This window comes from Okeania sp. (assembly GCF_035285525.1).
Classification (GTDB): Bacteria; Cyanobacteriota; Cyanobacteriia; order Cyanobacteriales; family Microcoleaceae; genus Trichodesmium.
In genome coordinates, this window is record NZ_JAYKGW010000104.1 from 1 (window position 1) to 57671 (window position 57671).

A 57671-nucleotide genomic window follows, 5' to 3' on the forward strand; every position below is an offset into this window, starting at 1 on the left:
AGGGGGGAGAAAGACTGAAAGGGAAGGGGGAGAAGGACTCCCCTCTCTCTGCAAGAGAAGGGGGAGAAAGACTGAAAGAGAAGGGGGAGAAGGACTCCCCTCTCTCTGCAAGAGAAGGGGGAGAAAGACTCCCCTCTCTCTGCAAGGGAAGGGAGAGAAAGACTCCCCTCTCCTCGCAGGAGAGGGGTTGGGGGAGAGGTCTTAAGCATCGCCCGAAAATATTAAGAACGGGCAAGATAGATGCCCATTCCACAGTTTGATATAAAAACTTCTTAATTGGCGATAATTTCCAGAATACCTCGGTCTCCATCAAGATTAGCTTCCACTCCCACAGGTAAAGCAGCATTAGGACCATCATGGCCAAAGGGAAGTTCAGAGACAATAGGAATATTCAAATCAGACAAGCGATCGCGCAATACTTCCTCCACAGTAAACTCAGTCAAATTCATTCGTCCAGGGGAACAGTCACTAAACCTCCCTAGAGCAATACCTTTAATCTGCTGTAAAACACCAGCCATCCGCCACTGGGTCAACATTCGGTCAATACAATAAGGAGGTTCATTCACATCTTCTAAAGCTAAAATTGTCCCACTCAAATCTGGTTGATATTTAGTACCTAATAAATGACTTGCTACAGTCAAGTTGGCTGGCATTAAACTGCCCTTTGCTTGGCCACCACCCCAACCATTTCCTTTGAGAGGTTCTAAGGGACGACCCTCCACTAAATCAAATAGTCTTTGAATGGACCATTCTGGTTCAGCAGATAATGTGGCCAATAATGGACCATGAACGCAGAAAAAGTCCATCTGGCTAAAAGTCCAGAGTAGAGCGGTAATATCAGAAAAACCAATCAACCATTTAGGAGGGAACGATGAGTCATGATTTGGGTATTGCCAGTTTTCTAACAAGCGAGTAGCACCATAACCACCCCGAGAGCAAAGAAGACCACGACAATTTTCATTATTAATAGCTGTTGCTAATTGACTATAGCGACTTTCATCTGTACCTGCTAAATAACCCCATTGTTTGTCATAGTTGGGAATAAGTTCCACTTTATAGCCATGCGATCGCCAAATTTCTATTCCTTTTTGTAGACCATCTAATTCTCGTAAACAACCACTAGGAGAAACAACTTGTAGTAAGTCACCTGGTTTTAAGTAGTTTTGATTTAGCACAATTATTTATATTATTTTGTAGTCTTATTCACAACTAGGATATTACGATTTCCTGGATTTAATTTCTCATAGATAAATTTATCAACACTTTCATAAATCAAGAATATTCCTAATCTCCCGATCGAGCGTTCTTCTAAGGTTTTTTGTGTAGTTAAAGTTTCTTCTTCTAAAATATCTGGATCGGTAGGATCGTAATGTTTACCTGTATCTTCAATATTAATAGTTAGACTTTCCTCATCTATTTCCGCTTGTATGCGAATATCTCCTGATAAACCAGCTTCATTATATCCATGAGTAATAATATTTGTTACTATTTCATCTACTGCTAAACATAATTTATATGATGCTTTCTTTTCTAAACCAGCTTCTGCTGCTGCTGATTTAATATATTTACGAACTTTTCCTAAATTATCTAGTGTTCCTGGTAATATTAATAGTTCCATAAATACTCCTTTCTTTAGTTTTGTTTTTAATAAAAAGTAAAATCAATTATTGCACAAAAATCACTAATTATTTATCAAATAATTCAATTTTAAAGCCTCCTCTTTCAAGGGAAAAAATATTTTTTTCCTTGGAGGTAATTATCAATTATCCATCAATAAACCTACTCCCTATTTTCTAATAATTTTAGCTAATTTCTGCGAACTGCTAACATTGTAATATCATCAAATTGTGGTGCATCCTCCATATAATCAAACAATTTATTTTTAATGCGCTTCATCAATTCTAATGCAGAATCAGGAGGTTTTTCCACCAATTCTTTTAGCCTTTTGTCTGTAAATAACTTTCCTTCAGGACATTTGGCTTCCGTTACGCCATCAGTATAACCTATAAGTATTTCTCCAGGTTCTAACTGAACTTCCTTAATTTGAAACTTCATATTTGGCATCATCCCCACCGCAGGTCCAGTTGGGTTTAGGGTTTGTTTTATACCATCTTGATTAAGAATAAATAATGGTTCATGGCCTCCATTCACATAACTAAGTAAACCTGTTTTTGGGTCTAGCACCCCAAAAAATAATGTAGCAAACATACTCATTTGCCAGTGGTTTTCGGCAACGTAGTCATTAGTCAGGCGAACAGCTTGAAGAGCTTTATTGTGAGCCAAATTAATTGAACTTCCAGTTTCTTGTAGTTGATTTTCCTGAGAAGAAAAGATGCGAATTAAGCTACGGAATAAAGCCATAAACAACGCTGCACCTACTCCCTTATCACAAACATCTGCTATTACTAAACCTATTTGATCATTGCCAAGGGAAAAAGCATCATAAAAATCTCCTGCTACTTGTTTAGCTGGATGAAAACAAGCAACTATTTCCCACTCATCCAACTTAGGAATATCGTAGGGAAGAAAATCTATTTGAATTTGTCTACCCTTTTCTAATTCATGGTCAAGAGCTTTAGAATAAGTATCTAGTTTTCCATAAAGTCTGGCATTTTCTAGAACTAACCCTATGTGTTCTGCAGTTGCTTCCATTGACTCTGCCATTCTCTCAGTAAAATGATTAGGTTCAGAGTGCAATAAAGTAATAATACCAAGGACATCTTGATTATTAATAATAGGCACACCTAATGCGGAACGAACTATATAAGGTTGATTAGGTAAAGTTAACCAGCGATCATCCTGTTCAGTATCCGTAATTAATCCTATTTGACGGTTACGACATACCCAACCTGCTAACCCTTGGTCTAAAACACTACCAATTAGTTGAGCGCGTTGTTCGGGGGTTACTTCCGTGCGAGTGAGAATAGCATCTACAATTTTCCCAGATACAGGGTCTAGTAAAAATAGACTTCCCTTTTCGGTAGCAGTGACATCAGCACAAACATCTAAAGTTTTTTGTAATGCTCCTCTAATTACTCCTCCTGGCCTAGCAGTGCATTTTGTTGTTACTTCAGTTAATACTTTTTGAGCTACTACGAAGGCTGCTAGTTCTTTTGTGACTTTGGCCATTTCCTGCTTTAGCAAGTTTAGTTCTTCCCGGAGTTTTTCTTCTGTAGTTGCCATTTCTAATAATACTCTTAGTCTGTTAATAATAGGACTTACGCACGCGCAACCTATTTCTGTCATTGCGAGGAAGGAGCGAAGCAATCTCAAATGACCAAAACTCAGCGATTATGCGTAAGTCCTGAATAATATAGAAACCATCTCAGGAGATAGACGGAAAGATTATTGTATGTCAATAATCTTTCCTCTTTTAATTATGACTTATATAGAATCCGGCTACAAGTGTATATGTTCATAATTTTATCTACACTTTCCACTCCCCATCTTCCCATCTCCCCATCTCCCCATCTCCCAAAACTATATAACGAGTATTCAACCGGATTTTATATTACGCATAACCATAATACCTAGTATGGGACAAATGGCATTTGCCCCATACATACATACAATTGTTGTATAGCTTCACATTTTGCCTAATTCGTGTTAATCTCATAATTTGTAAAGTTCCTACACGCTTGATCTTAACAGGACTTACCCATGAGTAACACAATTTCGACGTTTGAGACTACTATCCTTACGGACTGCGACCCATTCATGTCGCGGAGCGAAACCCTGACGCTCGTATCGGACAGAAACACGTTGTTCTGCGTAAGTCCTAATTAATTCTGACAGTTCAATACCTCTATAGCTAGGTAATTTTAGAGCATCTCAACCGTTGGTCAACCTTTATCAATTTTATTACATAGCAGCTTTTGGTAATAAGAGGCTAAAAAGCCTTGATATTTCTCTAAAAGGTCATCAGACAAAAATTTCCCTCCCTTAATGGAACCTCTACAGAGATGGCTTTGACAATTACAATTAGGAACAGCGACTGAAATCCATTCAGACATACAATAATCAAAAGTTATTTCTTCTCCTTTCGCAATTGGTTTCATTGCCACCAAATTATATCCATTAAACCTATTTGACTTAATCCCACAATTTGGCTCACAGGAATGATTAACCAACTCAAAAGGTTCATCTAGCCTCACATGAGCATCTATGTCAATTTGCAGAGTTTGCCAAGTTCTCTCTGGCATTTTGCCTATGGGCTTCCCTACTATGACAATATCGTTAGCATCAAAATCTCTATTAGCAAAGACCCCCTCCCTTTATCAGAAGTTTTTAATACAACTACATAAGATGATTTTTTATGGTTAATTTCTTCGTTTAACATCATTAAGTGCTTCTGCCATTATTAGAAACTGGACTTACGCAGTACCGCTATAGCGAGTATGGGGGAATGCCATTCACCCCTACAGATAGTCTATAATTTCGTTTTTTCGTAAGTCTTGAGAAACCTACAATTTTCTATAAAAATAGATAATTTTCTATAAAATTACAGGACTTACACGGGAGGCACTATATATATATATAGAGTCCTGGTGCGTTGTGCGTTGTACGGTTTACATATCGCGTAGCGTTTCAGCGCTTGAGCCGACATATAAAGCGGAGCTTTGCGGAACGCAAAACACACCCTACCAGTAGCGTTCATGGCTTTAGTCCTAAATTATTTGAAATTTAGCCGTTGCTGATTATGGGTATGATTTTGCCCCCCGATTTCCCCAAAGTTGAGGGGCAAAACTATGAAATTCTAGTAAAATTGGGGATGCGGGGGGGGCTTGATCAAAACCAAACAATCGCCCATTCATACTTCAATTCACCAACGACGAAATTTATATACTCCAAAGCTCAGGGTTTGCAGACCAAACTCTTACAGTTCAATATTGTAATAATTACGCTTCTATTTGAGCTGCATCATACTCATCCAGCAAATAAATACTCTGGTCGAAACCAGTTTTAGTAATAGTTTCCTTTACTGTTTCTTGAACGCCTACCATATAAATGTCAACCCCTGTTCCCATTTTTTGTTTAGCAAAAATCAATACCCGTAGACCTGCACTTGCCATAAATTCTAGTTCTTGCATCATCAAAACCAGTCTTTTTGGACTTGTAGCTGCTGCTTCCTCTACTTTGGTTTTAAAATCAGGAGCTGTAGCTCCATCTAATTCTCCAGATAATGTTATTTTCGCAATATTATCTTTGATTGTTTCTAGGGTTGCTGTAAAAGCCATAATTTTTCCTTTGTTGTTGATCTTTTTATGATTTTGTAGAAATTTCACTGGGGAGTGAAATTTTTGTCCTCTTTATAATATAATATCAGTTTTTAGGTTAAAAAAATTAGCATCAGAAAGCTCACACAAGAGTAGAAAAATTAAGAGACTATTCTTCCAACTAATTCCTCTATCAGGACTTACACGGGAGGAACCCGGTTTCTACAGTAAATCATTGTTTTTGACAATAAATATCCACCCTCGTACCCGGTTTCTGGGTTCGCGTGGCTTTAGTCCTGTCTATAACTCCCATTCATCCTGACTCTGTAGGGACGTTGCATAAGGGCATCCCTACGAATCTGTACGGACGTTGCATGAAACGTCCCTACTCCCTATTTACTTACCAGAATAACTACAGAGCGATCGCCCAGGAATAACCCATGTTGATTTTCCAAAACAGGTTCGCTTCCTGGTTCCCAAGCATCTTCTGGGGAAGCACAAGCAGTATTAGCAAAAACGTGCCACTTTTTCCCATCTGATAAACCAGGAATATCAAACCAGAGAGTATCCCAGTGCATATTCATTGCCACATAAATATCATTATCTACCTCTGTTGCTTCTCTTGCGTGTTTACCACAAAGCATAAAAGCCAAAGTCCGAGAATGAGAAGACCAGTCAGCATTCCAAACCTGAGTACCATGCCAAGTAATGTCTAAATTTCCACTACCCGCATAATCTTGATTGCGGAAATGGTAACGATTTCTCAATACTGGGTGTGCTTTCCGAAATGCAATACAATTCTTCACAAACTTGAATAAGTTGGCATTTGTTTCCAGAAATTCCCAATTTAGCCAATTTAATTCGGAGTCGTGGCAATAAGTATTATTATTACCATTTTTACTCCGCCCTATTTCATCACCCATCAATAACATCGGAACACCTTGACTCACCATCATAATTGCGATCGCATTTCGCATCTGACGACTACGCAAAGCATTTATTCCTGGGTCATCAGTCCAACCTTCTGCCCCACAGTTCCAACTTTCGTTATCATTAGCACCATCATTATTATTTTCACCATTAGCTTCATTATGCTTACCATTGTAAGACACCATATCTGCTAAAGTGAAACCGTCATGGGCGGTAATAAAATTAATAGATGTTGCTGGAGCGCGACCTTGCCCAGCATAGAGGTCTGGAGAACCTTGTATCCGTTGTGCCATTTCCCCTACAGCACAATCACCCTTAATAAACCTGCGAATAGAATCCCGATATTTACCATTCCATTCTGCCCAACGTCCAAAAGCGGGAAAAGAACCCACCTGATATAAACCACCAGCATCCCAAGCTTCTGCAATCAACTTACAGTTAGCTAAAATTGGGTCAAAAGCCAAAGTTTCTAATAGTGGAGGATTTGCTAATGGTGCGCCCCAAGGATCCCGTCCCAGAATTGAAGCCAAATCAAACCGGAAACCATCAATATGATATTCACTCGCCCAATAACGCAAACAATCTAATACCACATTTCTGACAATTGGGTTATTACAATTAAGAGTATTACCACAACCACTAAAATTAAAATAATAACCTTCGGGTGTTAACATATAATATGTCTTATTGTCAATACCCCTAAAAGAAATTGTCGGACCGTTTTCATTTCCTTCCGCCGTGTGGTTAAACACAACATCTAAAATGACTTCAATGCCATTCTTATGCAGTTCCTTAACTAGAGCTTTTAACTCATCTATCTGCATCCCCAACTTACCTGTAGCAGCATATCCAGCTTTAGGAGCAAAAAAACCGACCGTACTATAACCCCAATAATTGTAGAGCATCTCCCCTGTAATCGGGCTAGGACGAGAATTTTCAAACTCATCAAATTCATAAACAGGCATTAACTCAATAGCATTAATACCCAATTCTTTGAGGTAAGGAATTTTTTCCCGAATGCCAGCAAATGTTCCTGGATGTTTGACACCAGAAGAAGGATGAGCAGTAAAACTGCGAACGTGCATTTCATAAATAATCTGATCTTGTGGGGGAATCTCTAGAGGGCGGTCATTTTCCCAGTCAAAATCATCAAAAGCAATTCTCGCCCGATGTTGATAAATATCATCCCAGTTTGGTGTTTTTCCCCAAACATCGCGACCCCCAATAATCTTAGCATAAGGATCCATGAGAATTTTACTTTGGTCGAACCATTGACCGTCATGGAAATTATTTGGTCCATCCATGCGATAACCATATTCAATATTTTCAACATCGAGGTTGAATACAATCATAGAATAGACATTTCCTATCCGAAATTCTTCAGGAAAAGGAATTTCTGCCATTGGTTGGGGAGCGCCTTTTTCAAATAAGACTAACGTACAGGATGTAGCGTGGGAAGAAAATATGGAAAAATTTACTCCCCCTGACATCATCGTTGCACCAAATGGAAAAGGGTTTCCCCTACGGAATTTAAAGTCACCGTGACTATGGGTAGGATGAATATCAATACGGTCTTGTAACATTTATTTTTGTTAGTATACGGTTGAGTACGGGCACGACTTTAATGAACAGGACTAACGCAGACAAACCTATCAACCCGGTTTTTTGTAGATGTTTATGTGTGGAAAAACAATGATTTACTGTAGAAACCGGGTTCCTCCCGTGTAAGTCCTGCATTATTAATTATCCATTATTTATTCCTTGAGTTTTTCGATTCCTTCATCAACTTTTTCCACAGTTATGAAAAAGTCTAGAAACCCAGTCACAGACATAGTATCTTGAAGCTCTTCAGAAAGTCCTACCAATACAACTTTTCCTTCTTGAGTTTCTGTTTGTCGATATAATGATAGTAACATTCGTAACCCAGCACTAGACATATATGGCACATTGGTCATATCCATCAGGATTTTGCTACCGGGTTCCGCTAGAGGTACAACTTGTTTTTGAACATTAGGTGCTGTATTAGCATCAATGTCTCCAATTAGTTCTACTACTTTAATTTCTTCTTCTGTTCTAATATTAATTTCGATTGCCATTTGATTTAGTGTAATAATACTTGGATGTTTTAGATGTAGGTTAGGTTGAGGCACGAAACCCAACACAGTATATGTTAATTCAATAAGGTACCTGAATGATTACATTTTTTCAACGTAGGTTGGGTTGAGGTACGAAACCCAACACAGTATATGTTAATTCAATAGGGTGTCTTAATGAAATGTAACACACCACCTACCCATATATTATCGGTGCATTCCGCACTCTACTTAACTAATGTACTTAAAACCTCTCCCCTAACCCCTCTCCTGCAAGGAGAGGGGAAAAATTCCTCCCCCTTCTCTTGCCGACAAGGGGGTTGGGGGGTTAGGTTTCACCTTCTGGTTAAGGAGAGGGGAAAAATTCCTCCCCCTTCTCTTGCAGGGAAGGGGGTTGGGGGGTTAGGTTTCACCCATACTGTTTCTGGTTTTAGTTAGGTACAATATTGACCTTAACTGTCACCCGCTCCTTAGTCTCAGGCAACTTCACAAAAAGTTTATCCGCATCAAAATCACTGTAGGGTTTACCATCAATTTCTACAGAACCAATTTTTATGCTACCAGGAGGCAAAATATCCGGCGACACTCGCAAAATATTATCAGGGAAACCACCAGGAATAGGTTTAAAGTAGAAATCCATTGGTTGCTTAGTCACCAACAAATTAGTATAAACCGCAGCCAAATAACATAACTCTGTCGAGTGATAACCACTCATAGAGTGGGAACCTTTACCCCGTTCATTACCACTTGCCAAGAAAGGAATACCATTAGCAAGAACATTGAAATAAACCCCACCATCTTCTGTATCTAAGAACCAAGCGTTATAAAAAGCAGCAGCTTCTCGTGCTAACCGATGATATTCTTCTTCTTTGAGTGTTCCTGCTAGAATATAATAAGCTAGAATAGACTGTTCTTGCTGCCACCAAGCTTTGCGATCATGCCAAACAAAACGGTGAGTCTTTTCACCTTCTCCTAATGCTCTTTCCACCACATCATACCAACCACCTCGTTGTTGGTCACTACCCACTGCTGGCATCACTTCAGCAATTTTCTTCGCTAAATCAACATAAGTATCCTTAGATTTGAGACTATTCATCCGCATCAAGTTCCAAGCAATTTTCATGTTGTGACCAACTACTGCTCGGTTTTGCTGCCATCCCCAGGTCTGGTCTGGACTCCAGTCTTCAAAGAATTTTTCGTTAACAAATGGGCAGTTTTCATAATCAGGGAAACGCTTTTCAATAGTATCAAAAGTGTATTCGAGCATATCTGCATATTCTGGTTTTTCGGTTGCTAACCAAAGATTAATTAGATATGCTGGTGCATGGTCTCCCACTGAGTTCCAGTTTTTAGTTCCTTTATTCCGACCTAATGACTCACTTAAAGGATCCAGAGTAATAGGATCGAGGTGGGAATAATAACCACCCCGTTCAGTTTTATCTAAGAAAAAGTCATTAAACAACTTAATTGTTTTCTCGGTATCATCTATGATCCGAGGATCCCCATTGAGGCGATAAGTTTGCAAAGGACCTGCGAGAGCATAAATTTGTTCGTAAGCGGGAATAGCATCATAGTCATCGCCAAATTCTGAAGTAAAAATTTTCTGTTCCCGTTCCCCTTGCACATCAATACCGTGATACCAATAAACGATACCTTCGTCTAAGTCTACAAACCTCATGTGGTCTCGTAGATAGTCAGTACCTTTTTCTGCTGCTTCTAAGAAAACTTCTTCCCCAGTCATCATGTATGCTGTTGCCATTCCATAAACCATCCGGGAGATAGTGTCAGTTTCTTGACGGAAGTTTACCTGTGATTTTGCTCCAGAAAGACTTAAGGTGGTGCGGTAGTTACGGTAGTCGATTTCTTCGTTGCCAAATTGAGCTTTGACATAAAAATTAGCTAGAGACCGAACTTGATCTACCCACCAGTTTTGTTTTTCAAATTTGTAACTATCTGCTTTAGCACCGACAAATACTATTTGTTTGGCTTCAAATATGGGACTATCTGGGTAAAATACCCCATAAGTGAATAGATAACGACCAGGTTGCAACATGGAGCGCATAGAACCTGTAGCATCTGGATATGCTTCGTCTAAGTTTTGGATAATTTTAGCATAACTGGTAGGAGTTAACTTAGCTTGAAATTCTCTACCATCGGTTGTTTTGATGCCAAAAATATCTGTGGTTGAGTCGAATTTAGTAACGTACCCTGCGATTAGATCGGAGAAGGTAAACTCTACTGGGATAGTCATGTTTTGATTATGTTTAAACTATGTTGACAAGTGAGGTACTTTTATATCCTTGCCCCCCTTTGTCAGGGGGACTTTGAAGACTCCCCCTTACAAAGGGGGATTTAGGGGGATCATAGTACTTTATAAATATGGCGATTGCTATAACAGAACTTACGCAAAGACACTATATATGATATCGTGTATGGGTGCGTTGCGCTACCGCTAACGCACTAGACCGACACTTACCCATGAACCCTATTATTAGGGTGCGTTACACTGACGTTAACGCACCGATAAGCTATATATAGTCCCTTTGCGTAAGTCCTATTATAAACATTTACGATCAACCGGGTTTCTGGGTTTGGTGTGCGTAAGTCCTGCTTTGGTTAAAACTATAATGGATAATGAAAACTATCTCTAATTATCCATTATCCATTAGACTCGATAGCTTCGACAAATTTTTCCATAAATTCATCTGTGACACCAGGGTGCTTTGCAGTGATTAAGTTACCATCAATAACTAAATCTGCTGTTTGGTCTCCATCAAAGATGACATCTGCTCCAGCATTTTCTACATCACAAATGATATTATGAGCGCAAGTTACTTTTTTATCTTTAATCATTTCATTGTCTGCACAAAATAGCCATAAACTATGACAAATTGCACCTAATTTTACGTTCTCTGTATTAACAGCATTGCGCAAAAATACTACTGCTGGTGCTTGATTTTTTTCACCTTTCTTGGGGTTTACCTGATAACGCAATCTATCGGTTGCATAAGCACCAATACAGATGATACCTTTATAGTCTTCAGGTTTAACGTCATTTACTTCTGTAGTGACTGTAACTTGTTCTTCAACAACGTTATTTTCTGGGTTAGAACCAAAGTGTAATTCTGGTTGTCCCCACAAGTGAGTGATGTATTCTACTTCGTAGCCTTTTGTCGGAAAAAATTCATTAAATTTACGATATTCTGTCGAATCGAAATGATCTTCAATTAAAACGCCAATTTTACCTTTTGTTGCCATTGTTTTTTTTGAATCCTGATTTTCTTGAGTATAACTTAAAAAATGAATCTAAATAATAAATACCTCTCCCCCAACCCCTCTCCTACAAGGAGAGGGGAGATATGCTCCCTCTGACAAATCTGCCTTTCAAAGCTATGCTTTACCCACATCTTTCTTAACATTTCTCAAAGAGCAGGGATTAGGTATCAGGAGAACTGGGAAATGGCGGTATCAGGTAGGCAGCATAGATGCTCATAAAAGTCAAGCCATCTGCTGTTTTTTAAATCTCGAAACCATTAACCAATAAGGCTTTCAAAATTGTAAATAATTATGTGGGTAATGGATAGCTTTCAAAAAAGGGCAGGGGAGGGGAATAGAAAGGAGGTTAATAAATACCTCTCCCCTAACCCCTCTCCTACAAGGAGAGGGGAAATATACTTCCCCAACGCTAGCAGGGAAGGGGGTTGGGGGGTTAGGTTTTTTCAAGCTAGACAAACTACTACATTAGCTGAAACAGTTGGCTTTCCTTAAATTTGAGTATCTAACTATTTAGCTTTATGTAGTAATCAATTTCAATAATGATTCATTAGCAAATACATCCCGGTAGAACGTTAATTGTTCAGTTTTCAAGTAGCAACCACCTCGGTGACCGCGACGTACCCAAGTCACATTACCTTTAGCAATGGTTTCGTTAGTTTCTAAGTCTACACTCTTCCATTCAAAATATGTATGCTCTCCATAGAACATCACGATTGGCCAGCACATAATAACACCTGGTTGAGAAATCAACGCCCACCAATGCTGTTCCCGTTCTTTTTGTTGTTCTAAACCCCGGTAAGGTCCATCTTGGCAAAAATAAACTAAATCTTCGCGATATTCATCAGTTAAAATATCACCACGTCCTTGTCTCAAAGCTTCGCAATGACTTGGCCACCACTCTTTATTTTCTTTTTCTATTTGTTCTAATGTGTAGTCAGGACCAATTTCTGGTAATGTTGCTTCTTTCATAGCACAGATTTTTTCTGCTAGAGCAATCATCTCTTTTGCAACATCAGCACTTGCTGGAACAGCTCTAGAGTAATCTGCTGTTAAATCTTTGTAGTAACTTGTACGCGCCATAATACTCCTATTAGTTAGTTGTTTTGTTACCTATTTGAAATTAAAAGTTACAGAACTTACACAAAAACCGGGTTTGTCAAAAATTTTGTAGTTTAAATAAGAAAAATTAAGGTGATAAACCTGGTTTCTTGTTGGGGGTGCATTAGTCCCAAATCAATCAGTCAACTGATTAGTCAACATTAGTTCTGCTACATCATTTTGCAATTGATTAGCAGCTCCAATATCCATAATCAACTGTGCTACTGTTGAGCTTCGTTGACCTGCCAATGTCATTTTACCATCATAGACAAATGTGTAAGCAGTTCTTTCTGGAAATGGTCTTATTTCTTTGACGTACTTACTGTGTTCGCTTATCAACTCTTGATATTCTTGAGATATAAAAAGTTGTTCTAGGTCTAAGCGATTCCAGAAAGCTATTTCCATAGCAGCTTGATAGTTGAGTTCTGGTGCTTCAGAGTGGGATACTCCACCTGCATCCGGCCTAGTGTTATCTACTTCTTCAAATAGATGTAATCGTAGTTTCAATACTTGAGGCATTTTGGCTAGAGCTGGTGCAAACCTTTCTTTATAGTATACCCGAAACTCTTCCACACTTACTCCATCCGCTTTCCTAATCATGCAGTGGTACTTTTCTAATCCTTGAGAACCATTAGGAGAACCATTGGCAATTCCATCTTTGAAAGTGATAGAGTTACCAGGTGTGGTATTATAACCTATGGCTTTGCTAAAGATGTTATGCTCATCATCCATCAAAATAGTTGCCGCTTTGAACCATGTTTCCCGGTCTTCTACTGTTTTGAAGGTTAATTCAGCAATACCATCAAAGTTTTCTTCTGGAGTAGAAGCATCTACTAAATCTCCAATACTAGGCCATACTCCCCCATCATTATGGGCAACATGAAATTGCCAATATTGGTACTGACCTGGTAGACGGGCACAAACTGGTCCGTGAACATCTCTCCAATAGTCATCAAATAGTTCCAGGGTTATTCCTTTTCTTTTCCACAGGAGAACATAAAAAGCCACTTGTGCTTCCTGGTCGCGACTTGAATAGTCGGCAATTTCTCCTTTTTTGATTGGAGTTGATACCATAGTTTACTGCCTTTGTTGTTTTTCAGATATTTAAGGAGTCGATCTCTGGTTCTGCTGAAGTGACCAAAGTAAAGATTTTTGAAGCTTTAGAATCTAACTTCAGTGCTTCAACCAGAACCATGCTAGCACAGTTTAATAATTCTCCCTCATGGAAATTGTCAAAAATGCTGGTAATTACTTTGGTGGGAATAATTCGTTTAATTCCTCTTTTAATTCTCCGAGAGCGCCGAAGCAACCTGCTGCTTTATTAAATCCGGCATAAACACAGGTGAATACTAGCAGTTCCTCTATTTCTTCCAAAGTAGCTCCTTGAGACATTGCCATTTTCACATGAGCGCCAAATGGGTTTCCTGGACCAACATGATCTTGATTAACCACATCTATTGCTACTGTGATTAGAGCTTTGGTTTTTTGGTCTATTATGGGTAAACCCCATGCTTCTCCTGCTACACGAGTACAAAAGTCCCCAAATTTAGGATTTATGCTATTTAAGCCTTCTTGAAGTGCTTGGTCGTCCAATACCGCGTTTTTGTATGCCATAGTTTTAGTTGCTTGCTCTAGTTATCTTTAATTTTTGTCTTGTGTTTAAGGGCTGCGATCAAATTAGCCTTGTCCTCCATCATCACCTTCTGATATTGAGTGAGTAGATAATCGTTACTATATTTAATTTAAGATAATGTGGACAAACTAATTTATTGTCCTTATGACTTACACAGAAACCCCATCGAACCAGGAAATTTCCCTATCTGAACAGCAAAACAATAATTAGGGCAATAAACTCCCTTTATTGCTTGGGCGTGCGTAAGTCCTAGTCCATATTAATCTACTTTTCGCCGCTCGATCTACTAACTTTTATTAGCTTTGCCCTAGAAAATTGTTTCCTATCTAAATCTAAACTATCATTAGTTATTTATCTTTTTTTATTTCCAAAGAGAAGTTTAATATTTTTTTTATAAATGTTATATAGCTTATTGTAGCTTTTTGAGTTAGCATATATTAGTTATTCGTAAATCAAGACTTACCCAAAAAAACTGGTTTTAAAATAAATTAATCATTGTTTTTGACAACAAACGTCTATACTATAAGTAATCCTAAATGAGTTGAAAAAACTGTATGGATTTGGTTTCCACATCCCATTATGAAGCTTGGTTTGGAGACCAAACGTTAGATAAAATATTACAATTTAAAATAGGCATAACTTACGCAAGTGAACCCAGAAACCGGGTTGTTTTTCCTCAATATTTATTGTTAAAAACAACGATTTATTCTAAAAACCAGGTTGCTTTGCCTAAGTCCTGATAGGATTACTAACGGATTGGAACGGCGCTCGGAATATAATGATTCGAGCTTTGCAACTTATCTACTATCACTTTAATCGGCGATCCATACAGATTCAAAGTTGACTACTTTTGGTGAACTTTGAGTAGGTTAAATGTTCCACTTAATTGTATGAATTTTACGGAATAGAAATTATTAATTATGGCTGACGTTGCACTAAGAGACGCAAAAATTATTGGTCAAGAAAACTTTGAATTATGGAGTCAAGGTTTTGATCCAAATGGTTATCTAGACGTATTGCCTCACCCAGATATAGTAGTTCCTTTTAAGAACCCTATTGAACAGTGGCAAAACAATCCAGAAGGAAGCGGTGGAGATTACTTTTCGAGCTGGGGTCCAGATGAGATATTAGATGTACAACTCTCAATGGAAGAGATAGATGAATTAGAGATATCAGGTTTAGGGATTCTGAAGTCAGGAGATGGATTAGTTGATTGGTTGCCTCGTCTTAACCCTGATGACGGACTACCTGTTTTCGATGAAAATGGAGAACTTCTACCTAGCTTCACCCCTTATGAACTACTTAGAGGCTATCAGGGTACTTTTCCTGATGGTACAATTTCTGAGCCAATGATTCCAGGGCCAACTTTAGTGGGTGAACCAGGGGACAAGTTACAACTTACTCTGACAAATAATTTAACAAAGGTAGAGGAAGCAGGAAATACTACAGCAAATGTATCATCTAACCTACATACCCACGGTTATCATACATCTCCTCTCGGTCATGGTGATAATGTTCTACATTTACTAGATTCTGGAGAAACCTTTGAATATGATATTCAGATTCCTATAGACCAAACTGCTGGTCTCAGTTGGTATCACCCTCATTTTCATGGATACACCAATACTCAACTAGCAGCAGGGTTAGTAGGTATGCTGCAAGTTAACCCTAGATTTGATGAACCAGACCTAGATAAATGGAATCCAGCTTCGGAAAATTTCTATTTGATGAGCCTTAATACTTTTGGTCTTCAGCAAGTAGATAGACCAGGTTCACCAGACGACCCCCTCAACCAAAATCCTGATATTTCTTTGCCTGCGGGTACACCTATACAAATTGAAGGATTGACAGATAATGGTTTGCCGATTTATGAACTATCGGATGCTGTATTTATAGGTTATAATGCTAAACCACTTCTCTATGACCCCGAACAACCTTTGGGTAGAAATGAAGATGGTACAAATAATCCAAATTTATTTGAATATGGCGGTGGTGTTTTGCAGGCACCAGCAGAAAACGTTATTCATACTATTAATGGTCAATATAACCCGACACTTGAGTTAAAAACAGGTGAGTTACAAACATTTTCACTTTTGAATGCAGATGTTAATTCTCACCATATTCTTCAGTTATATAAAGAAGAAATCGGTCCTGATGGGGAAATAATTCTCGAACTCCAAGATATGACTTATGTCGGTCTTGATGGTGACTCTTTCCCTGGTCGCGCGACAGAAGAAATTCGTAGAACTTTGGAAGACTCACCAATTTTCCAACCAGGACAACGGATCACTATAGATCATTCTTTTACAGAACCTGGTACATATTATTTGTTATCTAATGGTACGCCAGAAATTGTTGGTGAAGATAGTCCAGAGTTAATTCAGACAATGACCAATAAATTGGCAGAAGGTCAGGAAGCTCAGGGATTTGATGACGGTCACTATACTTGGGGACCCCAGGTTTTGATGACTTTTGATGTGACGGGTGCAGAAACTGCTGCGGCTCCGATTCCAGAAGCTTATGATAGCCTCACAGAAACAGTTAATGCAGTGATAGATAGAATAAATGCAGCAGAGAATGGTGTTGGTGTTGACCGAGAACGTACATATATTTGGAGTGCAAATATTGGTGGAGCGATCGCTGAAGGTAATAATCCTGATGACTTAGAAGTAAAGACATTCGAGGGAACTTACAAAATTAATGGTGGGTATTTTGCTGGAGAGAATGAGACTCCACTAGCGATGCCAATGTTAGGTACAGCAGAAATATGGAATGTATTTAACATCTCTGGTTTCAACGAAAACAACTTTCCTGAAGGGGTTCCAGATATTCCCCTTTTAGAATGGCATCCATTCCACATTCACCAAAATCCTTTTACAGTTTTAGATATCAACGGTCAGCGACTGGCAGATTTAGATAATACCTATCTACCATATATAGAGGGTGATACTATTGCTCTACCTCCGAGTCATCAGGAGGGTACAGTCACAGAAACTAACCCTTATGGTGTAGCAGAAGTTGCTGGTAACGCTTCCCTAGTCAGAATGTATATGGAGTTCAATGACTATGACGGTAGTTTTGTTAACCATTGTCATATTCTGTTCCACGAAGATGCTGGTATGATGGCAGTTGTGCGGGTGATTCTGAATACAGATGATACTTGGTTAGGGTTAAGCAATGAAGAGGGAGATGCTAATGGTACAAGTATAGAACTACTCCGGGGTAGCGGTGTCACAAGACCTAGTTTGAATTTGAGACCTTTTGGTTCCGATTTTACAGGTGGGGTAGATATTGATATTAATGATGTCAACTTTTTGCTACCGTTTGCAGGCAATAATGTTAGCGATAATACCACAGATGTTGTGGCGATGGAAATTGAAGGGGAGCATACAGTTAGAGTATTTGATGGTAGGTCATTATTTAATCTGCAAGCACAGGGGATAACAGATGTTGATGGTAATGATACTAGCTTACAAATTGTTGAATTTAATCCTTTCCAAGGAGTAAATGGTATTGCAGGGGAAAAAGCTTCTGTTGCTACTGGGGATATTACTGGCAATGGTTTTGCTGACATCGTTACGGGTATAGTTACAGAAAATGGGGTATTGATTGAGATTTATGATGGTGAAAATTTTGGGCTGCTTACCAGTATAGTTGTTGATGGATTAATCTCTGATATAGATGGTTTAGAGAATAATCTCAATGTAACTGTGGGAGATGCTGCTGGAGATAACTTTGAGGATATCTATATTGCTAATCATGGTAAGTTAACGATTTTGAGCGGTATTGATATTGAGAACAAGATTGCAGCAGGTGAAGACATTCAGGCAAGTCATGTAGCAGCGTTAGATGAGCCTATTAGTCCCTATGGAGAAAATTACACCGGGGAGATTGAGATTACCTCTGGTTATGTACTCCAGCGACCTGAACCAGAAGATGATAATCCTCCTACTGAAGATTTTTATCTCCGTGAAGAGGCTTTTGGTACTACTGTTCAAGGTAATAATGCTAATATTACTACATTGGCTGTTGATACGGAACAGTTGGCAGAAGGTGATGAGCAAGTCAAGATTTGGACTTACCTTGGAGGAGGACACCACGGACATGGAGGAGAGGATGCCGCTAGCGATAGCACACATACTAATCATAACCTAGAAGCCAGTCAAGTAGAGAGTAATGATGAAGGGACACAAGCAGAGTCTAATCTGCCAGTTCGTCTAGATGCTGCATTTACCCCTGAAAGTGCAATTACCAATATATCTGGTACTTTTGCTGACGTTCCTGGAAATCAACGAGGGGAACCTGTTTTATTTGTTCAAAATGCAGAAGGAACTCGTGAGATATTTCAAATCCGGGGTGGAAATCTCTTGGGTGAAAATACAATCGGTACCACAGGAGATGATAGTATTGATGGAGGTAATAATGGGGACAATATCTACGGACTGGAAGGAGATGATGTCCTTAATGGTAATTTGGGGAACGATTTATTACACGGTTTTCAAGGTGATGATTCTCTCAATGGTGGTGCAGGAAACGATTCTTTCCGTGGTGGAAAAGGTGACGATATTCTGACTGGAGGAGAAGGAGCAGATATTCTCAATGGGGAACAAGGAGATGATACCCTGACAGGTGGAGCGGGTACGGATTTATTTGTTTTCGATACCGATCTGGTATTCGATACAAGTACATTAGGTGTTGATTCTATAACTGACTTTAATGAAGCAGAAGATTTAATCGAACTCGATGCTGTGACTTTCACCGCTTTTGATACAACAGAGAATATGCAAGCTAGTTTTGCTGTTGTCTCCAGTGAAAGTGATGCTGCTACATCAGAAGCATTTATTGTTTACGATGGTACAAGTGGTAATTTGTACTATAACGTTGATGGTACTGTTCCTGGTTTCGGTAGTGGCGGTCAGTTTGCAACATTAGAAGGTGCGCCAGCGTTAGCCGCTGAGAATTTGATTTTGGGTTAGACAGGACTTACGCAGATGAACCCAGAAACCCGGTACGAGGGTAGATTATTACTGCTCAAAACAACGATTTATCCTAGAAACCGGGTTTCGCGTGGGTAAGTCCTATTATAATTAGTCAAGGGTGGGAAATGGAGTGATGTTTCCCACTCTATTCAAATACAACTAATAATTTTCTCAACTTTGAAATACATTATTTTTTCAGTTGCTTTATTAATGTTTTTATTTGCTGTTGCGCCTCCCGCAGCAGCATCTTTTTGTCGTAACTACAACGGTAATAAAATTTGTATTTTTAGCATTAAACGTAGTGCTAAAAACTATTGGGAATATCGAGCGGAAGTAAGTATTAATGGTGTGAAAAAGCCATTAGAAATTTATAATTGTCGTACTCGACAAAAAATTCAAAAAAATGGCAATATTATTAAATTTACACCTAATGGCGCAGGTCAATTAATTTGTAATGTTCTGAATAAATAGGGTTTGTTGAAAAATTCTTTTTTAAGGAGTAGGAGAGCGGAGAAGTAAAAGAGCCGGAAAGTATTTTTTTTCTCAACTCCTAAAATGGTAACTTTTTTATTTTTCGGGAACCGTGCATTAATAACTGAAAACTAGGTAATTTGTCCAGACCGAAAAAGGCACTTACCTTTATCTATAAAGACTTTACTGAGAAGCAAGAGAGAATTATATAACAGATAGTTGAAATATTCCACTTCTGTTTTGAAATTTTCAAGTTCCATATTTCAAAGTTAAATTTAACCTATAAACCTAAAATTCTTGACAATTTGCCTGTACAATTTTTCTAACTTCTCCAGGTTCTAATTTCATTAATTTCTGAGTTGCCTGAATTTGAGTGGGTTGATTTTCTAATTGTTGACGCTCAATTAATTCCCATTCTTCTGCTGTTTTTGTGTAGCGCCTAGATGTAGCTCTATCCATATTTAAAGATGTAGCAACTTCATTCAGAGATTCCCACCCTGGTTGGTTCCGCATTCTATGTAAATAGCGAGTCATTATATCAATATCAATTTTCATAGTTTATTTTTCTAGTTATTTTCTACAATTAAAATTATACTAAATTCAGCCATAGAAGTTACACCAAATTTGAAACTAAAATTGGTGAACTATACAAAACTTAATCTTATTGTTATAGTAGTATTAATTTCCAGGTCATCTTGGAAAAATAATGACTGCTGGAAAACTTTAACCCACTAATTTTTATGAGTAATTTATCTTCATCAGCGGAAAACTCTGAACCAAAACAGACAGAAACCAATATTTCTAAAACCGAACCAAAACCCAGTTATGTCAAACTAGCCATGAGAAATATGGTGAGAAAAGGTGGTACATCTATCAAACATTTTGCCTTAACAGCTATTACACTAATAAGTATCTTAGTTGCTCTTGCCTACCTAACCCGTTAACAAAGTCAGAAATCAAAAGTTGTTTTTGTAATGGGGATTTAAGCCTCGCTCCAAAAACGTTCCCCCTAAAAAAGCAGAGTTTTAGACTCAATTATTTTAATAATTAAAACTCTATTTTACAACGGAAAGGAGAATTTACGGTTGTATTTGATAGTAAACATTCAGGATTGTTTTTGGTCGTCCTCTCTATTAGAAGTAGAAAAATTAAAACTTCCAGATCATAGGGACAGAAATTGTCCCATATCTTTGCAGACTTGGGAATATTGGTTCCAGAAATGGCTAGAAATTATACAACCAGAGATTCCGCTGTGTCAAAACTACGAAATTAGTCTACGTCTGACAGATGACTCAGAAATCAAAACCCTGAACAATCAATATCGTTACCAAAATCAGCCAACAGATGTTTTGGCCTTTCCTACTCTAGAAATAGATTGTCCTCAACCAGAAATAGATTCTGATTTACAACTATACCTAGGTGATATAGTAATTTCTATTGAGACAGCATCTCAGCAAGCCATCAAACAGGGGCATCCATTAACCACAGAATTAGCTTGGCTAGCTGTTCATGGCTTTTTACATCTTTTGGGATGGGATCACCCTGATGAAGAAAGTTGGCAAGAGATGGTCAAACAACAGTTATTTTTACTTCATGCTGTGGGAATTACTATAGAAGAAGAAGTCATTATAGACAATTGATTAAGTTCATAAATCATGAATAATTATTCATATATCAATTATCCATTATTTATGAGTCTTGCATAAAAAATTAAACTGAGGCGGATAGTTTATGAAACTCAATGAGTCATCAATCTCCTACGATCAAGTTCCTTTCTTACATCAACCAAAAAATTCTGCTACTTTGAAACCAAATAATTCTCAACAGACATTAAAATTGAATAGGGAATTATCTTGGAAAGTAGCAAATAATATTTTTAATAGTTTCAAATATGCCTGGGCAGGATTGTCTTATACTTTCCAAACTCAACGTAATTTTCGGATTCATACTTTTATAGGTACTCTTGCTATTAGTTTAAGTATTTTATTGAAGTTACAACCAATAGAAACTGTTGTGATTCTGTTAACAATTGGATTAGTATTGGCTATGGAATTATTGAATACTGCCATTGAGTCCCTGGTAGATTTAACTGTTAAACAGCATTACCATGAATTAGCAAAAATTGCTAAAGATTGTGCGGCTGGAGCGGTTTTGGTTTCAGCAATAGTGGCATTACTTGTTGCTAGTTATTTGATTTTACCTCCTTTATTATATCTAGTTATTTCTGCTCTTGGCAGTTAACAATTAAATTCTTTGTTATCCTTGACTAGAAAATATTTGATTTTCATAACAAATATTACTTTTACTATAGCAATTCCCAATAGGTTGTCACAATTCAAAAACTAGAAAGAAGCTCCGAAACACCCACCTTTTCCTATTCCCTAAAAGTAACTAAATTTTTGACACGAATCAAATAGGATTGCTATAGAATTGTAAATATAAAACACTAAAAGATGGTATGATTTCAATTATCCATTATTAGTACCTTCGGTTAAGGCTAGAGACGTAAGCATTTCCTGCGGAATGCTGGGCAAATAGCCGTTAGCTATTAGTTATTAACTCATCTTTTGAGGAGGAATGAGTTTTCAAGAAGTCAAGTATAAATAATCAAGATAATCAGCTAATCTTCGTTGAAAAGCTGATAGCTGAATGCTTACCTGGAGACTGAAGATATTATTTGTGGTTAATTAGGGAATAAAGGAGTAAGATAAGTTGATTATAGTTATTGATAATTACGATAGTTTTACCTACAACCTAGTACAATATTTAGGTGAGTTGGGTGCAGAATTAAAAGTTGCAGCTAATGTTAAAGTTTACCGGAATGATAAAATTTCTATAGCAGAAATTAGGGAGTTAAAACCTGATGGAGTTGTGATTTCTCCAGGTCCTGGTCGTCCAGAAAATGCCGGAATTTCTCAAGCATTAATTCAAGAATTAGGTGATAATTTACCTATCTTAGGAGTGTGTCTTGGTCATCAAAGTATTGGTCAAGTATTTGGTGGAAAAATTGTGGCTGCTTCAGAATTAATGCACGGTAAAACTTCAGAGATTTATCATAATCAAGTAGGAATTTTTCAAGGATTAGATAATCCAATCATTGCAACTAGATACCATAGTTTAGTGATTGAGAAGGAAAGTTTTCCTCAAGTATTAGAAATTACTGGATGGGTTGAGGATGGAACTATTATGGGTATTAGACATAGAAATTATCCTCATATTCAGGGGGTACAATTTCATCCCGAAAGTATTTTAACTAATTCTGGAAAGTTATTGTTGAGAAATTTTTTGGTAGAGCTTTGAAGTTAAATTATTACTTTATTTTTTTGATACAGGGGGTTCCATTTTTATTGAAGTATAACCAATCGCAGGCAAGATGCCCTATGAGATTTTTACCAAAGAATTAATAATTAAATAATTAAATAACTCAGGTTTAAAGCCGACCCTTTCAAAAGTAAAAAAATAAATTTTTTCCTGTTATTCAATCCTATCTGTTTTTAGGGAGAGGTAATTATCAATTATCCATTATTGCATATTTACCTTGTATTTCATTTGCCAGAAATATTTTGTAAAACGATAAACTAAAGATTTCATTGATAACTGATAACTGATTAAAACGCTCCCCAGTAAATTTGATTATTACTATTTTTAGTATCTGTAGAATCTGAAGATAAATTAACATCAACAATCTCCTGATTTGGAAAAGATGTAATTCTTAATTCATCACTTATTGTTATAATATTTTATTGTCAGGAATTTGGAAACCAAACCAAAACTCAAGATGGGATTTGGAAACCAAATTCCTACATTTTTTTTGACAAATTATTCTATATTGTTATAGCGTCAAACTTATAGTCAAATAAATTAAGATGAAACGACGAAAATTTATACATTATCTACAGACAAGTTTATTAGCTGTAACTGGAATAGGTTTAATCTCTAAAATTCACCCTTCTTATGCACAAACAGAAGAATCTTTAACTATTAAATGGTTAGGACATACTTGCTTTTTATTTGAAGGTGGAGGTACTAAAGTATTAGTAAATCCTTTTCGTCAAATAGGTTGTACTACCGGATATCGAGAACCAAAAGTAGATACAGATTTAATATTGATTAGTAGTAGATTATTTGATGAAGGAGCGGTAGAAGGTTTTACAGGTAATCCCGGACCAATATTATTATATGAATCTGGAGTTTATCAGGTTAATGGTAGCCAAATTCAAGGTATCCGCACCATAAAAGATAGAGAAGGTGGACGTAGATTTGGTACTAATGTTGCTTGGTTATGGCAACAGGCCGATATTAAGATTTTACACTTAGGAGCATTAGCTAGTTCTATTGGTATAGAAGAGAAAATTTTAATGGTCCGTCCAGATGTCCTATTAATTCCTGTAGGTGGTGGCCCAAAAGCTTACACTCCTTTAGAAGCAAAACAGGTTTTGGAAGTGCTAAAACCGAGAATTATAATTCCGACTCACTACAAAACTGAAGCTGCTGATGAAAGTTGTGATATTGTTCCTTTAGAAGATTTTCTTTCTGTGATGGAGGGAACTCCAGTCAAAGTTGTAAATCAGGATACAATTTTTATTACCAAAGGTGATTTACCCCCAGAAGGCACATTAATAGAAGTTTTAAGTTATAAATTCGATCCGTTACAGTAGATTTTAAGCATGAGAAGTACATATAAAAATAATTAAATCTATAGGACTTACACGGGAGGAACCCGGTTTTTAGGAGAAATGGTTGTTTTGAGCAATAGATGTCTATGAGAAACCGGGTTTCTGGGTTCATCTGCTTAAGTCCCGATTTATTATTAGCGATCGCTATCAAAAGATAAAAATATTTTGAAAATACCTCATTCAGAAGTAGAATAAGAATGGGGTTTTTTAGTAAAAAAAAATAATCACATTTAAAGTTCAAAATCAGATTTTTTGTCTATACTTATTTATATATCAGGACTTACGCAACTGCAACGTATTTTCGTCCGATACGACCGAAGGGAAATAATCTCAAACCCCTGTTTTTCCTACCTCATCGGTAAGTCCTATATATATCAGGACTGACCCATGCGAAACCCGGTTTCTAGGGTAAATCATTGTTTCTGACAGCAAACATCTATGAGAAACCGGGTTTCTGGGTTCACCTGCGTAAATCCTGTATATTTAAAAATCGGGTTGATGAGAGTAAGGCAAAAGGTATAGCAATCCTATAACTACTCCCTATTCCCTACTCCCCCACTCCCTCACTCCCTCACTCCCCCACTCCCTCACTCCCCCACTCCCTCACTCCCTACTCCTTAATATGAATTTAACTTTTTGCATTATTGTTAAAAATGAGGAAAAAAATTTGCCAAAATGTTTGGCAAGTGTGAAAAATGTGGTAGATGAAATAGTTGTTTTAGATACAGGTTCCACAGATAGAACTCCAGAAATAGCTAAAGAGTTTGATGCCAAAGTACATTATTTTGAATGGTGTAATGATTTTGCAGCAGCACGGAATGAAGCTTTGAAATATGTTACAGGTGATTGGGTTTTAGTATTAGATGCTGATGAATATTTATCACCAAAAATAGCTCCATATATTAGAGAAGCTATTCAAAGCAATCACCACATTTTAATTAATTTAATTAGAGAAGAAATAGGGGCAAAACAGTCTCCTTATTCTTTAGTTTCTCGTCTCTTTAGAAATCATCCAGAGATAAAATTTTCCCGACCTTATCATGCCATAGTTGATGATAGTATTTCTGATATTTTAGCAAAACAACCTGATTGGCAAATAGGTTCATTGCCAGAAATAGCAGTTTTACATGAAGGTTATCAAAAAGGAGAAATTACTTCTAAAAATAAACTGGAAAGAGCCAAGGCAGCAATGGAAAGTTTTATCAAAAATAATCCTAATGATGCTTATGTTTGTAGTAAGTTAGGAGCTTTATATTTAGAAGTTGGTGAAAGAGAAAAAGGAATGGAATTATTGTTTCGAGGTTTGCAAGATTTAGAAGTAGATAAAACTGTTTTGTATGAGCTAAATTACCATTTAGGAATTGCTTATCGACAAAAGCAAGCAACAGAAATGGCAAAGCATCATTATCAAATAGCAACTGAGTTAAATATTTTGCCTAAATTGAAGTTAGGAGCATACAATAATTTAGGTAGTTTACTGAAAGAAGAAGGAAATTTAGAGGCAGCCAAAATTAACTTTGAAATTGCTTTACAGATAGATCCTAATTTTAAAATTGGTTATTATAATCGAGGTATGGTATTAAAAGAAATGGGTTGGTTTACAGAAGCGATCGCCTCCTATCAAAAAGCAATTCAAATTGATGCTAACTATGCAGAAGCTTATCAAAATTTGGGAGTTGTATTGTTCAAAGTTGGTCAAGTATCAGAAAGTTTAGAAGCGTTTGGAAAAGCTATTAGTTTGCATGAAAAATATAATCCTATTGAAGCAAAGCGACTAAGAGAAGTATTAAAGTCAATGGGTTTTGTGTTATAAATGCGCGACATGAAAAGCGGAGCATTCCCTATACGAAAACGCCCCTACAGATGCTATAAACAAGACTTACGCAAAGAAACCCGGTTTCTGCGATCAACCGGGTTTCTGGGTTCGTCTCCGTAAGTCCGGATAACTATATTGTGATATCATGTCCGGATAATCAGTGATAAAAAAACCTTTTCCCTTCTGGCTTCTGGCTTCTGGCTTCTGCCTTCCATTAACGTCCTAACTTATTTGGAATACCTTCACAACCACCTGGAATAGTTTTTCTACTTTTTTCTCCAGACCAAGCACAACAATAATAACGTTGTTCCTCAGATAACCGCTTAACTCCAGTAAAGTTAACATTTTCCACCACAGCACCAGTGTAAGTACCAGTCTGATAGTTAGGTACATGAGTGCGACCGCGAGGAGTAGCACTTTCAGCAGTACCATAGAAAAATCTTGCTCCCCTCAAATCAGCACCTATCAAACTTGCTTCATATAAAATAGTACGCGAAAAATTAGCCTTTACCAGATCGCAACCCTCAAGGTTAGCTCTCACCAGATTAGCATCACTTAATTCTGTCCAGCGCAAATCTGTTTTACTTAACTCAGCACCAGCTAACATTACTCCTAAATCAATAACACGAGTACCATGTTCCCGATCTTCAGCATAACCACCTTGACCATCAAATATGGGACGACCTAATAAGCGATCGCGCTTAATAGGTGTCAGCAGTCTAGATTGAGATAAAAACCTAAGTATTTTGGCTTTCCCCTCACCATCCACACTTTTAATAATAGCTGCTGTACGACCTTCAGCGATCGCCCGTTCCTGTGGCCAATCTTCCAAAAAACCTTTTTCATCCATTGCTAACTCAGAAACCCCTTGAAAGTAAGCATCAATAGTTTGTTGTTGAGTAATGCGGTTTTGTTGAATAGTTAAATCTTTAGAAATAACATATTGTCGCCAAGCTACATATACAGCAATAATAGCAATTAAAATTTGACCCAACGCACCAATCAGTTCCCCTACTGCTCCAATAGCATCCCAGTTAATCTGGATATTCCGACTACCAACTTCCCCGTTTGCCCCACTTAACATCAGCAAACCGACTATTGCTGCCAAGATACCAAAACAGGCAATAACTAGATCCCGCCAAGCTGGGGGAATCATAGTCTTCCAGACTTTACCCCAACTAGGCCAAATCATTCGGATTGAAGCTACCATCGTGACAATAGCACTGGTATAACCAAGTAGTACATTATCTATAGCTAATCCTAGAATCATAATTGCGATCGCTGCTAGGGCAATAATAGATGCTAATTTATTTCCTAGTCTTCTATCCTTTTGATTTTCCGCTAAACTATTGTGTTTGCTAGAAGCGGGCAGCATTTGTTCTATTTCGTTATCAATGAAATTTAACTGGTCTATCGCTGTTGTTTTTACAGGAGTAATTGCTTCCTGGGTATCATTTAGACTTTCTAATGTAGGACTAGAATTAGGATTATTAGTTGGAGAATAGTTATGATTATTATTCATAGCATTTTTTCATCCCCTGGAAAGGGAAGGCTGGAGACCTTATTTTTTGGTCAAATACTTTATTATAAGTTAAGAAAGGAAATAGATAACATAAAACAGGGAGTCAACAGGATATATAATTAATTTTGCTGATGAACGAATACTATTTCTCTGTAACGATGCACTTAATAATTATTACTCAAGAATGGTCAAGATTTAGGCAAAAAATTAAGAAACTGGGTTTATTACCCTGATTATTTTTGTTCAAACCCGGAAATTTCTTTGAGCAACCAGGTTTCTAGATAAATTCTAATTAACAATTTGTCTCAGTGTTTATGCACAGAAACTAGATTTTTTCTATTAGAATAAAAGTAAGAGGTAAAAAAATACCTATAAAAAATCAAGATGTAGCGATTTTAGTAAATTAAAATTTTATGAATTCTCAAGTTCAAGTTACAGTTAATAAAGAAAAACTAAAGAATCCGCCCTTAGAAATACATTATTTGGGCGATCGCTCTTTACGTCAGTCAGCCAAGCGAGTTGCTAAAGTAGATGATGATATTAGGCAATTGATACGAGAAATGCTCCAAACTATGTATAGTGCTGATGGTATTGGTCTAGCTGCACCCCAAGTGGCTGTCCAAAAACAAGTTATTGTGATTGATTGTGAGCCAGATAATTCTGCTACCCCCCCTCTAGTTTTGATTAATCCTACAATTAAAAAATACAGCAATGATATTTGTGTGTTCCAAGAAGGATGTTTGAGTATTCCAGGGGTTTATTTAGATGTTAAACGTCCCTCAGTTATTCAAGTTGCTTATAAAGATGAAAATGGCCGTCCTCAAACTCTTCAGGCTAAAGAATTATTATCTAGGGCAATCCAGCATGAAATGGATCATCTTCAAGGAGTCCTTTTTGTAGACAGAGTAGAAAATAAATTGGCACTTAATGAAGAGTTAGCTAAACATAAGTTTTCTGCCAAAGCAGTTAAATCTATTACTTAAATCTAAATACTTCAGTATAGTAATCCCCGTGCCAAAGAAACCAGGTTTATGGGTCTTGGACTATTCCCTAGAGAAAACTTAAATAGTAATCCCCGGCCTAAAGAAACCCGGTTTCTTTAAGAAACCGGGTTTATGGGTCCTGTTTTTTCTACAGATGTGATTTCTTATGGCTATAAATAAATTTGTAAATTTGGACAAAAAATATGGTAGGAACTCCTAAATCAACTTTATTTCTGGGTGGGTCTTGTGTAGCAGCGATCGCTGCAGTTGGCTCTATTTTTGAGTTATCCTCTGGAGAACCAGAGCTAGGTAGTTTAGTAACAGGGGTAATTCTCAGTTTAAGCATACCTCTAGCAGCTTTACTTTTTTATTTAGCCATTCAAGACGCTAAAGCAAATCAGTAAAAAATTCCACGATAATGAATAATTTTCCATTGACAATTGCTCATTTTTTCCAACTTCTAAATAGTAGGGCAAAACTATTTATATATAATTTCGTCTCTAAGTTTGACAGATTTAGAAGTTAATGCACAATTAATTAATTTTGCTTAAGCACTTAGTTTCAGGAATCGGTACTGTTCCCTGTTCCCAGTTAAGTGTTCCCGGAAAAAACTATTGCCTATTGCCTAAAAAAAACTGTTCCCTGTTAAGTGTTCCCTGAAAAAAAAACCACTAACTATCTGAAAAAATGGCATTTTTGCGACAACTGTCTACAAACAAGTTATCTAACAAAGAACTCATAAAGAAGTATCTATCTGAGACAGAAGAGATGATACTAGGACGAGACCCCACTTGTCAAATACTGTTAGATACAGAAACCTATAAAATGGTTTCTCGACGCCATGCAATAATTCGTCTCAATACTGAGCAAAGTACAACCAATGGGATCAAATGGGAAATTTGCGATCTCAATAGTGCCAACGGTACTTATATTAATGGACAAAAAGTACAAGGCTCCCAAATTTTAAGGGTAGGCGATCTGATTCGCTTGGGCAATAATGGACCAGAATTTATCTTTGATAATCAATCGACCGAACAATCAACCATATCAGTATTACCATCAGCAAACCTTAATTCACCCCCTATCAATCCTGTCGCCAGTGCTGAAGTTGAAGAGACTGATGTGATAACTTTAACGCAATTATTTCCGATTGCTTCTACAGGAAAACAATTGGTAAAAAAAGCTTATCTTTATCCAGGTATTATCACTGTAATTTTTGTGGTTTTAATGTTTTTAACAGTGGGTAAAACAGGGGCTTTTAATTTACTTTTAGCAACTTACATTGCTAGTGGAGCTTATTATTTTATTTATCAACTTTGTGGTAAACAAAAACCTTGGTGGATATTATTTGGAGCGGCTTTAACAACTGTTTTAATTTTATTAAGTCCAATTCTCACAGTTTTTCTAGAAGTATTTCGGACAATACTTCCTGGGAATGTATCAGTAAATCCTCAGCAAGTAGGGTTTATAGATTTTCTAATTAGAATGTTCTTCGGAGCCGGATTAATGGAAGAATTACTGAAAGCATTACCTGTGTTTTTAGCATTATTAATAGGTCGTAGTTTACATTCTCCCTGGCGACAAAAAATAGGAGTTTGGGAACCTCTAGATGGAATTTTATTAGGAACAGCTTCCGCAATAGGATTTACTTTATTAGAAACTCTAGGGCAGTATGTTCCGAGTATTGTGGATAGTGCCAGTTTACAATTAGGAGTAGGTGCTGGTGAATTGGTAGGATTACAATTATTAATTCCCAGAATTTTAGGGTCAGTTGCTGGACATATAGCTTATAGTGGTTATTTTGGTTATTTTATAGGATTAAGTGTTTTAAGACGACGCAATAGTTGGTTAATTTTAGGAGTTGGGTATTTTACTGCTTCTATTCTTCATGCTTTATGGAATGCTTCTGGAGTTTTAAATATATTTCTTTTAGCATTTGTAGGAGTAGTTTCTTATGCTTTTTTAGGAGCAGCAATTTTAAAAGCAAGAGTTTTGTCTCCAACAAGGAATGAAAATTTTGCGACTCAAGCTATAATTAATAAGTGAGGAGGTAGGGAGTAATAATGAAATAAGTTTAGAACATTACTCAATTTTGTTTTTTGGGAAACAAAATTTTCTTTGCCATCAATATTGTACTTTGGAAAGAAGTTAATATTGGAGAGACAAAAAAAAGATCGCCCTATTTGAAGAAGTTAGAGCGATAATATTTTTAACTGGCGATTAACTCTTTACCTGTTAAATGCTAAACACTCTTAGGTCGGAACTGGTCACGCCAATACGACGTATTGTTACCGATCAGAACATTTACTTATTGCTAAGTAGGCTGGACTAACCATTTAAGCGACTTGAGCGCTTTGATTAGATTTGTGGTTAGTCTTAGCTTTTAGTAGTTATTTTAATCTTGAGGTTATCAAAACTCATATTTCTGAACTCACCCTTCGCTGGGGTATCTATTAAAAAGCCAATCTTAGCTCCTAAGTTAGGATCGTTGTCAGCAAAAGTATAGTTAAAAGACCATTCCTTTGTTTCTCCCCATGTAACACGAGGCTTTAAACTAGATGTTTCAATAGCAGTAGTAAGTAATGTACCAGTATTATCCTTATCTCCTCCCACAGTCAAGCCAATATAATCAGCATGAGCAAGCTCCGCTGATACTCCGTTTTGATCTTTAGGTCCATCGAAGTTACAGACATCAATAGTTATAGTATAGTCACCAGCAAGTAAAGGAAAATCGAAATTAACAAAAGCTTTTCCTCCATATTCAGGGAAACTATTAGCCATTCCTAGTGTTTTTGAACCAGCAGTCGCTTTACAACCCTCAGCTCCATCAGGGAAGAAGTGTTGCTCTGAGTTTACAGTCCATTCACCATCATCTTCTATGTCATTTTCAATTACTATAACCTGTTCTTGAGCAGCAGCTATAGTTGGATTAATACCAAAACAAGTCAATGCTAATAGCACTGAAATTGCCCATACTAATATTGATTTCATCTCAGGAGTCTCCTGTTTTTGTGGTTTCAATGTTAACGTGATTTTTTAACTATAGATAGGTTAAATAACCCAGTCCTTAACCCCCATAGGGTTAGATTTAGGTACTTTTTAAACCTTTTTGATACATGATGATAGAAATTTAATATTTTCTTTATAAATAGAAATTGCACTAAAAATATTAATCATATCATGGTTTATACAGCTAAACAAAAAACTAAGTTTATTGTATTTATTATTGTTTTTTAGTCTTAGTTTTATGGGAAATTTCTTTGAGTAACCTAGTTGTTTCTGTGTAAGTTCTAATTACCAAAAATTTTTCAACTCAACCAGTTAGCGATCGCTTCTATTTGGTCTGTTGATAATAAAGGTGGGTTATGACCACAAGGAAAATGCTTTATAGTTATTTGAGGATGAATAGATTGCATTTTCTCGATAGTTTCTGGCAATAATAGATAAGATTCTTCACCATGTAACAATAATACAGGACAATTTACTGATGACCAAGTTTCCCAAAAATCAACTGGTTTAAGTTCACCTGTACTAACTCTAAAAATATCTATAATAGACAAATCATAGTGTAATTTATATTTACCTTCAGAAGTATTTTTAACAGTATATTTAGCTATATGTTCCCATTCTGAATCAGTTAAAGCACCATAATCGGAATAAAATTCTCTCACATATTCTGTTACTTGATTCAAATTCTCAAAATCAAAGTTTCCTTGAGTTAAATATTTTTTTGCCCAACGTTTTAAACTTTCAGAAACAATCTCAGCTCCAATATCATTCATAACTAATCTGTTAATTAGAGAATTTTTTTGGGAGGCAATAAACATTCCAATTAAACCACCCATTGATGTTCCTATCCAATCAATGTTACTGAGATTTAATTGATTAATTAAAGTCAGCATATCTGAGATATAAAGAGGTAAACCATAATCAGAAGAATTAGATAAGCGATCGCTTTTCCCTCTCCCTACTATATCCGGGCAAATAATCCGATATTTTTCTGACAAAGTAGCAGCTAAATAGTCAAAATCTCTCCCTGTACGACTAAAACCATGAACACAAATTAACACCTGATTATTCTCAGGATTACCCCATTGAGTATAAGCCATTCGATGATTACCATTGGGGTTTTTACATTCTATATATTCATACTTTACCATTATAAAAATCCTATTTTATTTGTGTCTAAAAATCTTACTCCTTTTAGGGAAAACTTAACTGATAATAGTCTTAGTTTTTTTTATCTACTTTTTGATTTTTCGCAACCTATTTAGGGCTGGATGATTAAATATCAAAGTAGTATTTAATAAAAATTTTATCCTTTTTAGGTCGAAAAAAATACCTGCTTTTGAGCTGCTCAATTCCCCGAAATCTGCTGTCAAACTTATTCCTTCTTCTTTCTTCATTCTTAAAACTACACCAACTCCTGATAAAAACTTAATAATTGCCTAGCTAAAGCCTTATTTGTATACTGATTCATTGCCTTTTCATAACCTTTTTCCCCTAAACTTTCAGCTAATTCTTTTTGTTCCATCAACTGCATTAAACGATCTCTTAATTCCTCAACATTACCCTCTGAAAAAACCAAACCAGCATCTCCAATTACATGAGGAATTTCCCCAGAATCAGAACCTATTACCGGAACTTTACAAGCCATTGCCTCAATTAAAACATGACCAAATTGTTCTTTCCAGCCAACAGAAGTTAAAGTTTTAAACCTATAAGTAGTTTCTGATGGTAAAACCAAAGTATTCATCAGATTAATATATTTTTGTACATGGTCGTGAGGTACACTTTCTACAAAAATTAAGCGGTCTTTAATGCCTAATTTTGTTGCAGTTTCTAACAAAGTTTCTTTTAATTCACCTCTACCCAATAATAACCATTTCCAATTTTTTTCCTGTAAAGCTGCTAAAGATTTAGTCAGAGTTAATAAACCTTTTTCCTCAACAAAACGACCCACAAAACCGACCACAAAATCATCAGGTTTAATTCCTAAATTATCCTTTAATTCTACTTGAGGTTCTGGTTTAAATAGAGTTTCATCTACACCTAACTGAGGCATCACTTTAATCGGACCTTTGTAACCTCTATCTCTTAAAATATCTTCTCCATCTTTATTTCCAGCCACAATTCCATCAGTATTTTTGAGGTTATAATTTTCCAGCAAAGAAATAGGAAATTTGAGAGTATAAGGTAAATTCCACCAAGTAAAAAATAAACTTTTTGCCTTCAGTCCTAAAAGTTTCTTAAAAGTAATAAACTGAGCATAAGTTAAAGCCTTAGAACCCTGTTCTACTTGAATAATATCTGGCTTAAATTCCCGGAGCAAACTAACTAGATCGAGACCAAAAGTTAGTAAAGCTTGATTATTTTCACTGAAATTAGAAATAGGTACTACTTTAAAAGAACCCTCATCAAGAAATTGGGTTTCAACTATTTGGCTTTGTACTCCTTTTGGATTCCAGCGACGGGGTACAACAACCGTAACTTCAATACCCGGTTCAAGTTGAGCTAAAGCCCGTAACTTTTCCCGATTAAGGTCAACAATATAAGTGTGGCTAGCTATTAATATTTTCATAGTTATTTTTGTCTAATTCCTGAAAAAAACTAATGTGATAATACTGAAGAAAAAACCGGGTTTGGAGACCAAATCCAGTTAGATAAAATTTTACAACTTACTTAGGATTGCTATACAAAAAAAACGGTATAGATAGTTTAATCATCTAAAGATGACTTTAGTTAAAAACCCACAGATTTTAATCCTTGGCAAACTTGGTTTGGGTTTGGAGACCAAACCCCGTTAGATAAAATTTTATAACTTCATTTCTTAGGGATAGTTAATCTTTGGAAAAAATCCAATTATTAATTATTAATTGTTTTTAGTTTGGTCTAACCAAGCTAATAAATCGGATATATTTTTGAAGTTTAACATTGCCTTACTTAATTCTTCTAGTTCTAGACTTGATAATTGATGAAAAAGTTCTTTTATATTAATATCAATCTCGCCCAATAAACGCTCTAATAAACTTATAATTAATTCCCTTTTACCTTCTTCACGACCTTCCCTTTTACCTTCTTCACGACCTTCTCTTTTACCTTCTTCACGACCTTCTCTTTTACCTTGATTACGACTAAAAGCAATCGCTCCTTTTCGGTCAAGAATAAATCGCTCTTGACCTTCTAATCGTTCTAATTCTACTGGACTTAAATTAGACTCATTAGCAATACTAAAAGCATGATTAATTTCCGGAACTATTCCCATTGATTCTGGTACTATTTCCAAATTATTAGTGTGTTTCAAAAAGTAAAGCCATTTATCCGTAAGACTTTCTAAATCTGCTAACTTTTTTTTAAACTTAGGTAACTCCACAAAAAACATTTCTAAGTAGCTATCTGGGTAAAGAAAAGAATCATCCCATTCTTTGAAGACAAAGCGGTTAATAATTTTTTCAGTATCTTCAAACATGGTAAAATCAGTAATAGTTAGAGAAATTACAGGTTGTAAATCATCATAAATTTGCCCTCTTTTAAGTTGATTAACATAAACTTTAGCTGCATAGTAAGGAATTCTTTTATTGAAACCTTCTACATTTAATACCTGCATTTCAATAATGACTATCGAACCATTATCAAGAGTAACCTTCACATCTAAAAATGAATCTTTGAAAAGAGCGATCGCTCCAGGTTCATAAGTATGACTAAATTCTAAGTCATGGATAGTATTTTCACCTTTATAGAGCATTGCATTCAGAAAACTAATCAGAATATTTTTACTTTCCTTAGAGCTAAAGATTTTTTTGAAAGCATAATCTGTTTTTGGATTAATAAATCTCATAATAAATAGCGTGTTAGTTCTTGATACTTTGACTTCGATACAGACATTGTAGATCAAGTTTTTACCTACTGCTAATTTTTGACTTTATCTAGGGCTGGCTGATTAAATATAAAAGTCTTTATAGATAAAAGTTTTAGCAACTTGTTTGTTGGAAAAAAGTAACAGCTTTTAGGTCAAAAAGGTGAAAAAAGTTAGGACAAAAAGCTCACCCTTAAGAGAAAAATTAAAAGACAATTTTTCTATACGGACATTGCATGCAACATCCCTACTCCTCTATAACTCCTATTTCTCCTAAGTTCTCCTTCAGGGAAGGGTTAGGGGTAGATTTACTCCTTTATTATTCGAAAGTTATCAATTATTCACCCCTGTTATCTATTCCCTATTCCCTATTTCCTATTTCCTACTCCCTGTTCCCTTGTATAAATTTGCCCGTCATCCCAAAGAGATTGAATTCTTGTTTGCATAGCACTAAGAAAACCAAGAGTATAGAAACTTCCACGAGTAATTATTTTAATAGGAGAACCACTTTTATAACAAGGAGGATTCCCCAAAACATGACAATCAAATAACTTACCAAAGAAACGCAGACATTGATTAAAAGTCAGATTTTTTAATCCCATAAAAAAGTGATTGTGATAGAAAGTAACTTGATATTTGAGCGACCTTGTAGAAATATCATGGCAACCTCCACTTTCTTCACCCAAGTGAACTAAAGAAGCTTCTGGATCGAACCAAATATGATAATCAGTTTGTCGTAACCTCAAACAAAAATCTGACTCTTCCCGTACTGCACTACCCCGAAACCGCTCATCAAAACTCAGACCATACTTAGTAAAAATTTCTCGACGATAAGACATATTACAACCTCTTGCGGAAATGACTCTTTGAGGTTTAACTGTATGCACCAAATCTATATGATACCAAGCAATACCAGGGTCAAAAGCTTCTGGAGGTAAATTCTCTATTTCCAACTCTCCACCCGAATCTCCTAATTTCATTCGGTCAAATACTCGTCCTGCTACTGCTCCTATTTCTGGGCGAACATAGTTACGAGCATGAGCAGCTAAAAATCCCTTTTCCAAGCGTACATCATCATCAATAAAAATTATTATTTCCCCACTACAATGTCTGACCGCATAATTTCTCGCTCCTGGTAAACTTGCCCAAGTCAGACCAAATAATTTAATTTTGCCAGCATTAGCTTGTTCATCCAAATAAGCTTGAGTTTCTGGTTTATGAGTCGCCGTTTGGTCAACTACCAAAACTTCAAAATTAGGGTAATCTTGTTTAATAACATCAGCGATCGTATCAACTAGAGGTTCCTCCCGATTATAGGTAGGAATAACAACAGAAATTGATGGTAAATTCATAGTCTACTATCCTTTGAAGTTGAGTTTAATTTGATTTATATTTGCTAATTTTTTTTCTCCAAAACCTGCTTCCAGAAAAAGTTTTCCAAGAATATGAAGGTAAATAAATAAAATGTTAGTAAAACCATTGTTATTATCATCACAATAACTACTTTTAAATATGGTTCAACATCAAAAGTTTTTGTTAGGGGACCGAATAAAACAAAGTATAGAGGTTGATGTATAAGATATATTTGGTATGAGTAGATACCTAGTAATGATAGTAATTCTAAGATATAGCGTATTTTTTTTTGTTGTTTACTCAATAATTCAAAAATCAAATAACAAGCTATAAAAAAGAAGGGAGTAAACAGAATATCAAATCCTTCCATATAGATAATATCTATTTTTTGCCATGTCATTGATAAATAAACAACTAATCCTGTAGTAAAAACTCCTGTAACTACAGTATAATCTATCTTTCTAAAAGTAGATTTTTTCCAGAAGATAATACCCCAATATAATCCTAAGCACAACTGAAAAAAATAACTACCTAAGAAATCATTTTGTAATAGATACCAATAAACTTGAGATTTATTATCTATTAAAATGCAAGCTATTTTAGTTATAACTCCGCCAATGATTCCTAACCACAGAATTTTGGCTGGCTGACTATTGCAAATAATAAATATTAGGGGAATAACCAGATAAGCTTCTAAAATAACTGTAAAAAACCAAAACCCCGGATTAATTGCCTGAAATTTATAACCTGCTAGACCAATAATACTTAATAGTAGATTAAAATTTAGCTGTATATTTCTGTTTCCGAAAAAATAATATAGCAATAAACTTAAAACAACAGCTAATATATAGCCTGGATAAATTCGATTAATTCTTTTGAGTACCCAATCTTTCCAATTTACTTCTAGTTGCTCAGAGTTATTTTTTTGATTTTTTAACAAGAGAATGTAGCTAGTAGTAAATCCCGCCATTACAAAGAATATATCTACAGCTGCATATCCCACTTTAGCACCAGCTCTATCTAATATACTAATCAGATTAATTTCCTTGGGGTAGTTTTGAAAAAAATGAAATAAAATAACACCTAAAATTGCTAAACCTTTAGTATAATCGACCCAATACAATCGATTTTTATTGCTAGGATTGTTACTAGACATTTTAGTTATATAAAATAATTAATACAAGTGTAAGCATTCAGATTTTTCTGCGGAATTAATTTGTCACCAATAGCTTTTGAAATAACCAAACAATTAAGGTTAGCTAGTGACCTTTTTATTTCCTGCGAAATGGTAGGCAAACATAAGTTTAAATTCTCCTTGTAGATTAATTGCTCTTTCAGTGTGATAATCATTTAATAACTGATATAGCAATCTTAAATAGGTTGCAACAAATCAAAAAATAGATAAAAAAACTGATTTCTCAGGAACCGTAACTCTTACCAGTTAAGTGTTCCCTATTCCCTAAAAGCAATAAAATTTTATACACGAATCAAATAGTGATAGCTAAATGCTATAGATAATTCAGAAAGATATTAAAATGACGCCAGCCTAAAAATCTTCTTTCTTCCTTTTTGACAGAAGAAGATATTTCTGCTATTTCTATTAATCTACTAGGTGTTGTATTTCTATCTACTTTGATCCGAGGTAATTTATAATTATTTTTCCCCCACCCTAATTTTAAAATTTGATGATTGTATAAGTAGCCGGAAACATAGTATTTAGATGTATAATTTTCTACCTGGGAATTAGAGTCATTATAGGGATATGCTAGATGAGTAGCAATTGTTTGGTTATTATCCAGTTCTTTTGTACATTCTCTTAAAACTTGTTGAGCAGCTTCTAATTCTATTTTTAACTCTGGGGAATTTAGTTCTGTGAGTCTTTTATGACTAAAACCATGAGATTGAACATCATAATATCCTTTATTGATTCCTATTTTTAATTCTTCACAACTTATATATTTCTTGATTTTTTTAGGATTTTTCATCGTTTCCGGGTTAACAAACAAAACTACTTTAACTTTTTGATTATATTTTTGATCTAGATATTCTAAAATTGGTAGTACATTAGTATTAATATTTTTATATCCATCATCAAAAGTTAGCAGAATCGCCTTTTGACCTATCTTTTCAGTGGGGATAGGCTGAGAGTTAGTTAAAAAATAATTATAAAGTTGATCAGTATCTAGAAACCAGTAATTTTCACGAACCAAGTATTCTAGAAATTCGGCTAAATCTTGTTTTTTATAATCAAGACCATAGCTACTTTTTTGATTTTGAGTGTTAATAATATTATGGAAACCAAATATAGGAATTTTATCTGCTTCAAAGTTAACAATTAACCATGTTTCCAAATCAAAAAATATGGAAATTGTTGTACATAAACCTACTAAGAATAAAAATAAAATCCGAATTATTTTTAGTTTAAATATAGAATTTATTCCCATATCATCTTTCTAATTCTCCTCTAAAAAATGGCAAATTGCAGTTATTTATTTCTAATTTTACCAAAAAATGAGGGTATGTGTCTCCCCTTTTAACCCGCGTTCCGCACGTCAAGTTATAACACTAGAATATTTCAAGCCTCCGACTTTAGTCGAAGTTCACTCTCTACTGATAACTGATAACTGAAATAACCTATCTGCGGAAGTAAATTTAATGCCTCTAGGAAGTTGCACGCTTAATGCTTACAAATAAACTCAATTTTCCTCAGCTTCTTGAAGTTTTTTCTGTTCCTGTTTATCAATTTCTGGAATCCTAAAAATCACTCCGGCAAAATACCAATAATAAACCGCAACTGGGTCTACATCAAGAGGGTAATAATAGGTGTTATAACTAATAATTAGAACAAAAACCCAATAGCTTGCACCCAAACTGCGCAGGTTTTTATCTTTAACTGAGCGATAAGCTTTAAAACCACTAACAGTAATACTTGTTAATAGGACTAACATTGCAATTGTACCTATAGGCCCTACTTCATAGATTAATTTAGGATAATAAGTTTCAATTAACCTAGTTTTACCAAAAGCTCGAGCTGAGTTAGTAGCTCTCCCCAAACCAGCACCAAAAATTCCGTCTTGTGCATGATTAGACTCCTCAAATTGTTGGGTAATAAAAGCAGTGGGTGGTGAAGCTTCCCAGCGACCAACAAAACTATCTATCCGTTCTTGAACAACTGCAGGATTAGATACTACTATCCCTCCCAGTAGAACACCTAGTCCAATACCAATAGGAAGAAACCGTTTGAGGTTTGTTACCTGACCTGTTAAAACTAAGAGTATTATTGTTACGGCGGGAACCAGAGCTAGAGCAATTCTTTGACCGCTAATAGCTGCATTAACAAAAACTACTGCCATTCCAAATAAACCAGCTATTCGCCAGAGGCCAGAGGGATCGCTAAAAGCAACTGCAAAAGTAAAGGCAGCATTAGAAATCAAGAACCATGCCCATTGCCAAGGTGCAACAAAAGTACCAGGTAAACGAATCACACCCTCACTAGGGCTAAATAGTAGGGCACCTCCTACCAAGCATTTAGCTTCTAAGGTTGCTTTAAATAGGTCGTCTCCACTTTTACCCCTAGTACCGTTACACTTTCCAGAGGAAAGGAATTGATACTGCACCACACCAAGCAAACAACACACAATAGCTAGAATTACTGTCAAACGGGCAGCAAATAATAACTCTTTTTTACTTTTGAGTTTATAATAAGCCCCTGTAATTAGAGGTAAGTAGCCAATCATTGCTTTGAGTCCTAATATTCCCATAGGAATTGCTTTATCTCCTGGTATGGGAGGGTTAAGTTGTTGAGAACCATTAACTAAAAGTAGAGTGACTAGACAAAACCCCAGTAAAATATACAGGGGATTTTTCATTGCCTTGGGAATAATGAATGGATTTTTTGTATTTTTACACCACAAACCAATAGCAATAATTGCCGGAACATAAAACCCATCTTTGGCTAACTGAAATATTGGGCTTCCACCACCGATCCAATAAGTAACAGTGCCTGCAAAGGGCATATAAATCATAAATCCCCACAGCCCTAACATCGGATATTTATAGGAAAGAGCTAAAACTGCTATACCACCACCACCAGCAAGAGCTATTTTAGGTTCTGCGACGAAAAATAATACAATGCCTATCACAACTCCTATACCACCATAAGTAACCAAAGAACCAATCAATTCCTGAATTTGTTTGGCTCGTTGGCGCTTTCTGGCAGCTAGCTCTTTTTTGCTAATTTGGGGAGCCGCAGGTTTGCCTTTCTTTTTTGATTTCTTTTTAGACTTTTTTTTGGTCGGCATTTTTGAGTCAGTTTTAACTAGCTATTAGCATTCAGCTCTCAGCCCTCAGTTTCAGGACTTACGCAAAGAAACCGGGTTTTTAGGATAAATCCTTCGTTGTTTTTCACAATTTTTAGCTATTAGCGTTTAGCTCTGAGCTATCAACTTCAGGATTTACCGATTAGGATCAAAATTCCCTCCAACCACAAGTGCAATATTGTTTAGGAGGGGTTAAAATCTCCTTCTAAACTTCAAAAAAATAATTTTGTTGAGCGCTTTTTTAAGCTAGATGTTGCTGGACTGCTAAAACTAAGTTCTCTGTCCAAGAGTCTGCTAGTTCAGCATTTATTGCCTCTACCATAACTCGAATTACTGGCTCTGTGCCAGAGGCTCGGACTAAAACCCGCCCAAAATCTGCTAAAGCTGTTTCTGCTTCTTCTATGGCTTTGACTAATGGTTCGCACTTTTGCCAGTTGACTCGGCGATCGCGGTCTTCAACTCGGACATTTTGGAGTAGTTGGGGATAGGTTTGAAAGCTTTGGTCTACTAATTCTGCTAAAGAAACTCCAGAATTTTTGACTAGGGTGGCTAAATGCAGGGCTGTCATTAGGCCATCTCCTGTCATTCCATAATGGGGACAGAGAATATGTCCTGACTGTTCTCCGCCTAACATGGACCCTGTGCGCTGCATTTCTCTATAAACGTATTGGTCTCCTACTTTTGTCCGTAATATTTTTCCACCCTGTTTTTCCCAAGCACGTTCAAAACCTAAATTAGCCATAACTGTGGTTACTATTATGTTTTCTGGTAATAGTCCAGCTTTACTTAAACTTTGGCCCCAGAGATAGAGTATATAATCTCCATTAATGGAACGACCTTGGGAATCTACTGCTAATACTCGGTCTGCATCTCCATCAAAGGCAAATCCTATATCAGCTTTGTTTTCTATTACTGCTTCTTGGAGAGTATGAAGATGGGTAGAACCACAGTTGACATTGATGCGCTCGCCGTCTGGTTCGTCATGCAAAGTAATAATTTCTGCCCCCATTGTCTGAAAAACTTCTGGGGCAGTATGAACTGCTGCTCCCCAAGCTAAGTCGAGAACTATTTTCATTCCCTGGAAATGCCCAGGAGTTAAAGGGGAATATAGGGATGCTTGATACTTTTTGACTAATTCGGGTCTATGGTAATATTGTCCCCAGTTACTGTGGATGGTGGGAAAATCTGCTGTGCCTCTAATTCCAGATTCTATCTGTTTCTGTAATTCTGAAGAGAGTTTTGTTCCATCAGAGCCAAAAAATTTGATTCCATTATCTTCTGGTGGGTTATGACTAGCAGAAATCATTACTCCCCCTATTGTTTCGGAAATGCCAGTCAGATAAGCAACGCAGGGGGTAGGGCATAAACCTAAATTCCAAACTTCTAAACCTGCTGCGGTTAAACCTGCTGATAGAGCCATTCCTAGCATATTGCCAGAGTTTCTGGAATCTTGACCCATAACTACTGGGCCAGGATTTTGAGAATATTGGCGCAATACTTGTCCAGCCCAAAAACCTATTTTTAGGGCTAGAGGGGCGTTGAGTAGTTCTCCTGCTTTGCCCCGGATGCCATCTGTACCGAATAGGGGTGTTGTGGGTAAGGATTTACTATTCCAAATTGATGTTATTTCTGTCGCTGTGGATGATAAATTCAAAGTATTTTGTTCGTAAGTTCCCTTGAATGATGGTATGCTTACCATAATTTTCACTCCTGGTCAATATTAAGTTATTCTCACTCTCAAACAAGAGAATAACACCTTCAGACTCAATAAAAAGGCAAGGAAAGAAGATGAGTTTATAGACATTTAAGGATTTCTTGGTGGCAGTTCTATAATCTCAAGAGCTACTCTAAACTCATCCCTGGATAGGAAGTCAGGATATCCAGAAATAGAATAGGGTTTGCTGATTAAATCCCCTCGCATTTATAAATAAATAAGAGAAAAAAGTAGAACAATAGCCCCATTATGCACCATCTCTTGATTACTACATCTCCCTACCTAATTTTATAGATACTAAGTGGTTTTTATATGGAACTATTTGTGAATTTCACTCTCATATAAACTGTTAAGATACAGAAAAAATTGTGAATGTTTATTTATTGCTAGAGAAAATTAAAATACAAATACAAAATCATTAATTATTGACTATATAGCAATTCTATTTTATTTTTGTATAAAAATCTCACTCCTTTTCGGTAGGTCGGCAATGGGCAATGGGTAATACCCTTTCTCAAAAAGAATGTTATATCTGATTGGATGGGGAAGTTTGGTTCCTGTAGTTCCTGTCGGGAGAGGAAAAGTAGAAAAAATAATTACTAACCAACTCATCATTGGTAAAAACAGACTTTTAGTCTTGGTAAATATTGACTTTTGAAGTCTAGCTCAGGTATGGCATTAATGCATGGTAATTGGTATAAGACTTTCGGAGTTTATTTCTAGTTTTTGATTACCCGCAACATATTTATTATTGCTATAATATGAAATTTCCTGGTCAATTCTGACCATTAGTCACAAAAAGGGTGAAAAATCAGAGATAAGTAATTTTTTTACCAAAAAGTATAACAGCATAGTCTTGAAAAAATAATCAGTAATCCAATTTAAGAATAATTTATAATAAACATATATCTATTACAATAGAACCAAAAAAACTAAATAGTTTTGGCTGAAAAACATTTAACTCAATTATTTTAAGATTATCCAATACTCAAAAAAAATCACTTTCTCACATGTAGGTAAATTTGCTATATATAAAAAAATAGGTAATCATTTCCTACGGAATGGTGCAAAAACATCCTTCAGCTATCAGCCATCAGAAGAGTGCTTTTAGTTTTCGATAAAAGCTTTATGATACGGTTCCCGATCAATCAGAAATTTTATCTGAACTACAAAATTCAGTTTCCAAGTTTATATTCTTTTAAATCTCAACCTTAAGGAGGAGATTTTTATTTCTGAATGCTGAATGCTAATAGCTAAATGCTTACAAAAATAGTTAATACTTCTGATTTGAAATAGCAAACCCTTAACCTGTAAACCTCCATAACCATACTTGAATATCCCAAGTTGAAATTTTCTTTCGGAGGTATTAAAAGCATTCTAGGTGATGAAAAAAAACAAAAAGAGTTAGTTAAGCACTCTTATCGTCATCGACTGAAAAGTTATTACTAATAGTTAGTAGAGTAAATTTTGTTATGTCATTAGAAAATTCACAACCAAAAAAGTTGGAAGTAAGTTCCAATACAACTTCTAAAAATGGAGATAACGGCCACAGTAGTAGTTCCATAGTAGAAAGAAAAGCAGTGAATACTAATTCACAACCTTCAGAGGAAAAACCAAACAATGATTTAGAAGTTGAACCGGAAAAAAACTCCCAAAAATCAACAGCATCTCCATCTCACAAGAAGGAGAAAAGTTATTGGGGATTTCAACTAATGTGGTGGAGTGTTGCAGCTAGTTTTGGAATTACAGGTGGTGCAGCACTTATATGGTTGCTAGTTAACCCTCCCCAACCAAACTGTGAAAATATTTCTCTATTATCACCAGATGGAAAGCGACTCTACTGCGCTAACAAAGCTGCTGAGTCACGAAATTTAGAAGAACTAGAAAAAGCCTTAAGTTTAGTCAAAGATTGGTCAGAAGAACATCCCCTCTATCAAATAGGTCAACAAATGACCGGAGAATGGACCAAGTTAATTATCTCTGTTGCTGAGGAAAAGATTCGAGAAGGTGATTTACAGGGGGCACTAGATACAGTAGGGAAAATTCCGAAAGATAGTCCAGCTTACGTTAGGGTAGAAGAAGCAAAAGCTAATTGGAAAACACAATGGGCAGAAGGTCAATCTTTTTATGATAAAGCTATAGAAGCTATAAAAGCAATAAATTGGGATAAAGCTTCTGATTACTCATTGGCTATGTCAAAACTGGATAACGTTTATTGGCAAACTACTAAACATAGAGAATTATTAGAGCGCATTGTCCTAGAAAAAAAGGGTTGGCAAATGCTTAAAGACGCTCGTGATTTGATATACTGGGAGACGGCAGATGAGTACGGAGAAGCGATCGCTGTAGCTAACAATATAGACCCCAATCTCTACATTAGAAACGAAGTCGATCAAAATATTCAAAAGTGGGTTAGTACCTTAATCGAAATTGCTACGAAAAATATAGAAGAAGAAGACCTAAAGGGAGCAATATCAGCCGTTGGGTTTATTCCTTCAGAGCATAAACTGAAAAAACAAGGGGAAGATTTAATATTACTAGGTCATTCTTTAGCAGCAACTTGGAACAGTCCTGAGGAAAAGTCTAACACTGCTAATATACTAGCTTTGATGGAAGGAAAAGCAGCAGCGACTCAGATTACCTCAAATAGTCCATATTATCAACAAGCTCAAGCTCAAATTAAGCAACTTCAACAACAGCTAGATGATTTAACTCGTATTCAGCTAGCTAAAGCGGTAGGTGGTATGGGTCAACCTTTCACATTAAGATTGGCCATAGACCAAGCTGGAATGATTGGCCAGAAACAACCAAGGCGGATCGAAGCTCAAACTTTAATTGCGAAGTGGCGCAAAGATATTCTTAAGATAGAAGATAGACCTTATGTGGTTTTGGCTAAACAATTAGCTAAACAGGAGACTGTTGATGAGTATAATTTAGCAATTAAGCAAGCTAGTTATGTTCCTTTGGAGCATCCCCTGAGAATAGAAGCTCAAACTTTGATAGCTGAATGGATTAAACGAGTACAGATTATTGAAGATTCACCAATTATAGCAGAAGCTAGAACTTTGGCGGAAGAAGGAAAACTGGAGAAGGCTATTGATGTAGCGTATAATATTAAAGAGGGTCGTGCTTTGTATGGCGAAGCTCAGGATGAAATTTATAAATGGAATACAGAATTACAAATTGCTCAAGATAGACCGATTCTTAATACAGCTTATAGTTTGGCTAATCAAGGTAGTCTAAGTGCTGCTATTAATAAAGCTTATCAGATTGGCTATGGACGCGCTCTTTATTATGAAGCTCAAGATGCTATATACCGCTGGGAGTCTGAATTAAATGCGATACGGGCAGCAAAACAAGCTGAGGAAGCTAGAAAACAGGAAGAATACCAACGAGCTCAAGAACAATATTATCAGCAAGATTCTAATCCTCAATATTATTCTCCAAGTCCACAAGGCTAATTTTAACTAACCGCGAGTCCTCAATATTATTTTGCACCTCCACAAACTTCTTAGATAAATTTGTTAATGTTAAAAGTTAAATTCAAAATTTCCTTAATCTTTGAATTTAACTTTTATTTTTTATTACCGATTAAAAATGTAGATAAAAAAAACTTAAACTTTTGTTTTCTGGTAAGCATTTCCTCCAGAATGCTGCGCAGATAGCCGTCAGTTATTAGCTAGTTTCCTGGGTCGGAACTTTGTTAACAGCTATGAGTTATTTAGTTATTAACTCACTGTCACACCAAATGAAATTCTTGATCGTTCAACCTTAAATTTGCTTAATTTTGGCAAAAGCTAATAGCTAATAGCTGAATACTTACCAAAGAATTAATAATTAAATAATTAGGGTTTGCGCTTCTTCAGTCTTTTAGTAGGGGGGAGGAACCAGAATCGGTGAATCCAGAATCCAGAAGGAATAGTCATTACAGAAGAGGTAGGAGGAAGAATTATTTTTTGATTTTCTATCACAATTAGCCAAAAATATTAGACTTTTTAGATTTCAAGACCTAAAATCTGGTACTTTTTCCGGACTAAAAAAGGCTGAAACCTTTATTAAATAGTGCTTTCATGCTTTTTTTCAGCAGACCTAATTAAATAATTACCGCCTTGAAGCCTCCTCTTTAAAAAGGGAAAAAAATAATTTTTTTCCTTTTATTCAATCTTCTTCCTTTTAGGGAGAGGTAATTATTAATTATCCATTATTGAAGTTCCCTGTTCCTTTAAAATAGGATTAATATATCAACCAAAAACTAATTTATGAATAGTAAATCGGCATTAAAATTGCTACTCATTGATAATGACCCTATCTTTCGGATGGGGTTAAAATTTTCTTGTGAGCATTTTCCTGATTTAGAAATAGTATTTGATGCAGAAGTAGGAGCGGAAACTTTAAGCAAGATTGAAAGTTTAATTTCAGAAGAGAATAATTTTTTGGTAATTCTAGATATAGAAACTAATAATTTACTTCCTCAAAATACAGAGGAAATGACAATTTCTGGAATTGACTTTTGCCAACAGCTTAAAACTTCTTATCCTGATTTATCAATATTATTATTGACGTCTTTACAGGATACATTATTATTAAGGTTAGCACAAAAGTTAGGTGTTAATGGTTATTGTCTCAAAGGAATTAGTATTTCTGATTTAGTAATTGTTATTAGACAAGTCGCAGATGGTCAGTTTTCTTGGCAAAATATTCCGGAAATTGAAACTATACAAAAAAAAGCTCGACCTAAAAGTTCAGGTTTAAAGGTTGAAACCAAAAAATTTTTCAATACTCTTTTGGAGAGCTTTTGTAAGTCAGGGTTAAAACAAATAGATTCTTCTCTTTTAGAAGTAACATCTCAACTTAATGAGAGAGTAAAAAAATTAGATAGAAATGATTTAAGTTCTCTATTAAATGTAGCAATAACTTCTGGGCAGCGCCGAGAATTATTAACAGTTAGATGGATAATTAGTCAGTTGTCACCTAAGTCTGTTAATAGGGATAAGCAACAGCAAATAACAGAAATAAATAGATATAATTTTGTCGATGCAAACTGGCAAAACATGACAGAATTAAAAACAGAACAAATCGTTAATTCTGTCAATAATAATAGGAAAAATTTACTGGCAATAAATTCAGAACTTGTTTCGTCTACCACCACTGAAGCTATAAATTTACAAACAACATTATTTGAGGCAACTATAGCTAAATTACATCCTAATTTAATTAACCTCAGTGGATTACCAATGGAAATTGATATTTTGCGAGGTTCTAAGAAGCAAGAATTAATTTATATAGCTTTATGTAAGTTTGAAGATATTCTAGATGAGCTGAGGACTACTTCTATTCGGATGGAAGAAATTCCTAAACAAAGATATGATATTGTACATAATTTGTGGGAATTTACTAGCAATTTTTTTGTAGGTGAATATTATCAATTAGAAATTAGCAATGGTATTGGAATTGCTAATTATTTTACGGAACCAGTTAAAGTAGAGGTAATTCCAGTTTTGTTAAATGATAGTGATAATGTGCATAAGTTTATTCTTGATAAAATTCCTTTAGTTGAAGAGTTAATTTCCTATTTATTGTTTGAAGTTCCTTTGGTAATTGATAATGTATCTTTTGAAGTGGGTACTGTTGAAGCAATGGAACGGTCTGAAGTTTTACTCCAAAATTTATTAATTTCAATTGCTAATGCTGTAATTCAACCTTTATTAAATAATTTTGCTGATGTAGAAGAAGTTAAAGAAGACTTTTATAGTCAGCAATTATTATCAACACGAGATATTGAAAAATTTCGGAACAGCTTATCTTGGAAATATCGTATAGAACAATATATTACAGAGCCAAAAGCAATTTTTGAGAGTAAATTTTCTTTATTTGTTTTGAATGAACTTGGGATTAAAAAAATATCTATTTATTCATCTCGTAGACATGAATTAATCAAACTTTCAGGAGTTCCATTGATAGTAACTTTACTGTTAGAAACTCGTGATGCAATAGCTCCTGGTATTAGGGCAACTGTTTCTTTTATTGGCAGTGGAGTTGTCTATTTATTGACTCAAGTAGTTGGGCGTGGTATAGGTTTAGTTGGAAGAGGTATTATTCAAGGTGTGGGTAGTTCTTTTCAAGATGTTAAATTTGGTAGAAATAATCATAAAGAAGAAGCAAGAAAAGGTTAGCAAAAATGTTTGCTTGTTCTTTTTTCTCTGTTCTCTAACTAGAAATAAAAAACTAAAACTTTTGCTTTTTCCCTGTTCCCTATTCCGTGTTCCCTATTCCCTAATAAAATAATTAATGGTAAATTATAGACTCTCTCAACAACACCTAAATCTATTAACAAATTGTCCCCGAAAATTTCAATATCTCTATCTACATAATCTTGGTGTACCGATAACATCAGCAGAACAAGAAAGACTAAATTGGGGTAGTCAATTTCACCTATTAATGCAGCAAAAAGAATTAGGATTACCGATAGAATCTTTAATATTAGAAAATCAAGAAATGCTGCTTTGCTTTAATAATTTTTCTCAAGCTGCATCAGAAATATTAAGTTCTGAAACTCAAGATGATATAATTTTACGTCAAGCTGAACATCATCGTAGTTTTAATTTTAAAGGTTATATTTTGACGGCTATTTATGATTTATTAATTGCTAAAAATAAACAGGCACAAATTTTTGATTGGAAAACCTACAGGTATCCTAAAAACCAAGAAAAATTAGCTCAAAATTGGCAAACACGGTTATATCTTTACCTATTAGTTGAAACTAGCAAATATTTACCAGAAGCAGTTTCCATGACCTATTGGTTTATCCAACCGAAAAGTGAAAAGTTACCATACAAATTAACATTTTCTTATAATCAACAAGCGCACAAAAAAACTGAACAGGATTTACAAAAGATATTAGATAATTTAACTGACTGGTTAAAAAATTATCAGGAAAAAGGATTAGAATTTCCACAAGTCCAGATTCTTGATACTTGTTATACTTGTCAATTTAGTAGTCCGTGTCAAGGTTTTTCAGAAGTTTATAATAGAGAAGGAGAGGGTGTATCTACAGATATTTCTGCTGATTTAATATTCAGTTTAGATAATATTCCTGAAATAGTAATTTAGCTTAAGACTATTTAATGTAAGCATTTCCTGAGTAAATTAAATTGGTCATCAGTTTACATTATAATCGGTTGATTATTGACAAAAGCTTTTTGCTGAAACTAATAGTTGTTTCGGCAGTATTTATTAGAAAATGCTTACTATTTACTTATAGGTTACTAATTAAATATTTAGTCTTTTTAGAGTTAAAAATTTTCATTTAATTAGGGGGGTTTACTAACTAAATATAAAAGTTTTGACAGATAAAGGTGAAATTTTAGGTCGGGAAAAAGTATCGGCTTTTGGGTTGATGGAGTAGAAAAAGTGAGTCTAAATGGGGTAACTATGACAGAAAAACTAAGGGGTTATTTTAGTTATCAGTAGAGAATGAATCTCTGACTAAACTCGGAGGTTGGAAATACTAAAGTTAAATATTTTTATCATCCCCTTAAAAAGGGAAACTTTCAACCAATTTTTTTGGTAATTATGAATAACTACCTATGATAAAACTTGTCTAACTAAATCCTAACTATTAACTATTTCCTACTCCTGACTGCCTACTCTCAGAAAAAGACTTTTACGGTTCCCGATAAATTAGCAAACTCTAATTATTAATCAGAATATTATGTCATCAAAAATACTTGTTGTAGATGATGAACCAGATTTTGAATCACTTATCATCCGTAACTTTAGAAAACAAATAAAGCAAAAAAAACTGAATTTTATTTTTGCTAGAGATGGTCTAGAAGCACTAGAAATATTATCAGAAGAAACCAGTATAGACATCGTACTAACCGATCTTAATATGCCATTAATGGATGGATTAAATTTATTAGATAATCTACAAGTTAAATATCCAGATATCAAGGCAGTAATTATTTCTGCTTATGATGATATGGAAAAAATTAGATCTGCAATGAATAGAGGTGCTTTTGATTTTTTGACTAAACCTATAGATTTTCAAGATTTAGAAATAACGATTAAAAAAACATTAGCCAATGTTCAACAACTCAAAGAAAATAAACGTTTAAAGCAACAAAAAAATGAAGCAGAAGCAGCAAATAAAGCTAAAAGTATATTTCTAGCAAATATGAGCCATGAATTACGAACACCATTAAATGCTATTATTGGTTACAGTGAAATTTTAATAGAAGATGCTAATGATTTAGGGGATGAAGGTTTTATCCGAGACCTGGAAAATATTCATACTTCTGGGAAACACTTATTAACTATAATTAATGATATTCTCGACCTTTCCAAAATTGAAGCTGGTAAAATGGATATTCACTGGGAAAGTGTGAATATTATGGTGTTAATTGAAAATGTTTTAGCAACTATTCAACCTTTGGTTGAGCACAATAATAATAAATTAGAAATAATCTGCGAAGATAATCAAGAACCTATTATTGCAGACTCTAATAAAATGCGACAAGTAGTTTTAAATCTTCTGAGCAATGCTGCAAAATTTACAGAAAATGGCAAAATAGTTTTACAAGTTAAAGTTGTTAATAATGATGAGGGTTTTATTTCTCAAAATGGAAATTGTAATTCTACAAATAAGCTGTTAGTTTTAAGTGTTACTGATACTGGTATAGGTATATCAAAAGACAAAATAGATAGTTTATTTCAACCATTTACTCAAGCAGATAATTCGACAACTAGAAAATATGGAGGAACTGGTTTAGGTTTAGCTATTAGTCAGCACTTTTGTAAAATGATGGGTGGAGATATTACTGTTGTAAGTGAAGTTAATCAAGGTTCTACATTTACTGTGAGATTTCCTGTTTCTCAAAAGTAACCAGTAAGAAGTAACCAGTAAGAAGTAACCAGTAAGAAGTAAAAAGGAAGTAAAAAGGAAGTAAAAAGGAAGGAAGAAGTAAGAAGTAACAAGTAACAAGTAAGAAGTAACAAGTAAGAAGTAACAAGTAACAAGTAACAAGTAAATTAAGTCTATAGTTTCTGGTATTTATGTAACTCTGAATAACTATTTTCAATAATGGATAATTGATAATTGATAATTGATAATTACCTCTCCCTAAAAGGAAGAGGATTGAATACAAGGAAAAAATTTATTTCTCTTGGTCGATTAGATTGACGAGGATACTTCGCCATCTCACCCTTCGGGAAGCTCCGCTGAAGACCGCTTTTTTCCCTTTAAAGGGGAGGCTTCAAGGCGTCAATTATTTAATTATTTAATTATTTAATTATTTAATTATTTAATTATTTAATTATTTAATTATTAATTATTCGGTAATTTTTCCATACCTGATTAATTTTGGTATGATATGATTCAGATCATATTATAAGTAAAGTACATCTTCCTCACACGGAAGAAAAAAAAGTAAATTAAGTCTATAGTTTCTGGTATTTCTGTACCTTTGAATAACTAATCTAATTTTTCCATACCTGATGATTTTTACTATGAGCTGAACTGTATTCTATTATGAGTAAAGTCTATTTTTTTCAGAGATATTTAGGAGCTGTTGAGCAAAGTATTTTTGCCAAAGTAGGTAGTAAGTAGTCAAGAATAATAGGGAATTATAGAAGAGGTACACGGTTCCCGATAAATCAGAAAAATTATCCCTTAATTTTTTTGCCTAACTCTCACCTAAATACTAACTTTTAAAACCTTATTAGTCAAAAATATGATACTTTTTTATATTCCCTATTTCCTGTTCTTGATTTGCTGCAAACTTATACAGCAGATTCCACTTTTGTGAGGTACACCAACGCCAGCTTTCCGGCTCCCTAATTATGAAAATTTAATTATTAAATCTGTACTTCATATATTATAATATACAAATAATTTTATCTACTTAATTGCTGATAACTGATAACTGATAACTATTCCCTACTATAAATTAAAGATGTCTGAACAAAAACTTTCTTGGCAAATTCCTGTGTATGATCATCTCCCTCATTCATTCATTGAATGTGTCAAAAATTATGCTCCAAAATTATCAGGAAAATATCTAGCACAATTATTATGGCAGCGACAAATTAAAGATACTAAAAATATCGCAGGATTCTTAGATTCAAAAAAATATAAACCAAGCAGTTCCTTTGAATTTGGTTTAGAAATTAATAAAGCTATAGAAAGAATTATCTCTGCTAGAAATAATCAAGAAAAAGTTGCTATCTGGGGAGACTTTGATGCAGATGGAATTACTTCAACATCCGTACTTTGGGATGGACTAGGAGAATTTTTCGAGAAAAATCATCAACTAACTTATTATATTCCTAATAGATTTACAGAATCTCACGGTTTGAACTTTGACGGAATAGAACGCTTATCTAAAACAAATTATAGTTTGATAATTACCTGTGATACAGGAAGTACAAATATTGCTGAAATAGAATATGCAAATACTTTAGGAATAGATATAATTGTCACTGATCATCACACCCTTCCCCCAGAACGTCCGCCATTATTTGCTATTATTAATCCTCGCTATTTTTCCCCCGATCATCCCCTATATAATTTGTCAGGAGTTGGAATAGCTTATAAACTTATCGAAGCACTTTATTTAACCTATCCAGAAATACCTAAACTTCCCCTCACAGAATTATTAGATTTAGTAGCTATTGGTTTAATTGCTGACTTAGTTCAACTAACAAATGATAGTCGTTATTTAGCACAAATAGGTATTGCCAAATTAAGTACACAATTACACACAACTACTAGACCAGGTGTTGCTAAACTATTAGAATTGTGCAAAAAAACAGGCGATCGCCCCACAGATATTTCTTTTGGTATTGGTCCAAGAATTAATGCTGTAAGTAGAATTATGGGAGATGCTAGTTTTTGTGTGGAACTTTTAACCAGTCGTGACTCTCAAAATTGTCAAAAATTAGCGTTAGAAACGGAAATAGCTAACTCTAGGCGCAAATCTATACAAAAAGAGGTGGCTGAAGATGTTGCTAAAAAATTGACAAAATTAGACCTTTCTACTACTCATGTTATAGTTCTCACTGATACTCAATGGCCTGTTGGTGTGTTAGGATTAGTTGCTGGCCAAATAGCTCAAGAGTATGGTCGTCCTACTATTTTATTGAATGAGGAAACGGAAGCTACTAGAACTTCTGAAACAAAATTATTAGCTCGTGGTTCTGCTCGTTCTGTTGGTACAATAGACCTCTATGAATTAGTAAAAAATCAGGCACATTTATTAGATAGATTTGGCGGTCATCCTTTTGCTGCTGGTCTGAGTTTGCCAGTAGAAAATATTCCGATATTTACAGATGCTATTAATCATTTATTAGGACAAACATTAGGGGTAAGTTTTAACCAAACCTCTATACTAGAAGTAGATTTAATTGTGACTGTATCTGAGTTAGGTAAAGATTTATTTCAAGAACTGAAACTTTTAGAACCTTGTGGTATTGGAAACCCCGTGCCTAAACTTTTGATTCAAAATTGTTGGTTTACTGATGTTTGGCATCGGAACCAAAAAGATTTATGGGGTAATAAGGTTAGATATATTAAAACAAATTTTGAGATTTGCGATGAGTCTATAGGTAAGGGTTTTCCTGGTATTTGGTGGGGTCATTATAAAGATGAAGTTCCGGAAGGAATATGTGATGCGTTAGTGGAATTAGATTTTAATACTTACGAGAAACGTTATGAAGTTCGACTTATTGCTGTACAGTCTAGTTGTCAAGATACTCAGGTTATTGTATCGAAACCTGTTGATTGGATATTGGACTGGCGTGGAGAAATTCAAAATTCAAAATTCAAAATTAAGAAGTATTTTCCTACTGTGGGAAGTCAAAATTCCCAATTGAATAATTCTAACTATAGTTCCACAGATTTACCTAAAGAAATGGAAAGTGGAAAGTTCCCAAAAGAAAACTATTGCGCTATAGAACACTTTCACTCATATTTAGCAGAAAATGAAAGCTCAAAATTGAATACTTCCAACAATAGTTCCACAGATTTATCTAAAGAAATGGAAAGAGGAAAATTGCCAAAAGAAAACTATTGCGCTATAGAAAAGTCTCACTCATCTCTAGCAAAAAATGAAAGCTCAAAAATTAATCATCCTAACTATCGTTCCACAGATTTACCTCCAGAAATAGAAAGAGGAAAATTGCCAAAAGAAAACTATTGCGCTATAGAACACTTTCACTCATATTTAGCAGAAAATGAAAGCTCAAAATTGAATACTTCCACAGATTTATCTAAAGAAATGGAAAGTGGAAAATTGTCAAAAGAAAACTATTGCGCAACAGAAAACTATCACTCATATTTAGCAGAAAATGAAAGCTCAAAATTGAATAATTATAATTATCGTTCCATAAATAAATCCAATGAAAAAGACTTAATTATTCTCACAGAATGTCCTACAAACTGGAATGACTTACGCATCTGGTTCCGCAGAGCTATAAATCAACAAAAAAAACTAGCGATCGCCTACTCCCAACCTCCTAATACCCCCCCCGTAGACATCTGGCAAAAACTCTTAGGAATTGCCAAATATCTCAGTCGTACTGGTCAACCTATAACTCGTTATCAACTCCTAAAAAAATTAAGTATTAGTGATGCCACTCTCAAATTAGGATTTAAAGCAATACCACATTTTGGTTTTAATGTCAAGTCAAAAGATAGATATCTTTATATAATTCGGAATCCCACCCAAAATCAAAAATTAGAAACCTTATCCCAAAAAGTCCAAAAGTTCTTAGCAGCAGTATCAGAAGAACAATTTCGGAAAAAATACTTTTGTCAAGTCCCTCTAAAAACAATAGAAACAATTGCAGCCCAAACAATTTTAGAAGAGACTAATACCTCTATTCCCTTCTAGTTGCTTTACAATAAATTGAAGTTGTGACATAAAATTACCCATAATTATGCTCATCTGTCCCCAATGTGAGTTTGAAAATCCTAACAATAATAAATACTGCCAAAAATGCGGTAAATCCTTAACCCACAAGAATTGTTATAAATGTGGGTCAAAAGTCTCCTTGACCGATCTACAATGTCACAACTGTGGGGCCGATACGGGTCAAGTATGGAAGGCCATTATTAATAAAACTTTGTCCTTAGAGGCGAGTGCCCATCAAACAGAGATTAATCTAGAGAAACTAGACCAAGAAGAATTTGTTGTCGAAGAAATTTCCTTAACTAAAGAGTCAGCAGCAGATACCATTGATAATGAAGAAAAAGAGTCTGAAGAAATCATCAAACTCTCCGAACTTTTTGAGGAGAAAATTAGTACAGAAAAAATTATAGAACCTAGTAAGACTCTAGCTATATCACCTTCAGATATAGAATCCGTAAATCCTCCATTAGAAACAATAACTGAAGTTGATAATCAAACCCAGGATATAGAAGATTCAGATAATTCAAAATCAACAAATGTGGATATCCTCAGCCAAATTCCTGAAGTAACAACCACAGAAAATGAATCATCCCTAAATAGTACAGAAAATATTTCAAATATATCAGAAAAATACTTAGATTCTGAAGAACGCTACCAATTATTAGAAACTATACCAATAAACAACCAAGAACAAACAATAGTTGTACAAGTATTAGATCTTTATCCACTAGAAAACACCCCAATTAGAGCTTGGTTGAAAAATAACTCTCAAAAAAGATTTAAACAAAAAACTCCCGAAATGGAAGCCTTAATTGTTCCTATGATTGCCCAACCATACATAAATTTATATAGCCAAATACCCCAATATTTGCCAGAGATTCATGATAGTTGGCGATCGCCAGATCAAGAAATATTACTTGTAACAGACTATAGCAGTTGGCCAAAATTAGTAGATTTCTGGAAAACTGAAGATATCTCCCAACAGCAGATTTTATCATGGTTACAGCAAATTACAGAACTTTGGGTAGTCTTAGCTCCCTGCAATTCTTGTCAAAGTATAGTAGAATATGACAACCTCCTAGTGAATCAAGCTGAGAATAACTTGATTAAGTTACAACGCTTATACTTAGAACCTGATGAAGAAAAAAATGATATTAATAACTTAATGCTATTCTGGCAAGGGCTGTTTGAAAAATCCCAACGTACACACTTTAGTTGGATAACAGATTTATTTCAAGGTTGGCAGAATGGCGAAATACAAACTATCGAAAAATTGCGATCTTATTTAATGAATACTCAAAACAGTTTACAACCTCAACCAATTTCTAAATCTTCACCGACAACTTTGCAAATAGATGATTCTGCTTCAAAAGTAGTAGATAATATTGAGACTCAAGATACTCAACTTTTACCAACACAACTAATTAGTTTAGAAAGTTCAGGTAAAACTAATGTAGGTACTCAACGTGACCATAATGAAGATGCTTTTGGGATTCAAACTCAAATAGAAAGTCAACAAACAACTACCGAAAAAATTATTCAGGCAAAAGGAATTTATATACTTTGTGATGGTATGGGAGGGCATGCTAGTGGAGAAATAGCTAGTCAGTTAGGGGTAGACACAATTAAACAATACTTTAACACTGAAGGTAATTGGTTCGTAGATATGCCTTCAGAGGAAACAATTCGTACAGCAATTCTCAAAGCAAATGAAGTAATTTACGATATTAACCAGCAAGAAATCCGTTCTGGTAGTAGTCGTATGGGTACTACTTTAGTTATGGCAATGATTTACGATACAAAATTAGCTGTCGCTCATGTAGGAGAT

General features: G+C 35.3%; 40 protein-coding genes and 2 pseudogenes (1 of these 42 running past the window's edge). 19 read left to right on the plus strand and 23 right to left on the minus strand.

Annotation, left to right across the window (positions count from 1 at the left end; all coding sequences use genetic code 11):
* A partial coding sequence (locus VKJ25_RS09660) for a hypothetical protein (protein WP_324236418.1) occupies positions 1 to 260 on the plus strand: 260 nt, incomplete at its 5' end.
* 12 nt (positions 261 to 272) lie between these two features.
* On the opposite strand, the gene VKJ25_RS09665 is transcribed toward VKJ25_RS09660, so the two are convergent.
* The 12 genes and pseudogenes from VKJ25_RS09665 to VKJ25_RS09720 all read right to left on the minus strand — a co-directional run bounded on the left by VKJ25_RS09665 (position 273) and on the right by VKJ25_RS09720 (position 14227).
* Positions 273 to 1175 (minus strand): S66 peptidase family protein, encoded by a 903-nt coding sequence (locus VKJ25_RS09665; RefSeq protein ID WP_324236419.1) that lies wholly within the window; start codon positions 1173 to 1175, stop codon positions 273 to 275.
* Between the two features lie 11 nt (positions 1176 to 1186).
* Positions 1187 to 1618, minus strand: coding sequence for an ATP-binding protein (locus VKJ25_RS09670; RefSeq protein ID WP_324236420.1), 432 nt, complete (start codon positions 1616 to 1618; stop codon positions 1187 to 1189).
* 188 nt (positions 1619 to 1806) lie between these two features.
* Positions 1807 to 3183 carry a PP2C family protein-serine/threonine phosphatase gene (locus tag VKJ25_RS09675; RefSeq protein WP_324236421.1) on the minus strand — a complete coding sequence of 459 codons (1377 nt, stop codon included), beginning with the start codon at positions 3181 to 3183 and terminating at the stop codon, positions 1807 to 1809.
* Positions 3184 to 3842: 659 nt separating this feature from the next.
* Positions 3843 to 4256, minus strand: a pseudogene (locus VKJ25_RS09680) (SET domain-containing protein-lysine N-methyltransferase); the annotation flags it as partial.
* 642 nt (positions 4257 to 4898) lie between these two features.
* Positions 4899 to 5237, minus strand: coding sequence for an anti-sigma factor antagonist (locus tag VKJ25_RS09685; RefSeq protein ID WP_324236422.1), 339 nt, complete (start codon positions 5235 to 5237; stop codon positions 4899 to 4901).
* Between the two features lie 371 nt (positions 5238 to 5608).
* Positions 5609 to 7729, minus strand: coding sequence for a glycogen debranching protein GlgX (gene glgX / locus VKJ25_RS09690; RefSeq protein WP_324236423.1), 2121 nt, complete (start codon positions 7727 to 7729; stop codon positions 5609 to 5611).
* Between the two features lie 171 nt (positions 7730 to 7900).
* Positions 7901 to 8242: an anti-sigma factor antagonist gene (locus VKJ25_RS09695; RefSeq protein ID WP_324236424.1), complete on the minus strand. Its 342-nt coding sequence runs from the start codon at positions 8240 to 8242 to the stop codon at positions 7901 to 7903.
* Between the two features lie 427 nt (positions 8243 to 8669).
* A complete protein-coding gene (locus tag VKJ25_RS09700) occupies positions 8670 to 10490 on the minus strand; it encodes an AGE family epimerase/isomerase (protein WP_324236425.1) in 1821 nt (606 codons plus the stop codon).
* A 407-nt stretch (positions 10491 to 10897) separates the two neighbouring features.
* Positions 10898 to 11497, minus strand: a complete 600-nt coding sequence (locus VKJ25_RS09705) for a DJ-1/PfpI family protein (protein WP_324236426.1) — start codon at positions 11495 to 11497, stop codon at positions 10898 to 10900.
* A gap of 534 nt (positions 11498 to 12031) precedes the next feature.
* The gene (locus VKJ25_RS09710) at positions 12032 to 12595 is read right to left on the minus strand and encodes a hypothetical protein (protein WP_324236427.1); all 564 of its coding nucleotides are present in this window, start codon (positions 12593 to 12595) and stop codon (positions 12032 to 12034) included.
* Between the two features lie 153 nt (positions 12596 to 12748).
* A complete protein-coding gene (locus VKJ25_RS09715; RefSeq protein ID WP_324236428.1) occupies positions 12749 to 13687 on the minus strand; it encodes an EthD domain-containing protein in 939 nt (312 codons plus the stop codon).
* A 174-nt stretch (positions 13688 to 13861) separates the two neighbouring features.
* Positions 13862 to 14227, minus strand: a complete 366-nt coding sequence (locus VKJ25_RS09720; protein ID WP_324236429.1) for a carboxymuconolactone decarboxylase family protein — start codon at positions 14225 to 14227, stop codon at positions 13862 to 13864.
* A 939-nt stretch (positions 14228 to 15166) separates the two neighbouring features.
* On the opposite strand from VKJ25_RS09720, the gene VKJ25_RS09725 reads away from it, so the two are divergent.
* Both VKJ25_RS09725 and VKJ25_RS09730 read left to right on the plus strand, forming a co-directional pair.
* Complete coding sequence (locus tag VKJ25_RS09725; protein WP_324236430.1) at positions 15167 to 19222, plus strand: multicopper oxidase domain-containing protein; 4056 nt, start codon at positions 15167 to 15169, stop codon at positions 19220 to 19222.
* A 180-nt stretch (positions 19223 to 19402) separates the two neighbouring features.
* Positions 19403 to 19696, plus strand: coding sequence for a hypothetical protein (locus VKJ25_RS09730; protein ID WP_324236431.1), 294 nt, complete (start codon positions 19403 to 19405; stop codon positions 19694 to 19696).
* Positions 19697 to 19984: 288 nt separating this feature from the next.
* On the opposite strand, the gene VKJ25_RS09735 is transcribed toward VKJ25_RS09730, so the two are convergent.
* The gene (locus VKJ25_RS09735) at positions 19985 to 20251 is read right to left on the minus strand and encodes a transcriptional regulator (RefSeq protein WP_324236432.1); all 267 of its coding nucleotides are present in this window, start codon (positions 20249 to 20251) and stop codon (positions 19985 to 19987) included.
* A gap of 185 nt (positions 20252 to 20436) precedes the next feature.
* Between VKJ25_RS09735 and VKJ25_RS09740 the strand changes: the two genes are divergently transcribed.
* The 6 genes from VKJ25_RS09740 to VKJ25_RS09765 all read left to right on the plus strand — a co-directional run bounded on the left by VKJ25_RS09740 (position 20437) and on the right by VKJ25_RS09765 (position 26185).
* Entirely contained in the window at positions 20437 to 20640 is a 204-nt protein-coding gene (locus tag VKJ25_RS09740) for a DUF3285 domain-containing protein (protein ID WP_324236433.1), read from the plus strand.
* A 141-nt stretch (positions 20641 to 20781) separates the two neighbouring features.
* Positions 20782 to 21336, plus strand: a complete 555-nt coding sequence (gene ybeY, locus VKJ25_RS09745; RefSeq protein ID WP_375340322.1) for an rRNA maturation RNase YbeY — start codon at positions 20782 to 20784, stop codon at positions 21334 to 21336.
* A gap of 91 nt (positions 21337 to 21427) precedes the next feature.
* The gene (locus tag VKJ25_RS09750) at positions 21428 to 21937 is read left to right on the plus strand and encodes a diacylglycerol kinase family protein (RefSeq protein ID WP_324236435.1); all 510 of its coding nucleotides are present in this window, start codon (positions 21428 to 21430) and stop codon (positions 21935 to 21937) included.
* Between the two features lie 471 nt (positions 21938 to 22408).
* Positions 22409 to 22996, plus strand: a complete 588-nt coding sequence (locus tag VKJ25_RS09755) for an anthranilate synthase component II (protein WP_324236436.1) — start codon at positions 22409 to 22411, stop codon at positions 22994 to 22996.
* Positions 22997 to 23562: 566 nt separating this feature from the next.
* The gene (locus VKJ25_RS09760; RefSeq protein ID WP_324236437.1) at positions 23563 to 24354 is read left to right on the plus strand and encodes an MBL fold metallo-hydrolase; all 792 of its coding nucleotides are present in this window, start codon (positions 23563 to 23565) and stop codon (positions 24352 to 24354) included.
* Between the two features lie 640 nt (positions 24355 to 24994).
* Positions 24995 to 26185, plus strand: a complete 1191-nt coding sequence (locus tag VKJ25_RS09765) for a glycosyltransferase (RefSeq protein WP_324236438.1) — start codon at positions 24995 to 24997, stop codon at positions 26183 to 26185.
* 217 nt (positions 26186 to 26402) lie between these two features.
* Here VKJ25_RS09765 and VKJ25_RS09770 read toward each other — a convergent pair whose 3' ends face one another.
* Positions 26403 to 27710, minus strand: a complete 1308-nt coding sequence (locus VKJ25_RS09770; RefSeq protein WP_324236439.1) for a pentapeptide repeat-containing protein — start codon at positions 27708 to 27710, stop codon at positions 26403 to 26405.
* A gap of 413 nt (positions 27711 to 28123) precedes the next feature.
* Here VKJ25_RS09770 and def point away from each other — a divergent pair, with 413 nt between their 5' ends.
* The 3 genes from def (at position 28124) to VKJ25_RS09785 (ending at position 30739) form a co-directional block, all read left to right on the plus strand.
* The gene (gene def, locus VKJ25_RS09775) at positions 28124 to 28693 is read left to right on the plus strand and encodes a peptide deformylase (protein ID WP_324236440.1); all 570 of its coding nucleotides are present in this window, start codon (positions 28124 to 28126) and stop codon (positions 28691 to 28693) included.
* A 203-nt stretch (positions 28694 to 28896) separates the two neighbouring features.
* Positions 28897 to 29097, plus strand: a complete 201-nt coding sequence (locus VKJ25_RS09780) for a hypothetical protein (RefSeq protein WP_324236441.1) — start codon at positions 28897 to 28899, stop codon at positions 29095 to 29097.
* A gap of 283 nt (positions 29098 to 29380) precedes the next feature.
* Positions 29381 to 30739: a PrsW family glutamic-type intramembrane protease gene (locus tag VKJ25_RS09785; protein WP_324236442.1), complete on the plus strand. Its 1359-nt coding sequence runs from the start codon at positions 29381 to 29383 to the stop codon at positions 30737 to 30739.
* Positions 30740 to 31069: 330 nt separating this feature from the next.
* Here VKJ25_RS09785 and VKJ25_RS09790 read toward each other — a convergent pair whose 3' ends face one another.
* The 9 genes from VKJ25_RS09790 to glmM form a co-directional block, all read right to left on the minus strand.
* Complete coding sequence (locus VKJ25_RS09790; RefSeq protein ID WP_324236443.1) at positions 31070 to 31684, minus strand: hypothetical protein; 615 nt, start codon at positions 31682 to 31684, stop codon at positions 31070 to 31072.
* Between the two features lie 317 nt (positions 31685 to 32001).
* Positions 32002 to 32853 (minus strand): alpha/beta fold hydrolase, encoded by an 852-nt coding sequence (locus VKJ25_RS09795; RefSeq protein ID WP_324236444.1) that lies wholly within the window; start codon positions 32851 to 32853, stop codon positions 32002 to 32004.
* Positions 32854 to 33107: 254 nt separating this feature from the next.
* On the minus strand, positions 33108 to 34274 hold the full coding sequence (gene hpsO, locus VKJ25_RS09800; protein ID WP_324236445.1) for a hormogonium polysaccharide biosynthesis glycosyltransferase HpsO: 1167 nt from the start codon (positions 34272 to 34274) through the stop codon (positions 33108 to 33110).
* A gap of 291 nt (positions 34275 to 34565) precedes the next feature.
* Entirely contained in the window at positions 34566 to 35531 is a 966-nt protein-coding gene (locus tag VKJ25_RS09805; RefSeq protein WP_324236446.1) for an Rpn family recombination-promoting nuclease/putative transposase, read from the minus strand.
* Positions 35532 to 35917: 386 nt separating this feature from the next.
* Positions 35918 to 36901: a hormogonium polysaccharide biosynthesis glycosyltransferase HpsN gene (hpsN, locus tag VKJ25_RS09810; RefSeq protein ID WP_324236447.1), complete on the minus strand. Its 984-nt coding sequence runs from the start codon at positions 36899 to 36901 to the stop codon at positions 35918 to 35920.
* Between the two features lie 44 nt (positions 36902 to 36945).
* Entirely contained in the window at positions 36946 to 38058 is a 1113-nt protein-coding gene (locus tag VKJ25_RS09815) for an acyltransferase family protein (RefSeq protein WP_324236448.1), read from the minus strand.
* A gap of 352 nt (positions 38059 to 38410) precedes the next feature.
* On the minus strand, positions 38411 to 39346 hold the full coding sequence (locus VKJ25_RS09820) for a polysaccharide deacetylase family protein (RefSeq protein WP_324236449.1): 936 nt from the start codon (positions 39344 to 39346) through the stop codon (positions 38411 to 38413).
* 252 nt (positions 39347 to 39598) lie between these two features.
* Positions 39599 to 41203, minus strand: a complete 1605-nt coding sequence (hpsL, locus tag VKJ25_RS09825; protein ID WP_324236450.1) for a hormogonium polysaccharide biosynthesis protein HpsL — start codon at positions 41201 to 41203, stop codon at positions 39599 to 39601.
* Between the two features lie 259 nt (positions 41204 to 41462).
* On the minus strand, positions 41463 to 42920 hold the full coding sequence (gene glmM / locus VKJ25_RS09830; RefSeq protein ID WP_324236451.1) for a phosphoglucosamine mutase: 1458 nt from the start codon (positions 42918 to 42920) through the stop codon (positions 41463 to 41465).
* 538 nt (positions 42921 to 43458) lie between these two features.
* Here glmM and VKJ25_RS09835 point away from each other — a divergent pair.
* The 7 genes and pseudogenes from VKJ25_RS09835 to VKJ25_RS09865 all read left to right on the plus strand — a co-directional run.
* Positions 43459 to 43593 (plus strand): hypothetical protein, encoded by a 135-nt coding sequence (locus VKJ25_RS09835; RefSeq protein ID WP_324236452.1) that lies wholly within the window; start codon positions 43459 to 43461, stop codon positions 43591 to 43593.
* Positions 43594 to 44407: 814 nt separating this feature from the next.
* A complete protein-coding gene (locus VKJ25_RS09840) occupies positions 44408 to 46396 on the plus strand; it encodes a hypothetical protein (protein WP_324236453.1) in 1989 nt (662 codons plus the stop codon).
* Positions 46397 to 47194: 798 nt separating this feature from the next.
* Complete coding sequence (locus tag VKJ25_RS09845; RefSeq protein WP_324236454.1) at positions 47195 to 49108, plus strand: DUF3685 domain-containing protein; 1914 nt, start codon at positions 47195 to 47197, stop codon at positions 49106 to 49108.
* A 115-nt stretch (positions 49109 to 49223) separates the two neighbouring features.
* A complete protein-coding gene (locus tag VKJ25_RS09850; RefSeq protein WP_324236455.1) occupies positions 49224 to 50045 on the plus strand; it encodes a PD-(D/E)XK nuclease family protein in 822 nt (273 codons plus the stop codon).
* A gap of 601 nt (positions 50046 to 50646) precedes the next feature.
* Entirely contained in the window at positions 50647 to 51819 is a 1173-nt protein-coding gene (locus VKJ25_RS09855) for an ATP-binding response regulator (protein WP_324236456.1), read from the plus strand.
* Positions 51820 to 52888: 1069 nt separating this feature from the next.
* Positions 52889 to 54733, plus strand: a pseudogene (gene recJ, locus VKJ25_RS09860) (single-stranded-DNA-specific exonuclease RecJ); the annotation flags it as partial.
* 1138 nt (positions 54734 to 55871) lie between these two features.
* Positions 55872 to 57671, plus strand: the 5' portion of a protein-coding gene (locus VKJ25_RS09865; RefSeq protein ID WP_324236457.1) for a serine/threonine phosphatase. The gene runs 411 nt beyond the window's last position; 1800 of the gene's 2211 nt are visible here — the first part of the coding sequence; its start codon is at positions 55872 to 55874; its stop codon lies off the right edge, out of view.

What these genes read in the sequence shown, in the direction of transcription:
- hpsN (WP_324236447.1), bottom strand. Translation starts at nt 36,901, where the DNA reads ATGAATTTACCATCAATTTCTGTTGTTATTCCTACCTATAATCGGGAG.
- VKJ25_RS09750 (WP_324236435.1), top strand. Translation starts at nt 21,428, where the DNA reads ATGAAACTCAATGAGTCATCAATCTCCTACGATCAAGTTCCTTTCTTA.
- VKJ25_RS09815 (WP_324236448.1), bottom strand. Translation starts at nt 38,058, where the DNA reads ATGTCTAGTAACAATCCTAGCAATAAAAATCGATTGTATTGGGTCGAT.
- VKJ25_RS09720 (WP_324236429.1), bottom strand. Translation starts at nt 14,227, where the DNA reads ATGGCATACAAAAACGCGGTATTGGACGACCAAGCACTTCAAGAAGGC.
- VKJ25_RS09760 (WP_324236437.1), top strand. Translation starts at nt 23,563, where the DNA reads ATGAAACGACGAAAATTTATACATTATCTACAGACAAGTTTATTAGCT.
- hpsL (WP_324236450.1), bottom strand. Translation starts at nt 41,203, where the DNA reads ATGCCGACCAAAAAAAAGTCTAAAAAGAAATCAAAAAAGAAAGGCAAA.
- glmM (WP_324236451.1), bottom strand. Translation starts at nt 42,920, where the DNA reads ATGGTAAGCATACCATCATTCAAGGGAACTTACGAACAAAATACTTTG.
- VKJ25_RS09670 (WP_324236420.1), bottom strand. Translation starts at nt 1,618, where the DNA reads ATGGAACTATTAATATTACCAGGAACACTAGATAATTTAGGAAAAGTT.
- VKJ25_RS09780 (WP_324236441.1), top strand. Translation starts at nt 28,897, where the DNA reads ATGGTAGGAACTCCTAAATCAACTTTATTTCTGGGTGGGTCTTGTGTA.
- VKJ25_RS09705 (WP_324236426.1), bottom strand. Translation starts at nt 11,497, where the DNA reads ATGGCAACAAAAGGTAAAATTGGCGTTTTAATTGAAGATCATTTCGAT.
- VKJ25_RS09850 (WP_324236455.1), top strand. Translation starts at nt 49,224, where the DNA reads ATGGTAAATTATAGACTCTCTCAACAACACCTAAATCTATTAACAAAT.
- VKJ25_RS09820 (WP_324236449.1), bottom strand. Translation starts at nt 39,346, where the DNA reads ATGGGAATAAATTCTATATTTAAACTAAAAATAATTCGGATTTTATTT.
- hpsO (WP_324236445.1), bottom strand. Translation starts at nt 34,274, where the DNA reads ATGAAAATATTAATAGCTAGCCACACTTATATTGTTGACCTTAATCGG.
- VKJ25_RS09845 (WP_324236454.1), top strand. Translation starts at nt 47,195, where the DNA reads ATGAATAGTAAATCGGCATTAAAATTGCTACTCATTGATAATGACCCT.
- VKJ25_RS09685 (WP_324236422.1), bottom strand. Translation starts at nt 5,237, where the DNA reads ATGGCTTTTACAGCAACCCTAGAAACAATCAAAGATAATATTGCGAAA.
- VKJ25_RS09695 (WP_324236424.1), bottom strand. Translation starts at nt 8,242, where the DNA reads ATGGCAATCGAAATTAATATTAGAACAGAAGAAGAAATTAAAGTAGTA.
- VKJ25_RS09795 (WP_324236444.1), bottom strand. Translation starts at nt 32,853, where the DNA reads ATGGTAAAGTATGAATATATAGAATGTAAAAACCCCAATGGTAATCAT.
- VKJ25_RS09725 (WP_324236430.1), top strand. Translation starts at nt 15,167, where the DNA reads ATGGCTGACGTTGCACTAAGAGACGCAAAAATTATTGGTCAAGAAAAC.
- VKJ25_RS09790 (WP_324236443.1), bottom strand. Translation starts at nt 31,684, where the DNA reads ATGAAATCAATATTAGTATGGGCAATTTCAGTGCTATTAGCATTGACT.
- VKJ25_RS09770 (WP_324236439.1), bottom strand. Translation starts at nt 27,710, where the DNA reads ATGAATAATAATCATAACTATTCTCCAACTAATAATCCTAATTCTAGT.
- VKJ25_RS09765 (WP_324236438.1), top strand. Translation starts at nt 24,995, where the DNA reads ATGAATTTAACTTTTTGCATTATTGTTAAAAATGAGGAAAAAAATTTG.
- VKJ25_RS09855 (WP_324236456.1), top strand. Translation starts at nt 50,647, where the DNA reads ATGTCATCAAAAATACTTGTTGTAGATGATGAACCAGATTTTGAATCA.
- VKJ25_RS09740 (WP_324236433.1), top strand. Translation starts at nt 20,437, where the DNA reads ATGAGTAATTTATCTTCATCAGCGGAAAACTCTGAACCAAAACAGACA.
- VKJ25_RS09700 (WP_324236425.1), bottom strand. Translation starts at nt 10,490, where the DNA reads ATGACTATCCCAGTAGAGTTTACCTTCTCCGATCTAATCGCAGGGTAC.
- VKJ25_RS09715 (WP_324236428.1), bottom strand. Translation starts at nt 13,687, where the DNA reads ATGGTATCAACTCCAATCAAAAAAGGAGAAATTGCCGACTATTCAAGT.
- VKJ25_RS09675 (WP_324236421.1), bottom strand. Translation starts at nt 3,183, where the DNA reads ATGGCAACTACAGAAGAAAAACTCCGGGAAGAACTAAACTTGCTAAAG.
- def (WP_324236440.1), top strand. Translation starts at nt 28,124, where the DNA reads ATGAATTCTCAAGTTCAAGTTACAGTTAATAAAGAAAAACTAAAGAAT.
- VKJ25_RS09805 (WP_324236446.1), bottom strand. Translation starts at nt 35,531, where the DNA reads ATGAGATTTATTAATCCAAAAACAGATTATGCTTTCAAAAAAATCTTT.
- VKJ25_RS09735 (WP_324236432.1), bottom strand. Translation starts at nt 20,251, where the DNA reads ATGAAAATTGATATTGATATAATGACTCGCTATTTACATAGAATGCGG.
- VKJ25_RS09710 (WP_324236427.1), bottom strand. Translation starts at nt 12,595, where the DNA reads ATGGCGCGTACAAGTTACTACAAAGATTTAACAGCAGATTACTCTAGA.
- glgX (WP_324236423.1), bottom strand. Translation starts at nt 7,729, where the DNA reads ATGTTACAAGACCGTATTGATATTCATCCTACCCATAGTCACGGTGAC.
- VKJ25_RS09835 (WP_324236452.1), top strand. Translation starts at nt 43,459, where the DNA reads ATGTTATATCTGATTGGATGGGGAAGTTTGGTTCCTGTAGTTCCTGTC.
- VKJ25_RS09840 (WP_324236453.1), top strand. Translation starts at nt 44,408, where the DNA reads ATGTCATTAGAAAATTCACAACCAAAAAAGTTGGAAGTAAGTTCCAAT.
- VKJ25_RS09785 (WP_324236442.1), top strand. Translation starts at nt 29,381, where the DNA reads ATGGCATTTTTGCGACAACTGTCTACAAACAAGTTATCTAACAAAGAA.